53 protein-coding genes (2 of these 53 cut by a window edge) are annotated in these 56,881 nt (G+C 63.1%); 22 read left to right on the plus strand and 31 right to left on the minus strand.

From position 1 onward, the window contains the following. The 3 genes from ectB to gorA all read right to left on the minus strand — a co-directional run. Window positions 1-1,189, minus strand: partial view of a diaminobutyrate--2-oxoglutarate transaminase gene (ectB, locus tag H146_RS0102505; protein WP_019950268.1) — the 5' portion only. Its footprint begins 80 nt before the window's first position; 1,189 of the gene's 1,269 nt are visible here — the first part of the coding sequence; its start codon is at window positions 1,187-1,189; the stop codon falls past the left edge of the window. 116 nt (window positions 1,190-1,305) lie between these two features. Next, complete coding sequence (gene ectA / locus H146_RS0102510) at window positions 1,306-1,878, minus strand: diaminobutyrate acetyltransferase (RefSeq protein ID WP_019950269.1); 573 nt, start codon at window positions 1,876-1,878, stop codon at window positions 1,306-1,308. A gap of 285 nt (window positions 1,879-2,163) precedes the next feature. Then, window positions 2,164-3,525, minus strand: a complete 1,362-nt coding sequence (gene gorA / locus H146_RS0102515; protein ID WP_026351697.1) for a glutathione-disulfide reductase — start codon at window positions 3,523-3,525, stop codon at window positions 2,164-2,166. A gap of 191 nt (window positions 3,526-3,716) precedes the next feature. Here gorA and can point away from each other — a divergent pair, with 191 nt between their 5' ends. Then, window positions 3,717-4,358 carry a carbonate dehydratase gene (can, locus tag H146_RS0102520; RefSeq protein WP_019950271.1) on the plus strand — a complete coding sequence of 214 codons (642 nt, stop codon included), beginning with the start codon at window positions 3,717-3,719 and terminating at the stop codon, window positions 4,356-4,358. Between the two features lie 89 nt (window positions 4,359-4,447). Continuing rightward, window positions 4,448-5,482 carry a hydrolase gene (locus tag H146_RS0102525; protein ID WP_019950272.1) on the plus strand — a complete coding sequence of 345 codons (1,035 nt, stop codon included), beginning with the start codon at window positions 4,448-4,450 and terminating at the stop codon, window positions 5,480-5,482. A gap of 21 nt (window positions 5,483-5,503) precedes the next feature. Here the strand turns inward: H146_RS0102525 and msrA are convergent, their stop codons facing one another. The 4 genes from msrA to H146_RS0102545 all read right to left on the minus strand — a co-directional run bounded on the left by msrA (window position 5,504) and on the right by H146_RS0102545 (window position 13,047). Then, on the minus strand, window positions 5,504-6,139 hold the full coding sequence (gene msrA, locus H146_RS0102530) for a peptide-methionine (S)-S-oxide reductase MsrA (protein ID WP_026351698.1): 636 nt from the start codon (window positions 6,137-6,139) through the stop codon (window positions 5,504-5,506). A 94-nt stretch (window positions 6,140-6,233) separates the two neighbouring features. After that, the gene (gene tamB, locus H146_RS18225; RefSeq protein WP_033195364.1) at window positions 6,234-10,337 is read right to left on the minus strand and encodes an autotransporter assembly complex protein TamB; all 4,104 of its coding nucleotides are present in this window, start codon (window positions 10,335-10,337) and stop codon (window positions 6,234-6,236) included. Continuing rightward, the gene (tamA, locus tag H146_RS0102540; RefSeq protein ID WP_026351699.1) at window positions 10,334-12,160 is read right to left on the minus strand and encodes an autotransporter assembly complex protein TamA; all 1,827 of its coding nucleotides are present in this window, start codon (window positions 12,158-12,160) and stop codon (window positions 10,334-10,336) included. The genes tamB and tamA overlap by 4 nt, the downstream gene beginning before the upstream one ends. Before the next feature lie 92 nt (window positions 12,161-12,252). Then, window positions 12,253-13,047: a coiled-coil domain-containing protein gene (locus tag H146_RS0102545; protein WP_019950276.1), complete on the minus strand. Its 795-nt coding sequence runs from the start codon at window positions 13,045-13,047 to the stop codon at window positions 12,253-12,255. Between the two features lie 201 nt (window positions 13,048-13,248). Here H146_RS0102545 and H146_RS18230 point away from each other — a divergent pair, with 201 nt between their 5' ends. Then, complete coding sequence (locus H146_RS18230) at window positions 13,249-13,893, plus strand: superoxide dismutase (protein WP_019950277.1); 645 nt, start codon at window positions 13,249-13,251, stop codon at window positions 13,891-13,893. A gap of 26 nt (window positions 13,894-13,919) precedes the next feature. On the opposite strand, the gene H146_RS0102555 is transcribed toward H146_RS18230, so the two are convergent. Further along, window positions 13,920-15,233, minus strand: a complete 1,314-nt coding sequence (locus H146_RS0102555) for a nucleotide sugar dehydrogenase (protein WP_019950278.1) — start codon at window positions 15,231-15,233, stop codon at window positions 13,920-13,922. Window positions 15,234-15,235: 2 nt separating this feature from the next. Beyond that, complete coding sequence (gene galU, locus H146_RS0102560; RefSeq protein WP_019950279.1) at window positions 15,236-16,126, minus strand: UTP--glucose-1-phosphate uridylyltransferase GalU; 891 nt, start codon at window positions 16,124-16,126, stop codon at window positions 15,236-15,238. A gap of 299 nt (window positions 16,127-16,425) precedes the next feature. On the opposite strand from galU, the gene H146_RS0102565 reads away from it, so the two are divergent. From H146_RS0102565 to H146_RS0102575, 3 genes are read left to right on the plus strand one after another with little or no spacing between them, the layout of a single operon-like run. Beyond that, window positions 16,426-17,772 carry a TRZ/ATZ family hydrolase gene (locus H146_RS0102565; protein WP_019950280.1) on the plus strand — a complete coding sequence of 449 codons (1,347 nt, stop codon included), beginning with the start codon at window positions 16,426-16,428 and terminating at the stop codon, window positions 17,770-17,772. Continuing rightward, window positions 17,769-18,485: a bifunctional 2-polyprenyl-6-hydroxyphenol methylase/3-demethylubiquinol 3-O-methyltransferase UbiG gene (ubiG, locus tag H146_RS0102570; RefSeq protein ID WP_019950281.1), complete on the plus strand. Its 717-nt coding sequence runs from the start codon at window positions 17,769-17,771 to the stop codon at window positions 18,483-18,485. The genes H146_RS0102565 and ubiG overlap by 4 nt, the downstream gene beginning before the upstream one ends. Then, window positions 18,482-19,153 (plus strand): HAD-IA family hydrolase, encoded by a 672-nt coding sequence (locus tag H146_RS0102575; protein ID WP_026351700.1) that lies wholly within the window; start codon window positions 18,482-18,484, stop codon window positions 19,151-19,153. The genes ubiG and H146_RS0102575 overlap by 4 nt, the downstream gene beginning before the upstream one ends. 13 nt (window positions 19,154-19,166) lie before the next feature. On the opposite strand, the gene ybgF is transcribed toward H146_RS0102575, so the two are convergent. The 12 genes from ybgF to H146_RS0102635 form a co-directional block, all read right to left on the minus strand. After that, window positions 19,167-19,946 carry a tol-pal system protein YbgF gene (ybgF, locus tag H146_RS0102580; protein ID WP_026351701.1) on the minus strand — a complete coding sequence of 260 codons (780 nt, stop codon included), beginning with the start codon at window positions 19,944-19,946 and terminating at the stop codon, window positions 19,167-19,169. Between the two features lie 14 nt (window positions 19,947-19,960). After that, a complete protein-coding gene (gene pal, locus H146_RS0102585; RefSeq protein WP_019950284.1) occupies window positions 19,961-20,476 on the minus strand; it encodes a peptidoglycan-associated lipoprotein Pal in 516 nt (171 codons plus the stop codon). A gap of 48 nt (window positions 20,477-20,524) precedes the next feature. Continuing rightward, window positions 20,525-21,820, minus strand: a complete 1,296-nt coding sequence (gene tolB, locus H146_RS0102590; RefSeq protein ID WP_026351702.1) for a Tol-Pal system beta propeller repeat protein TolB — start codon at window positions 21,818-21,820, stop codon at window positions 20,525-20,527. A 77-nt stretch (window positions 21,821-21,897) separates the two neighbouring features. After that, a complete protein-coding gene (tolA, locus tag H146_RS0102595; RefSeq protein WP_019950286.1) occupies window positions 21,898-22,986 on the minus strand; it encodes a cell envelope integrity protein TolA in 1,089 nt (362 codons plus the stop codon). Window positions 22,987-22,989: 3 nt separating this feature from the next. Then, window positions 22,990-23,433, minus strand: coding sequence for a protein TolR (gene tolR / locus H146_RS0102600; protein WP_026351703.1), 444 nt, complete (start codon window positions 23,431-23,433; stop codon window positions 22,990-22,992). A gap of 15 nt (window positions 23,434-23,448) precedes the next feature. Then, window positions 23,449-24,153, minus strand: a complete 705-nt coding sequence (gene tolQ / locus H146_RS0102605) for a protein TolQ (RefSeq protein WP_019950288.1) — start codon at window positions 24,151-24,153, stop codon at window positions 23,449-23,451. After that, window positions 24,143-24,562, minus strand: a complete 420-nt coding sequence (gene ybgC, locus H146_RS0102610) for a tol-pal system-associated acyl-CoA thioesterase (protein WP_019950289.1) — start codon at window positions 24,560-24,562, stop codon at window positions 24,143-24,145. Before ybgC ends, tolQ begins: the two co-directional genes overlap by 11 nt. Beyond that, a complete protein-coding gene (gene ruvB, locus H146_RS0102615; protein WP_019950290.1) occupies window positions 24,559-25,605 on the minus strand; it encodes a Holliday junction branch migration DNA helicase RuvB in 1,047 nt (348 codons plus the stop codon). The genes ybgC and ruvB overlap by 4 nt, the downstream gene beginning before the upstream one ends. 69 nt (window positions 25,606-25,674) lie before the next feature. After that, window positions 25,675-26,304 carry a Holliday junction branch migration protein RuvA gene (gene ruvA, locus H146_RS0102620; protein ID WP_019950291.1) on the minus strand — a complete coding sequence of 210 codons (630 nt, stop codon included), beginning with the start codon at window positions 26,302-26,304 and terminating at the stop codon, window positions 25,675-25,677. A 37-nt stretch (window positions 26,305-26,341) separates the two neighbouring features. Then, a complete protein-coding gene (ruvC, locus tag H146_RS0102625; RefSeq protein WP_019950292.1) occupies window positions 26,342-26,887 on the minus strand; it encodes a crossover junction endodeoxyribonuclease RuvC in 546 nt (181 codons plus the stop codon). Window positions 26,888-26,891: 4 nt separating this feature from the next. After that, window positions 26,892-28,670: an aspartate--tRNA ligase gene (aspS, locus tag H146_RS0102630; RefSeq protein ID WP_019950293.1), complete on the minus strand. Its 1,779-nt coding sequence runs from the start codon at window positions 28,668-28,670 to the stop codon at window positions 26,892-26,894. A gap of 115 nt (window positions 28,671-28,785) precedes the next feature. Continuing rightward, entirely contained in the window at window positions 28,786-29,097 is a 312-nt protein-coding gene (locus H146_RS0102635; RefSeq protein ID WP_026351705.1) for an FmdB family zinc ribbon protein, read from the minus strand. 379 nt (window positions 29,098-29,476) lie between these two features. On the opposite strand from H146_RS0102635, the gene H146_RS0102640 reads away from it, so the two are divergent. The 6 genes from H146_RS0102640 to H146_RS0102665 all read left to right on the plus strand — a co-directional run bounded on the left by H146_RS0102640 (window position 29,477) and on the right by H146_RS0102665 (window position 36,510). Beyond that, on the plus strand, window positions 29,477-30,421 hold the full coding sequence (locus tag H146_RS0102640; protein WP_019950295.1) for a D-2-hydroxyacid dehydrogenase: 945 nt from the start codon (window positions 29,477-29,479) through the stop codon (window positions 30,419-30,421). 253 nt (window positions 30,422-30,674) lie between these two features. Then, complete coding sequence (locus tag H146_RS0102645) at window positions 30,675-31,628, plus strand: nucleoside hydrolase (protein WP_019950296.1); 954 nt, start codon at window positions 30,675-30,677, stop codon at window positions 31,626-31,628. A 162-nt stretch (window positions 31,629-31,790) separates the two neighbouring features. Next, the gene (locus tag H146_RS0102650; RefSeq protein WP_019950297.1) at window positions 31,791-33,062 is read left to right on the plus strand and encodes a NupC/NupG family nucleoside CNT transporter; all 1,272 of its coding nucleotides are present in this window, start codon (window positions 31,791-31,793) and stop codon (window positions 33,060-33,062) included. 258 nt (window positions 33,063-33,320) lie between these two features. Further along, window positions 33,321-34,274: a nucleoside hydrolase gene (locus tag H146_RS0102655; protein WP_019950298.1), complete on the plus strand. Its 954-nt coding sequence runs from the start codon at window positions 33,321-33,323 to the stop codon at window positions 34,272-34,274. A gap of 22 nt (window positions 34,275-34,296) precedes the next feature. Continuing rightward, complete coding sequence (otsB, locus tag H146_RS0102660; RefSeq protein WP_019950299.1) at window positions 34,297-35,070, plus strand: trehalose-phosphatase; 774 nt, start codon at window positions 34,297-34,299, stop codon at window positions 35,068-35,070. 42 nt (window positions 35,071-35,112) lie between these two features. Continuing rightward, on the plus strand, window positions 35,113-36,510 hold the full coding sequence (locus H146_RS0102665) for an alpha,alpha-trehalose-phosphate synthase (UDP-forming) (protein WP_019950300.1): 1,398 nt from the start codon (window positions 35,113-35,115) through the stop codon (window positions 36,508-36,510). A gap of 63 nt (window positions 36,511-36,573) precedes the next feature. On the opposite strand, the gene H146_RS0102670 is transcribed toward H146_RS0102665, so the two are convergent. The 6 genes from H146_RS0102670 to H146_RS0102695 all read right to left on the minus strand — a co-directional run bounded on the left by H146_RS0102670 (window position 36,574) and on the right by H146_RS0102695 (window position 42,675). Continuing rightward, window positions 36,574-36,840, minus strand: a complete 267-nt coding sequence (locus H146_RS0102670; RefSeq protein WP_019950301.1) for an acylphosphatase — start codon at window positions 36,838-36,840, stop codon at window positions 36,574-36,576. 104 nt (window positions 36,841-36,944) lie between these two features. Continuing rightward, complete coding sequence (locus H146_RS0102675) at window positions 36,945-37,862, minus strand: LysR substrate-binding domain-containing protein (protein ID WP_019950302.1); 918 nt, start codon at window positions 37,860-37,862, stop codon at window positions 36,945-36,947. Between the two features lie 39 nt (window positions 37,863-37,901). Further along, window positions 37,902-39,320: a cardiolipin synthase gene (gene cls, locus H146_RS0102680; protein WP_019950303.1), complete on the minus strand. Its 1,419-nt coding sequence runs from the start codon at window positions 39,318-39,320 to the stop codon at window positions 37,902-37,904. A gap of 69 nt (window positions 39,321-39,389) precedes the next feature. Further along, window positions 39,390-40,217, minus strand: coding sequence for an endonuclease VIII (nei, locus tag H146_RS0102685; RefSeq protein ID WP_019950304.1), 828 nt, complete (start codon window positions 40,215-40,217; stop codon window positions 39,390-39,392). Window positions 40,218-40,272: 55 nt separating this feature from the next. Beyond that, on the minus strand, window positions 40,273-42,300 hold the full coding sequence (gene uvrB, locus H146_RS0102690) for an excinuclease ABC subunit UvrB (RefSeq protein ID WP_019950305.1): 2,028 nt from the start codon (window positions 42,298-42,300) through the stop codon (window positions 40,273-40,275). Window positions 42,301-42,483: 183 nt separating this feature from the next. Beyond that, on the minus strand, window positions 42,484-42,675 hold the full coding sequence (locus H146_RS0102695) for a copper-exporting P-type ATPase CopA (RefSeq protein WP_019950306.1): 192 nt from the start codon (window positions 42,673-42,675) through the stop codon (window positions 42,484-42,486). A gap of 188 nt (window positions 42,676-42,863) precedes the next feature. Between H146_RS0102695 and ygfZ the strand changes: the two genes are divergently transcribed. After that, window positions 42,864-43,922 carry a CAF17-like 4Fe-4S cluster assembly/insertion protein YgfZ gene (ygfZ, locus tag H146_RS0102700; protein WP_019950307.1) on the plus strand — a complete coding sequence of 353 codons (1,059 nt, stop codon included), beginning with the start codon at window positions 42,864-42,866 and terminating at the stop codon, window positions 43,920-43,922. A 12-nt stretch (window positions 43,923-43,934) separates the two neighbouring features. Here the strand turns inward: ygfZ and H146_RS0102705 are convergent, their stop codons facing one another. From H146_RS0102705 to H146_RS0102715, 3 genes are read right to left on the minus strand one after another with little or no spacing between them, the layout of a single operon-like run. Continuing rightward, window positions 43,935-44,687, minus strand: coding sequence for a TatD family hydrolase (locus H146_RS0102705; protein WP_019950308.1), 753 nt, complete (start codon window positions 44,685-44,687; stop codon window positions 43,935-43,937). Between the two features lie 16 nt (window positions 44,688-44,703). Further along, window positions 44,704-45,195 carry a large conductance mechanosensitive channel protein MscL gene (gene mscL, locus H146_RS0102710; protein ID WP_019950309.1) on the minus strand — a complete coding sequence of 164 codons (492 nt, stop codon included), beginning with the start codon at window positions 45,193-45,195 and terminating at the stop codon, window positions 44,704-44,706. A gap of 47 nt (window positions 45,196-45,242) precedes the next feature. After that, the gene (locus H146_RS0102715) at window positions 45,243-46,829 is read right to left on the minus strand and encodes a peptide chain release factor 3 (RefSeq protein WP_019950310.1); all 1,587 of its coding nucleotides are present in this window, start codon (window positions 46,827-46,829) and stop codon (window positions 45,243-45,245) included. Window positions 46,830-47,237: 408 nt separating this feature from the next. Between H146_RS0102715 and H146_RS18235 the strand changes: the two genes are divergently transcribed. The 9 genes from H146_RS18235 to H146_RS0102760 all read left to right on the plus strand — a co-directional run bounded on the left by H146_RS18235 (window position 47,238) and on the right by H146_RS0102760 (window position 56,237). Further along, the gene (locus H146_RS18235; RefSeq protein ID WP_019950311.1) at window positions 47,238-48,515 is read left to right on the plus strand and encodes an ATP-binding protein; all 1,278 of its coding nucleotides are present in this window, start codon (window positions 47,238-47,240) and stop codon (window positions 48,513-48,515) included. A gap of 13 nt (window positions 48,516-48,528) precedes the next feature. Further along, entirely contained in the window at window positions 48,529-49,062 is a 534-nt protein-coding gene (locus tag H146_RS0102725; protein ID WP_019950312.1) for a response regulator transcription factor, read from the plus strand. A 22-nt stretch (window positions 49,063-49,084) separates the two neighbouring features. Then, window positions 49,085-49,900, plus strand: a complete 816-nt coding sequence (locus H146_RS0102730; RefSeq protein WP_019950313.1) for an inositol monophosphatase family protein — start codon at window positions 49,085-49,087, stop codon at window positions 49,898-49,900. A 78-nt stretch (window positions 49,901-49,978) separates the two neighbouring features. Beyond that, window positions 49,979-51,835, plus strand: a complete 1,857-nt coding sequence (locus tag H146_RS0102735) for a monovalent cation:proton antiporter-2 (CPA2) family protein (protein WP_019950314.1) — start codon at window positions 49,979-49,981, stop codon at window positions 51,833-51,835. Window positions 51,836-51,865: 30 nt separating this feature from the next. Then, window positions 51,866-52,699 (plus strand): fructosamine kinase family protein, encoded by an 834-nt coding sequence (locus H146_RS0102740; RefSeq protein WP_019950315.1) that lies wholly within the window; start codon window positions 51,866-51,868, stop codon window positions 52,697-52,699. Then, window positions 52,699-53,607, plus strand: a complete 909-nt coding sequence (locus H146_RS0102745) for an acetyltransferase (protein ID WP_026351707.1) — start codon at window positions 52,699-52,701, stop codon at window positions 53,605-53,607. Before H146_RS0102740 ends, H146_RS0102745 begins: the two co-directional genes overlap by 1 nt. Beyond that, window positions 53,589-54,449, plus strand: a complete 861-nt coding sequence (locus H146_RS0102750) for a LysM peptidoglycan-binding domain-containing protein (RefSeq protein WP_156826665.1) — start codon at window positions 53,589-53,591, stop codon at window positions 54,447-54,449. The genes H146_RS0102745 and H146_RS0102750 overlap by 19 nt, the downstream gene beginning before the upstream one ends. Continuing rightward, window positions 54,446-55,681, plus strand: coding sequence for a glycosyltransferase family 4 protein (locus H146_RS0102755; protein ID WP_019950318.1), 1,236 nt, complete (start codon window positions 54,446-54,448; stop codon window positions 55,679-55,681). The genes H146_RS0102750 and H146_RS0102755 overlap by 4 nt, the downstream gene beginning before the upstream one ends. After that, window positions 55,671-56,237, plus strand: coding sequence for a phosphatase PAP2 family protein (locus H146_RS0102760; RefSeq protein ID WP_019950319.1), 567 nt, complete (start codon window positions 55,671-55,673; stop codon window positions 56,235-56,237). The genes H146_RS0102755 and H146_RS0102760 overlap by 11 nt, the downstream gene beginning before the upstream one ends. 88 nt (window positions 56,238-56,325) lie before the next feature. On the opposite strand, the gene gcvT is transcribed toward H146_RS0102760, so the two are convergent. Next, window positions 56,326-56,881 carry the end of a glycine cleavage system aminomethyltransferase GcvT gene (gcvT, locus tag H146_RS0102765; protein WP_019950320.1) on the minus strand. Its footprint extends 560 nt past the window's final position, so only the last 556 of its 1,116 coding nucleotides appear in the window; its start codon lies beyond the right edge, outside the window; it ends in the stop codon at window positions 56,326-56,328.

Raw genomic sequence — 56,881 nt, forward strand, 5'->3', positions numbered from 1 at the left:
GAGGACAGAGGCACTTGACCACTTCACCGCCCTGCCCGCTGGTTTCGATCACCAGGCCGCGCTCGAAGGCGCCTTCGGTGATCTCGTCGGCCAGATCGCCGTTTTCGACCACCAGACCGCGCATCATGCCGCGACCGCGCTCGCTGGCCGGATGGCCGGAATCGTTGAGCATGGCAGCCAGATCGGCGAAGCGATCACGAATGATCTCGCCCTTGCGCTGCACTTCCTGTTCGAAGTGATCGTCCTGCCAGTACTGGCGCAGCGCCTCGGCGGCGGTCACCATCGCCAGCGTGTGGCCGCGGAAGGTGCCGTTGTACTGACCCGGCGACCACTTATCGAGATCGCGGCGCATCATCAGCATGGCAAACGGCAGACCGTAGCCGGAAAGTGACTTGGAGTTGGTCACCATATCGGGCTTGATACCGGCGTGTTCGAAGCTGAAGAACTTGCCGGTACGGCCACATCCCGCCTGAATGTCGTCGACGATCAGCAGAATATCGCGCTGCTTGCAGATCTCGGCAAGACGCTGGGTCCACTCGATGGAAGCGGCGTTGATACCGCCCTCGCCCTGCACCAGCTCGACGATTACCGCGGCCGGGTTATCGAGACCGCTGGAGCCGTCGTCGAGCGCTTTCTCGACGTAATCCAGGGTATCCACGCCTTCACCCAGATAGCCGTCATACGGCATGAACTGTGCGCCCATGGCGGGTACGCCGAGGGCGTCACGGAATTTGGCGTTGCCGGTGGTAGCCAGCGCCCCCATGGTGACGCCGTGAAAGCCGTTGGTGAAAGTCAGGATGTTGGAGCGACCGGTGATACGGCGCGCCAGCCGAATGGCAGCTTCCACCGCGTTGGTGCCGGTCGGTCCCGGCAGCTGAATCTTGTAGTCCAGTCCGCGCGGCTTGAGGATGACGTCTTCCAGCGTCTGGTAGAAATCCTGCTTGCCGTGGGTCCAGAAATCGAGGCCGTGAGTGATGCCATCGCGCTCGATATAGGCCATCAGGGCCTTTTTCAGCGCCGGATTGTTATGACCATAGTTGAGGGTACCGGCGCCGGCGAGAAAGTCGATGTACTGCTTGCCATCGACGGTCCAGAGATGAGCACCGGAGGCACGGTCAAAAATGGTGGGAAAGGAGCGGGAATAGGTACGAACTTCCGACTCCATGCGTTCAAAATACTGCGTATCCATTCAAATACCTCCATTGACGAGAGAGCCTCTGGCAGGATCGAGGCAGGATATTGGAAAAACACTATCGACGCTTCGAGCAGACACTTCGAAACGACGACAAGGCTATTGATCGACGCTCAGATCTGATTAGGGTCGAAAGGCCCGATACGCACCAGATTTTCCGGGTCGTGCTCGCCACCGAGCTGCTCTTCGGAAAAGTACTCGCGGCTGTTGAGCGGTGCCTGCCAGCGCTGTGCCAGGCGTTTGAAAAGCCCCCAGGACGCTTCATTATCGGGGGTGATGGTGGTTTCCAGATGGCGCACATCGGCCTGGTGTTCACGCTTGAGTACCGTTTCGACCAGCTTGCGCGCCAGCCCGGTCCCCCTGGCCTTCTCGCCCACGGCAACCTGCCAGAGAAAAAACGTATCCGGCGCGTTGGTTTTGACATAGCCGGAAACGAAGCCGACGATTTCGCCGTCAGAAAGTGTCGCCACGGCACAGCGGTCACGAAACTGAGTGGCCAGCAGCAGATAGGCGTAAGCAGAATTGACATCCAGCGGCGGGCAGGCCTTGATCAGCTCGTAGATGCCCCAGCCGTCATCGGTACCGGGCGGACGAATCATGATGGGCGTTTCACCCTCCACGATCATCTCGGCCACTTCAGGCCGGCTGACATCGGATGAAGCGGTAGTCGTCTGATTGGTCGTCATGATCTTTCGCATTCGGCGAATTAGTTGGCAAGAATAACAATATCTTATGTAACGATCAAATTATTTCATTATGGTTTAACGCCATGTCGATAATCTCTTTTTATTCTTCCTCCAACCTGCCGGGACGACGTAGCGCCCCGAACGACGCACAGCAGGCAGACTTATTATAGATGAAAAAAGGACCGCCCGCGGGCGGCCCTTCGAAAAGAACCGAGCATCGTCGGGCTCGGTAAAAAGCCGAGCATCGTCGGGCTCGGTAAAAAGCCGAGCATCGTCGTGTCGGGCTCAGTGACGGGTCACGCTGCGCAGGGTCACGAACTCCTCGGCGCTGGTGGGGTGAACGCCAATCGTGTTGTCGAAATCGCGCTTGGTCAGTCCGGCACGCACGGCGATCCCCAGCCCCTGAATCAGCTCACCGGCTTCTTCACCAACCATGTGGGCACCCAGTACACGATCACTGGCGTCGTCCACCACCAGTTTCATCAGACAGCGCTCGTCGCTGCCGGAGAGGGTATGGCGCATGGGTTTGAAGCTGGTGGTATAGACGCGAATCGTCGCACCGCGCTCGCGCGCCTCCTCCTCGGTCAGTCCAACCGTCCCCATGTTCGGATGGCAGAATACCGCCGTGGCGATGCTGTCATAGTCGATCGGCTCGGCTTCGCCGCTGCCGAAGTGCAGCTCGACCAGCCGCATGGCCTCCTCGAGCGCTACCGGCGTCAGCTCCGGCCCCTCGATGATATCGCCCAGCGCCAGCACCGAAGGCACCGATGTCTGGTAGCGGTCATCGACTTTCAGCTTGCCACTGTCCTCACGCTCGATGTCGAGGTTTTCAAGTCCCAGTCCTTCGAAATGGGGGCGCCGCCCGGTGGCGCCAAGGATAGCATCGACCTCGAGCTGCTGGCCGTTGCTGAGCGCCACATCATAGACCTCGCCACGCTTTTCGACGCGCACGATGTTGGCCTCGAAATGCAGATTGACGCCCTTTTTGTGCATTTCATCGCGGATGAACTCGCGCTGCTCGACATCAAAGCCGCGCAGAAACAGCGGGCCGCGGTAGGCCAGATGCGTCTCGGCGCCCAGACCGTTGAAAATACTGGCAAACTCCACTGCAATATAGCCACCGCCAATGACCAGAAACCGCTGCGGAAAGCGTTCCAGATCAAAAACGTGATCGGAATCGAGCACGTGTTCGCGACCCTCGAACTCGGGCATCCAGGGTTGGCCGCCGGTGGCGATGAGGATCTTTTCGGCACTGATGCGACGATTGTTAACGGTCACGGTGTGCGCGTCGACGATCTCGGCGCGACCGTTGATCAGCTCGACGTCGGCATTGGTCAGCAGTTTTTCATAGATGCCATTGAGGCGGGCGATCTCGGCCTGCTTGTTGTCGCGCAGTACCGGCCAGTCGAAAGTCGGCTCTGCACTGAACTGCCAACCGTAACCGCGACTCTCTTCGAAAGCGTCGTGAAAATGGGCCGCATAGGAGTAGAGCTTTTTGGGTACGCAGCCTACATTGACGCAGGTCCCCCCCAGATGGCGATCCTCGGCGATAGCCACTCGGGCCCCCTTCGAGGCGGCTGTGCGGGCAGCCCGAACGCCACCCGACCCGGCGCCGATAACGAAAAGGTCAACATCGTATTGCGACACGTTTTGACTCCAGCTGAAAAGGGATGAAAAAGCGAGCGAAAACGGGGTTTTCGGATTTGTCGCGATGCTACCATAGTTGCACTTCGCTCGGCCCGGATGCCTCGCCAATCGACCCTATAGGCTGTCCATGATTACCCGACAGCATCCGGCAGCCGTTCCACACTGCGCCCTGTTAAAGAGAGCCCTTTATCATGTGTGACGAGCACGATCATCGCAGTATCGCGCAGCTTTTGCAGCAGAACCGCGCCTGGTCCGAGCAGATGCAGCAAAAGGATCCCGACTTCTTCAACCGTCTTTCGGAGCAGCAGAACCCCGACTACCTCTGGATCGGCTGCTCTGACAGCAGGGTGCCGGCCAACCAGATTATCGATCTGCCCCCGGGTGAGGTTTTCGTACACCGCAATGTCGCCAACCTGCTGCACCACAACGACCTCAACGCCCTGTCGGTGATTCAGTTCGCCGTCGAGGTGCTCAAGGTGCGTCACATCATGGTGGTAGGCCACTACGGCTGTGGCGGCGTCAAGGCAGCGGTGACCGGCGGCGACAACGGTATCGTCGACTACTGGCTCAACACGGTGCGTAACCTCTATCGCCAGCACGAAAGTGAACTGGCGGACCTGCCGATGGATCAGCAGGTCGATCGCATGTGTGAAATCAACGTCAGGTCGCAGGTCGCCAATCTCTGCCAGACCCGAATCGTCAAACGGGCCTGGGAGCGCGGCCAGCAGCTATCCGTCCACGGCTGGTGTTATAGCCTCAAGGATGGACTGGTCAACGATCTGGAGTGCACGGTCAGCAGTTTTTCGCAGGCCGAGTCGTTGCCACACGCCTGAAAGCCTTGAGCCGGTGCCGTCGAACTTGACGGCGTCCTGGCTGTCGGAGATAACAGATCTTCTCTACAAGGCAGGTGACCGGGGCTGTCATGCCGCGCATCACGACTATCAAGGCCGATTTCCGCCCACCGCCCGGGCTGACGCATCGACACGTGCAGACGCTGCTGCCGCTGCTGCTACCGCGCGCGCCGCTGCAGTTTGAAACCGAGCTACTGGCACTGCCCGACGGCGATGAAGTGGAGTTGTGCTGGGCAAATGGGGCACCAGAAGACGCTCGCGCACCGATCATGGTGCTTTTTCACGGTCTTGAAGGGTCGGTGTACTCACCCTACGCGCGAGCGCTGTCGAAAATGGCGATCGAGCGTGGCTGGCGCACGGTCGTGATGCATTTTCGCGGCTGCGGCCGAGTACCCAACCGGATGGCACGCAGCTACCACGCCGGCGACACCGCCGATGGCTGGTGGCTGCTGTCGACGCTCGGACGACGCTATCCCAACGCCCACAAGGTGGCCGTCGGGGTCTCGCTGGGGGCCAATATGCTGCTCAAGCTTGCCTCCGAACAGGGTGGCGACGGCCTCGATCTGGCGGGCGCCATCGCCATCAGCCCACCGCTGGACCTGGCCGCCTGCGCCGATGCCATCAATCAGGGGTTTTCACGCTACTACCAGCGGCACATGCTGGCCTCGATGAAGCGCAAGGTTGCTGCCCATATTCGCGATGGCCGACTCGACCGCCCCGGCCTCGAGCAGCTGCGCCGGATCGATACCTTCTGGGCCTTCGACAACGAGGTCACCGCCCCACTGCACGGCTTTCGTTCCGCTACCGACTACTATCAGCGCGCCTCGGCGGGGCCGCTGCTCGATCGCATCGAACTGCCGACCCTGATTCTGCATGCCGCTGACGACCCCCTGATGCCAAATAATCTGTTCGATCGAGTCGCCAGACCCTCGCCGTCGGTACGCATCGAGCTGGCCGAGCACGGCGGCCATGTCGGCTTTATCGAAATGCGCCATGGGCTTTTGCGCTCCTGGCTGGCGCGGCGCGTGGGCGAACAGCTCGACAGCTGGCGCTATCTGCTGCCGGGCCAGACACGCCGCTCGGATATCGCCTCACCCATGCGATAGCATCAAGGCCGGCGGGCTGTCTCAGGAGATCGGGCAGCTCACACCGGTTCCCTTGAGACCGCAGTAGCCCATGGGATTCTTGCTCAGGTACTGTTGGTGATACTCTTCGGCATAGTAGAAATGCTCGAGCGGTACGATCTCGGTAGTCACCTCTCCCCGTCCGGCACTCTCCAGCGCGCGGGCGTACTCGCTGCGGCTCTTCTCGGCGATATCACGCTGATGGTCGTTGTGTACCAGAATCAGCGAGCGATACTCATTGCCGATGTCGTTCCCCTGACGCATTCCCTGGGTCGGGTCGTGCGCCTCCCAGAACACCCGCAGCAGCTCCGGCAGGCCGATCTCGGTCGGATCGAACACGACTCTGACCACCTCGCCGTGGCCGGTTCTGCCGGTACAGACCTCCTTGTAGGTGGGGTTGGGCGTATAGCCCCCGGCATAGCCCACTGCCGTGAAGAGCACACCCGGCAATTCCCAGAAAAGACGCTCGGCGCCCCAGAAACAACCCAGCCCCAGCACGATCTCATCGCACCCTTCGGGAGGCGGCGCGGTGATATCGCGCTCAAGGACATGATGAATGCCACTGATCGCCATAGGGGTATCGCGACCGGGCAGCGCTTCGGCCGTCGTCGGCATGCGCGTTCTATCGAATCCGAACATGGTCACTCCGCCGGGACAGAAAAATAAAAGGCTATCAGGCTGTATCGGGCCGACCGAGGGCAAACACAAGCCCCCGGCCACACCAAAAGAGACGTTATTGACGCTCCCCGAGCGCAGGCGTCCGTCCCAGGCTGAAGGTATAGATCAGATCCACCGCCTGATTGGCACCGGATACCGCCTGCAGGTAAAGGTCCTGCAGCAGACGATAGCGCAGCGTCAGCTCGGCGATCGGTGAGAACAGACCGACACCGTAGCTGACCCGGAGATCGTCGAACAGGTAGCCACTAACCACTACCTGACTTTCGTCACCGCTTCCCGAGGTATCCAGCGACAGATCCTCGATGCCGAAAGCCTGCCCCAACTGGCCGATTGCCGCACCGCTGCGTGACAGTGACAAGCCGATCAGCGCCGAGGTCAGCATGCCATCACTGTCACCACTGGCGTCCGGTGCGCGACCGCGCAGCAGGTAGGAGAGCGCTCGGGTCTCGTTCATCGCCGGCTCTGAAAACACTTCCAGCTGCGGCTGATCGGCGGCGCCGGTAACCCGCAGTCCGGCAATGACGTCATCCTGGGTCACGTCCGGATTGCGGATCGCCTCGATATCCAGATACGGCTGCCCCGGCGGGCCGCTGAACAGCACCTGACCGCGGCGGATCAAAAGATCCTGTCCGAAGGCCTGAAAACGGCCATCGACCAGCGAGACATCGCCGAAAAGCTGCAGCGAACCGCTGCTCTGGCGTACGTCGAGACTGCCCCGAACGCCGGCGCTGAGCCCATAGGCCTGCAGCTGGACATCATCACCGATGATCAGGTTGACCGCCACGTTAACGTCCATGCCGGCCTGCTGCAGATCACTGGTAGTGGCCCAGTCGAACTGATCGTCGATACTGGTGCGGGCGGCACGCTCGACCGCCTGCTGCTGACGCGCCTCGTACTCCTCGCGGGTGACGATAACCTCATCACTGGAGGGTTGAACTGTAGAAGGCGGTATCTGCCCTACCTCCAGTCGCGCCCAGGGAATGCGTACGTCACCAGTGATCGACAGCCGCGATGGATTGGCGACGACCTCCAGATCAGGTGAGATGCGGATTCGACCGAACTGCGGCAGACGCACTTCCAATGGCGCATCGGCGCCGTCAAGCGCCATGCGGGCGCGCCAGCTGCCGGTAGTAGGCCAGCGGGCGTCGCCCGAGAGTCCCCAGCGTGTGCCATTGGCCTGCAGATACCCGTCAAGGGTGCCGCTGTCGCCGTTGAAATCCATCGCCATACGAGCATCTTCCAGCGCTACCGGCAGCTGATCGCCCCCGGCGCTGACATCGCTCAATACCATGCTACCGTTGAGCTGTGGCGACTGCGCCGTACCGGAGAGGCTGACATCACCATTGAGCTGGCCGGCAAGGCGGTCCAGTACGGCGACGAGCGGCGTATAGGGCGACAGTTGCAGACCGTCGACACGTAGTCGACCGGACAGCGAGCGCGCTCCCAGCGGGTCGCCAATATCCGCCTCCAACCGCAGGCGCCCGGCGTTCTGAAGCTGCAGGTCTAGATCGGCCTCGGCACGGGCGGATGTGGCATCGACGTTCAGCTGTAGCTGTAACTGCGGCAGCGCAAAAGGCTGCCCGTTGGCATTTTGACCGCTGATATCGGCCGTGCTGTCGAGCTGCGATACCAGCTGCCAGTTGGCCCCGCCGCGCGACCAGTCAAGATTGATGGTACCGCTCAGGTCACCGCCGACACGCCAGGGATCGGGCAGAAAGTCGTTGGCACTGGCCAGTGCCACCTCGGAAAGGCGCAGCCTCGCACTGCCACTCTGGGCGCTGGCGGTCAGCGGCTCGACGGCGCACAGGCGTCCGCCCTGCTGACGTACCAGACAGAACGGCTGAGCGTTGAAGCGCGACTGATCGAGACGGGCATCGAAAGTGAAGGGGCTCTCCAGCGCGATGTCACCCGCCTGGCGCGTGCTGAGCGCAAGCGTATTGAGCGTGCCACGATAGCGCTGGCGACGCTGATCAAGCCCGCCCTGCAGCGCCAGCCGGGCGCGCTCCACCGGCATCCCCTCCCCGCCCTCGACCTGCAGTTCGAGGCGGTGCTGTCCGAGCCGGCCGTCGAGACTGGCGCTGACGCTTTCGACCTGCTGACCCGCAGCGGCAATACCGGTAGCGTTCAGCTCCAGACCGACTCGAGGGTCATCCAGGCCATCTGTGGTGACGGCAAGCTCCAGACTACCGATGTGATTGTCCTGAAAACGCAGCCCCTGGCCGCTGAGCCGAATATCGCTGTCCGGGCTTTCGAGGGTGCCGCCGAGACGAATTCGGCCGCTGGCGCTACCCCCCAACTGCGGCATGATGGTGCCCAGCGCCGGCGCCGCAAGATCGGCCTGTAGCGACAGCTGCTCGCCGATACGACCGCTGGCGTTGAGGCGGTTTTCGCCCTGGCGCAGATCGAGCCGGTCAATCTGCCACTGCATGGCACTGTTGCCGGTAAACTGACCCTGCAGGGAAAGCGCACGCTGTTGCAGGGTGCCGTCGATGGCCAGCTGTGGCACCTCGACGCGCCAGCTGTCGGCGCCCATCAGATCGAAACGCACCCGGGTTTCGCCGTTGAGCCGGCCGTTGACAGCGTCGGTAAAGCGCGTCAGATCGAGCCGATCAAGACCCAGCGAGGCGTCGATGGCGAGACCGCCGTCCCAGCGCGCCGTACCACTGCTCTGCAGTTGCCCTTCACCGCTGGTAACGGTCAGCGGCGACCAGTTGAAGTGGCGCAGATCGCCGCTTCCCACGAGCGACACACCCAGCGGCTCGACCGTCGGACCCTCGGCATCGGCGGACAGGCTCAGGCGGTAATCGCGTAGCGAGCCCTCGGCATTGAAGGCGAGATTGTCGAGCTGCCACGCCTGCTCGTTGGCGTTCGGTGCGAGCGGCCAGCGCAGCGCAGGGGCATCGAGAGCCAGACGAAACGGCAGGTCCGGGGCCAGCAGATCGCTGTGTGCCTGCAGCCGGGCGGCTATCGGGCCAGTGGCGTCGATATCGAGGCTCAGATCGGCCAGCGAACCGTCGACACCGATAGCAAGACGCTCGCCGGGCAGCGGTGCGCCGCTCAGTTTGGCATTGGCCGACAACGTCAGCGGATAATCACCGCTCAGACCGGCCCGTGCCGTCATCGACAGCTGTGCCAGTGATGAATCCAGCTCGAAGCGGCTGAGTTCAACACTGGACTGGTCGGTTCGGGCCACCAGCGACAGCTGATTGACGGTCAGCGGCGTATCGCCGACCAGGTAGAGATTGCGGACGGTGAACTGCTCGATGTCCACATCCAGCGGCAGCGTTATGTCCGGCAAAACGATGCGTCCCTGATCGTCAACTTGACCCCAGCTGCCGGCCAGCGGATTGGCCACCGACCGCTCGGCAAAAGCGGCAAGCTGTGCCAGGGGGCCGGGCGCGGCGACCCGTTCAGCGGCAGCCAGCGCTGCGGAATTCAGAGCAAAGGTGGTATCGCCGGCTGCCACCAGCGTTGGCGCGGGCGGTTTCACCACGCTCTCGGCCGCCTCGATAGCGCTTGCGCTGACAATCTCGGCGTTGGCGACACGGCGCGCAGTGCGCGTATCAACCGAACTCGCCAGCGGATCGGCATAGTCGAGCCCCGGCGTGCCCGGCAGTATCACGCTGGTGTTGCGAAGCTCGGTAGGCGCGAGATTCAGCTGACTGCCTTCCAGAGTGGCGGCGCTGGTAAAGCGCCCCAACTGCAGCTGCGTGCCGTCGGCCAGGCGGACATCGATATCGGCCAGCGACAGCTCGCGCAGTTCGATCGGCAGCGGCGTTGCGAGCCGCCCCCCGCCGCTCTGCGTCTCCTGCGGCGCTGGCGCTGTGCTGTCGCCGGTATCATGCAGGCGCACCCTGACGCCCGCGGCGGCCAGTCGATCGATGCACAGCCGGCCGCCCAGCAGGCAGTCATCGGCCCACTGCAGCTCGAAGCGCCGCGCCGACAGCGTCAGCGCGGGGGTATTCACTTCCAGACCGTAGAGCGCGAAGTCGTCCAGTGGTGCGCCCTCGACCCGTTCGAAAGCGAGATAGCCACGGGACTGTGCCTGCTCCAGCAGCCACTGCGTTCCCCAGGGCGACAGCGCCGTGCCCGCCAGAGTGAGCACAAGCCCCAGCAGGGTCAGGGTCGACCACAGCATCGCACGAAGGATCAGTCTCAAAATTCCGGCCCTATCCCGAAGTGAATACGGAAGGCGTTGTCGTCGTCATCCAGGGGATGGGCGATATCCAGTCTTATCGGCCCCACCGGCGAGATCCAGCGCACGCCGGCGCCGAAGCTCTTTTTCAGCTCGTCCGGCCCCCAGTCGTTGAAGGCGTTACCGGCATCGAAAAAGGTCGCCCCCCACCAGTCACCGGTCACACGGCGCTGATACTCGAGCGAGGTAACCAGCAGTTGCTCGCCGCCCAGCAGCTCACCGTCGTCGTTGCGCGGCGCAATGGTCTCGTAGTCGTAACCACGCACGCTGCGATCACCACCGGTGAAGAAACGCAGCGACGGCGGTATCTGACTGAAGTCATCGGTCAGGGTTGCCCCCAGAGTAGCGCGGCCGATAAAACGATTGTTGTCGCCCAGGCTTCTGATCCACTGGGTGTCGAGACGTGTGCGCAGAAAGTCGGCATCCGACGCCCAGCTTTCACTGGAACCCTCGACGAGAATGTCCTGCCGATCCCCCCACATGGGAAACCGCTGATTGTCGACGCGCGTGCGCGACCAGCTGGCGCCGGGCACAAAGAGCAGCACCTGGCCGTCCTGATCGGCCTGGGTGAAATCTTCATAGCTGGCGCGCAGGTAAACGTTCTGCGTCCAGTCGTTTTCAAAGCGCCACTGACGCCCCAGCGATATCGAGCTCTGCTGACTGCGGGTATCGGTGTCGGTCTGATCGGTATTCTCAAGGCCATAGCGCAGGTAGTAGCTGTCACGCCATGGGTTTTCCAACGGCAGGCTGTATTCGCCGGAGAAGGTCTGTTCGGGGCCGGAGAGATAAAGCTGATTTTCAAGGCTGTCGCCGCGTTCGCTGAGCCAGGGAATATGCCAGCTGAACTGGGTACGCGGGCCGACGTCGGTGGCAAAGCCTACCCCCACCTCAAACTGCTGGCGATCGGCGGGTACGACCTCGACGCCGATCGGCACCCGGTCGCTGGCCTCCGGCGCTTTCAGTTCGACGCGATCGATAAAGCTTTCGTTACTGCTGCCATCGGGCTCGACCACGCGCGCATCGGGCGATGATGCAATACGGCTGGCGCTGGTGTAGCCCTGTCGGTCGAGGCGCGGCCTGAGCCCGACACTGCGGAACCAGCCGCTGTTATTGAGACGCTGGCTGTAGCGTGCCACATCGGTGGCGAGATAGCGGTCTCCGGGTGCGAAAGGGGCCATGTTGCGCACGCGGTTGTTGCGGATCTGGCTGCCGCTGACAAGGATATCGCCGAAGCGATAGCGCGTTCCGCTGTCGAATATCAAAGTGATATAGGCGGCGTTTTCCCACGGGCGCACTTCAATGCGGCTGCGCAGATAGCGAGCATCGAAATAGCCACGCTCCAGCGCCAGTGCGCTGAGACGCGACTTGAGCGCCTCATAGGGAGCGTGACGCAGTCTTTTATCCCGCATCTGCTGCAGGGGGCTATCGGCTACCGCTTGCTGAAAGGGTTCATCGTCGCTGGCCGCGCCACGCAGCTCGACGGTCAGCGAACGCAGTTTGACCGCCGGGCCATGCTGCACTTGCAAACGCACCCTATCGCGACTGACAAGGTCGATCTCGATTTCCGGCGCATAGTAGCCAAAGGGGCGCAGGGCATTTTCGACACGCTCGTGCACCTCGGCACTGTAGCCCTGCAGCTCGGCGTCGGCAGGAATATCCAGCGGCTCCAGATAGTTGCGAATATTGGTCGCCAGCTCTCCGGTGACGCCGCTGACATCGGCTTCAATTGCGTTGGCGACGGGCGCCGCCAATGCACTCGAAACGCCGAGCAGAACAGCGACGGTCAAGCGCTGTGTTACGCGGTAGGTCGCGGCACCACGACACGACATAGATTCTGCACTCTTCCTTGAATCAAACACTATCCATGGACATTAGAGGCTCAGGGATCGAACACACCCCGAAGCGACTCCTGCGCCGCCTGCAACTGAATCTGGTTCTGCCGCAGCCGATCGACGCCCGCATCCAGGGCGTCGAGCCGCTCGCCAATGCGCTCCAGCTGTGCATCTCGACCGCTGACGCTGTCGTCGAGCGACCCAAGGCTTGTGGAAAGCTGCTGCTGCCGTTGGCTCAGTGCTGACAGTTGTTCATCCAGCCGCTGCGACAACGCCTGCTGGCGCTGTTCGATCTGCGCCAGTTGCGACTGCGTCTGCTCTACTCGCTCATCAGTACCACTACGCAGCGTGGCGATAGCACTGTCGAGCGCCTCGAGCGACTGCTGCATGGCCTGCTGCGTCTGCTGCAGGGTGGCGTCCGCCTCACCGAGACGGTCGAGACGCGACGGCAGGTCCACCTGCGGCTGTGCAGCCAACTGCTCCTGCTGCTGATCGAGGCGCTGACGCTGGCTCTCGATCAGTTCCTGCTGCTCCATCTGCGCCTGGCGCAGGCTGTCGAGCATGGCGCTGACGTTGGAGGAGAGCTCGTCGCGACGATCAACCCCCTCCTCGGCCATATTGGCGACTTCGTCAAAACGCGCCAGCAGCGCCTGCCGCTGCTGGTAGTAGGTCACTCCCAGAGCTGTCAGCGCTACAAGCAGCAGTAGCACCAGCATATAAAGCGGCCACAGCCTGACCCGGCGGACGCCGGCGGTGCGGCGGTGAGCGCCGGCGGTCGATACGGATCGCGATGCGTGACGCTCGGCGCGCAGAATCGGTTCGTCCTGGTCCTTGTCCGGCATGAGGCTTCCAGTCAGATTGGCCACCGATGGCATTTCGGCGCATTCGAACAAATTCGGTTTGGATAGTGCATGCTACGATGGTTCGCTATCGAAAAGCCAGAGCCGTTACGCTGTCAAAGGGTAAAGGCACGGCGCGAACCAGCGGGCCTTTCGACACAGGTTTTTATGGCCGCCCCGACGTGACACTGCATGGAAAGTGGTATGCCTCTTGAACTCCCCTCGCTGCCCTATGGCTATGACGCACTGTCGCCGGTGATCTCTGCACAAAGCCTTGGAAATCATCATCGAAATGTCCATGGCGGTTATATCGAGCGCCTGAAGGCACTCGGCCATGGCGATTTCTCGCTGGAAAGCATTATGCTGACAATGCGCGGTGAAGCGCACGCCTGCGCCTGCCAGGCGTGGAATCACACCTTTTTATGGCAGTGTTTGACGCCCTGGTATCAGACACCGGCGGAAGGCCCACTGCAGCACGCCGTAATGGCGCGCTGGGGAAGTTTCGAGGCGCTTTTGCAGGCGCTGCACGCCAGCGCCGGCGCCCACTTCATGGGAGGCTGGACATGGCTGGTGGTAACCGCCGCCGGACGGCTCGATATTATCAACGCCGCCGATGCCGGCTCCCCTCTGCTGGGCGGCTATCATCCGCTGCTGGCCATCGATATGTGGGAGCACGCCTGGGTGCCGGATTACCTCGGTGACCGCCACAAGTATCTCGACCGCCTCGAGACGATCATCAACTGGCCCTTTGTCGAGCAGTGTTTTGACGACGCTGTGGCAGCCGCACAAGGGCGCCGCCCGCTGGTGCAGTTCGCTACCCTGCCGCAAACGGGCATGCCACCCCGTTGACCGGAGCGGCACCGCCCCGGCAGTACTCAGAAGTCGTTATCGCCCAGCGTGCCCGGCATGGGTTCGCTGCGACGCCCCACGCCGCGATAGGTGAAGCCCTGCTCGGCCACGTAGGACGGGTCGTAGATGTTACGCCCGTCGAGCAGCAGCGGGGTTTTCATCAGCGTCGAGAGACGCCGCCAGTCAGGGTTCCAGTACTCCTTCCATTCGGTCACCAGTAGTAGCGCATCGACCTCATCGCAGGCCTTTTCGGGCGACTCGGCAAGCGTCAGCAGCGGATGATCGCCGTAGTAGCGCGCGATAGCCGGCAGCGCGGCCGGGTCATGAAGATGAACATGAACGCCCTGAGCCCAGAGCGCATCCAGCAGACGCAGTATCGGCGCATGGGCGATACGCGGGGTTCCGGGTTTAAAGGCAGCCCCCCAGATCGCCACACGACGGCCGCCAAGATTGCCGTGGAAGTGCTGCCACAGCTTGCGAAACAGCACCTCCTGCTGCTGTGTGTTGATGTCGATGACCCGCTCCAGCAGGCCGTCGCGCTGCCCCTCACGGGCGCGCACACTGGAAAGCCGGTAGAGATTGCGCGCGAAGCTGGGACCGCCGAAGCCACTACCCGGATACAGATAGTCGCGCCCGATACGGCGGTCGGCGCCCATCGCCTGACGCACGAGATCGATATCGACATCCAGGCTGTCAGCCAGGCCGGCCAGTTCGTTCATGTAGCTGACGCGTGTTGCCAGCATGCCGATCACCGCCAGTTTGGTGAGCTCGGCAGCGCGGCGCGGCATCAGGCGCAGATTGTTCTCGCGGCGATTGAAAGCGCGCAGCAGCTCGGCAATATGGCGCGTGGCCCAGTCGTTTTCACTACCCAGTATCCAGCTGTCGGGGCGGGTGAAAGTGGTCAGCGCCCGCCCTTCTTCCAGCACTTCAGGCAACGCCACCGCGACCTGATGCTCGCGGCGCAGCAACTGCTCCAGCTCTTCGGTGTGGCCAATGGGAAAGGTGCTGTTGTTGACCAGCACAAAATCATGGGGCTCCTTGCCCAGCGTCTGCTCGACCCAGCGATCGGCATCCTGTCGCTGATCGGAGGATACCGCGAGCCAGTAAACGCTGGCGCTGGGCAGAGAACGGGCGCTGTCGCAAAGCGTCAGCGAGCCGCTTTCGATGCTGTTGCAGAGCTGGTGGTAAAGCCCGGGCTCGTTGACGATCCAATCGGTCTCGACCAGCTTTTCCCAGGGCTGAGCCGGATGCGGCCACCACCAGACATGGTGGCCGACCATCGACAGCGCAGCCGCCGCAGTGGCCGCGCTCAGTTCACTGCCATGTACCACTACCTGCATTGTCAGGCCTCACTCTGGTAACGCTTGAGTAGCTCGCGGAAACCCTCGCCATATTTGGGGTGGCGACGCGCCAGCGCGATCGTTGCTTCCAGATAGCCGAGCTGGTGACCGCAGTCGAAGGTTTCACCCTTCATTCGATAGGCCGCTACCTCACCGCTGCCGCGCAGCGTGTCGATGGCATCGGTCAGTTGAATCTCGTTACCGGCACCGGGCGTTGTTTCGGCCAGAATCGGGAAGATGGCGCCGGGCAGCGTATAGCGACCGATGACGGCAAGCGTCGACGGCTCGGTGCCGGGGTCGGGCTTTTCCACCATACCGGTAATTTTTGCACTGCCGCCGGCTTCGGGCGTTTCCCCTTCGAGCGCCACAATGCCGTACTTGTAGGCGACCTCGGCAGGCACGTCCTGCACCATGATCTGCGCCGCACCGGTGCTGTCGTGCGCCTTGATCATGCCGGCCAGATCGTTGTGCTCGAGCCCCGCACAGTCGACCAGTACGTCCGGCAGCAAAACGGCGAACGGCTCGTTGTCGCCAATGATCGGACGCGCGCAAAGAATGGCATGACCCAGGCCCAGCGCCTGCGGCTGGCGTACCGAGATGATCGACACATCGTCGGGAATGATGCTGCGCAGCTCATTAAGCAGTTCGGTCTTGCCCTTGGCCTCGAGCTGACTCTCCAGTTCAAAATGCTTGTCGAAATGATTTTCGATCGCTGCCTTGGTGGAGTGCGTGACAAGGACGATCTCCTTGATGCCTGCTTCGACGGCCTCCTGCACGACATACTGGATCACCGGCTTGTCGACGATGGTGATCATCTCCTTGGGAATGGCCTTGGAGGCGGGAAGGCAGCGGGTACCAAAACCTGCAACGGGAAGCACTGCTTTACGGATCATTCCTTGTTCCTTTTATTTCAAGAATGTTGAGACACCACTGACGGATAGCATAACGTCCGATGGGGTGCTGCAGACAATGCTCTTGTTCGTCCGGACCACGAACCTGCCCGGAGAATATCTAAAATAGCTGATTGCACGCCTTCTTACATTTCACAGTTGGTTGTGCTGATGTATCCGGATAGCCTGTTGCAATTTTACCCGGAAAAAAAGATAACGGTATAAAAAATTGCTGTCCCTGGCAGCCGAGACCGAGTATGTGGCCAATAGACTGCTAGAATAAGCCATATTATGGAGGGTTCATGTCCAGTCACCACCTTACAGCCGAACGGGTTATCGAATGCCGCTGGCTACTGCCAATGAGCGACAATCTGCCGCTGCGAGAACACCATGCGCTTGCCATTCGGCAAGGCCGTATCCTGGATAGCGGCCCCATCGATGAGATGCGCCGGCGCCACTCGCCGCAGCAGCGGCTTGAACTGACCCATCATGCCGTGATGCCGGGGCTGATCAATGCCCATAATCATGCCGGAATGGCGCTGATGCGTGGCTATGCCGACGACCTGCCGCTGATGCAATGGCTCAACGAGCATATCTGGCCGGCGGAAGCGGCGCACATGAATACCGCTGCCATTGTCGATGGCACGCGGCTGGCGATAGCGGAGATGCTACGCTCGGGCACCACTACCTTTGCCGATATGTATTTCGCCCCCGAAGAGGTTGCCGACCTGCTCGACGAGAGCGGCATGCGCGCTCAGCTGTGCACGCCGCTGATGGATTTCGAAACCCCCTGGGCGCGGGATTTCCGCCATGGCATTGAAAAAAGCGTCGCCCTGGCCGAGCGTCTGCGCGGTCATGACAGACTGCGCGTGGCCCTTGGCCCCCATGCCCCCTATACCGTCGGTGACGACAGTCTCGAGCAATTGGTCGAGGCTCGCGATCGACTGGGCGTACCGATCCAGATGCATATTCACGAAACGCACGACGAGGTGACGCAGTCGCTGCAGCAATACGGCGCTCGCCCGCTGGAACGACTGCGCCGCGCCGGTGTGGTGACGGCCGATCTGCAGGCCGTGCACCTGACGCAGTTGAATGATGAAGAAATCGACCTGCTGGCTACCAGCGGGGCCAGCGCCATCCATTCGCCACAGTCCAATCTCAAGCTGGCCAGCGGCTTCTGCCCCGTAGCCCGGCTGCTGGAAGCCGGCGTGCGTGTCGCGCTGGGCACCGACGGTGCCTGCAGCAACAATGATCTCGATATGTTCGACGAGATGCGTAGCGCCGCGCTACTGGCCAAGGGAGTCAGCGGCAACGCCGCTGCGCTACCGGCCATGGCAACACTCGCCATGGCGACGCGAGAAGGCGCTGCCGCGCTGGGCATGGCCGATGTGACCGGCCGCCTGGAGCCCGCAATGGCGGCCGACATCATGGCTGTCGATCTTGACAGTCTCGAAGCACAGCCGCTACACGACCCCGCCTCGGCATTGGTCTACGCAGTCAATAGCCGTCAGGTGAGCCATCTTTGGGTGGCCGGCGAACTGTTGCTGGACGAAGGCCGCCTGACGCGCGAGGACGAGACCGAACTGATGGCGCTGGCGAAGAAAAGAGGCAGAGAGTTGGCACAGGGCCGCGAAGGAGAGAAGCAATGAGTGAATCAAAAAGCAGCGTCGACCCCGGCGAAATTGCCAAATTCGACCAACTTGCCAGCCGCTGGTGGGATCGCGACGGCGAGTGCAAGCCGCTGCACGACATCAACCCGCTGCGCCTTGACTATATCGACCAGCGTGCCGGCGTGACCGGCTTTCGCATCATTGATGTCGGCTGCGGCGGCGGCATTCTCAGCGAAGCGATGGCACATCGCGGCGCCGAGGTCAGCGGTATCGATCTTGGCGAAGCGCCGCTGGCAGTGGCGCGACTGCATCAGCAGGAGAGCGGCCTGTCGATCGACTACCAGTGCCTCAGCGCCGAACAGATGGCAGAGCAGGCAGCCGGCACTTTCGATGTGGTGGTGTGCTTCGAGATGCTGGAACACGTTCCCGAGCCGGAAAGCGTAATCGCCGCCTGCGCGCGGCTGGCACGTCCCGGCGGCCATGTGTTTTTCTCAACCATCAATCGCAACCCCAAATCATGGGCGATGGCAATCGTTGGCGCCGAGTACGTCCTCAATCTGCTGCCGCGCGGAACGCACAGCTATCAGCGCTTCATTCGACCTTCCGAACTGGCACGCTGGGCACGCAACGCCGGCCTGGAGGTGCGCGATATCACCGGGCTCGTCTATAACCCGCTGACGCGCCACTATCGGCTGAGCGACAGCGATATCGACGTCAACTACTTCATGCATACCCGGGTCGCCGAATCATGAGTCTCACACCAGCACCGGTGGCGCTGCTGTTCGATCTCGACGGTACCCTGGTGGATACCGCACCCGACCTGGCCGGCGCCGCCAACGCGCTGCGCGCCCGGCACGATCTACCGCCCCTGCCCTACGAGCCGCTGCGCCGCGAGGTTTCCGAAGGTGCCGGGGCGCTGGTGACGCTGGCCCTGAGGCGGGAGGCAACCCATCCTGATTTCGACGCTGCAAGAGAGCAGCTGCTGAGCCTGTACGGCGAGGCCGTTGCGGTCAGCAGTGCCCTCTTTGAGGGATTGCGGGAGGTACTGGATCACTACCGCGACGCTCGCAGGCCCTGGGGCATTGTGACCAACAAGCCGCGACGCTTTGCCGTAGCGCTGCTGGAAGCCCTGCAAATAGAAGCCGATGTGCTGCTGTGTGCCGATGACATGGCGGTCAAAAAACCCGATCCAGCGCCGCTGCTGGAGGCGGCTCGGCAGCTGTCGGTAGCTCCCGGACGATGCTGGTATATCGGCGACCATCGTCGTGATGTGGAAGCCGCGCGCGCCGCGGGAATGACGGCTATCGCGGTGCGTTATGGCTATCTGCGCGAGGGGGATGACCCCGGCCGATGGGGCGCCGATCGTGTGGTCGAAACGCCCACCGCGCTTGCCGCGTTACTACTTCAGAAAAACGGCTGAGCGTTGCAGCTCATCAGCTGGTCTGTTCACGAAATTCACGCGCTCGGTCGGCAGCATCGCTGTCGCCATGTTCGCTGATAACGCGATCCAGCATCTGCTGGCTCTGACTGCCATTACCCTGACGGGCGTAAACCAGTCCCAGCTTGTACATCGCGTCGGCGACCTTGCTGTTCTGCGGGTAATCGTCGATGACGGTGCGGAAAGCCTTAGCCGCCTGATCAAGCTCCGATTGCGCCGAATAGAGCTCGCCAAGCCAGTACCACGAATTACCCACCAGGGTTGAATTCGGGTAGTTCTCATTAAAGGATTGAAAAGCCGAGATCGCCTGCTCGAACTGGCGATCGCGTACCAGGTTGAAAGCATCACGGTAGGCGCTGTCAGCATCGTTGCTGGCACCCGACGACCCGCCGCTACCCGAGCCGCCATTACTGCCGGATGCTGCTGCCTGATTGATGGGGTCGCTGGAGCTGCTGCCGGCACCACCGCTGCTTGCGCTGCCCTGCCCATCGGAACCGGCGCTGTCACGCTGATTGAGCTGCTCTTCAAGATCCAGATAGCGCTGTTGCGACAGCTTCTGCTGCTGATCGAGCTGGTGGCGCAACTCCTCGATCTGGCCACGGAGCTGATTGATATCCTGCTCCTGACTCTGCAGCCGATTGAATATTTCCAGCGTACCCGTGGCTGACGAACCCGTGGTTGCCTGGTTGTAAAAGGAGCCCTGCGCGGATGCCCAAACGGACAGCGGGAGCACAAGTGCTCCCGCGCCGCACAGTCTCAGGAGACTGTGTTTCATGGATGAGCTCCGGATCAGTAGTCGATAACGACGCGACGATCCTGTGCCCAGGCCTGTTCGGAGTTGCCCGAAGCGGCAGGACGCTCTTCACCGTAGCTGACAACTTCCATCTGCGAAGGCGAAACGCCCTGGATGGAGAGATACTGACGTACAGCGTTAGCACGACGCTCGCCGAGGCCCAGGTTGTATTCACGGGTACCGCGCGGGTCGGTATGACCTTCGAGGACAACGCTGGTGCTCGGGTTGCTCTGCAGGTAGCGCGCCTGCTGGTTCAGCATCGACTCGAACTCGGGACGAATGGCGTCGCTGTCGAAGTCGAAGTAAACGCGGTTTTCACTGGGTGCCTGCTGACCCATGCCCTGACCGCTGGCACCGGAGCTGCTGCCCATGCCGGAAGTGGAGCCACTGCTGCCGCTGGTCATGCCGGTAGTGTCGCTACCGTCCTGGGTGCCGCCGCCACTGGAACAACCTGCAACCACAGCCAGCGAAAGCGCTACCGCCAGCGTTTTGGCGTAGGAAGAAAACTGCATACCGATCTCCTTGCTCATTAAAAGAATGGACTGCTTCATTCTAGTCATTTAATTCAGAAACGGCGACCAGGAGGGTTCGCGCACCTGGCCGTCCGGCGAGGGCAACACAAAAGAAGCCCTGCCATCAGCCGAAACAGCACCGAGCACACCACGCGCTCCCTGCTGAGTGGCATATATCACCATTGTGCCGTTGGGCGCAACTGCCGGGGCTTCATCCTGTGACGTTTCGGTCAGCACTGTCAGGCGGCCGCTGTCGAGATTCTGTTTGGCGACCTGATAACCACGATCAGTACGGGTGACAAGAAAGACCATTTTGCCGTCAGGACCATAATGACCGCCGGCATTGTAGTTGCCGGTAAAGGTAAGCCGGCTGACGTTACCGCCCGAGGCATTCATGGTGTAGAGCTGGGGCTGGCCGCTGCGATCGGAGGTGAACAGGATCGTGCTGCCATCCGGGCTCCAGTCCGGCTCGGTATCGATCGCACTCGAGTTGGTCAGGCGCGTGAGCGAGCGCGTAGCCACATCCATGACGTAGATTTCGGGATTACCGTCCTTCGACAGCGACATTGCCATTTTCCGTCCGTCCGGCGACCAGGCCGGCGCGCCGTTGATCCCCTGGAAGGAGGTGAGCTGCACCCGCCGACCACTGGAGAGCTGCTGAACGTAGATGGCAGGCCGCCCGGACTCGAAGGAGACGTAAGCCAGTTTCTGGCCATCCGGCGACCATGCCGGGGACAGGATGGGCTGATCCGAGGTCAGAATCTGGCGGGTGTTGTGACCATCCTGATCGGCAATGTAGAGCGCATAGCGAATGTTGGGATCAATACCGTTGGCGGTCACATAGGCAATGCGCGTCTGGAAAGCACCGCGGATACCGGTAATCTCCTCGAATATCCGGTCAGCGATATAGTGCGCTCGTGAGCGCAGTTGCTCATCGCTGGAAGTGACGATCTCGCCCAGCAAACGGCGTTGACCGGCAATATCGTACAGCTCGTAGCTGATACGGTAGCCATTGCCGGAAGCCTCTACGCGCCCTACCACCAGATAGTTGGCACGCACCCGACGCCAATCGGCGTAAACGATATCGTCGCCGCTGGCGGGCAGCGAGATCAGATCACCACGCGACAGCGGCGCAAACATGCCGCTGCGCTCCAGGTCGCGCGCGACCACCTCGGAAATATCGGTCGAGGGGCTAACCCCCTCACCACGCATGGGGACCACTGCAATGGGTATGGCGTCGTCATTGCTGCGGGTAATTTCAATGGTCAGGTCGCCGGAAGCCCGCGCCATCAGGCTGGTCATCATCAGCAACATGAAACCGGTCAGTGCCATCCATCGTTTCATCAGCACACATCCTCGCGTCATCAATAACCCCCTGCATCCGGCAGAGCACTTATCCATAAAAGCTTACCCATGAAGCCTCAGCGTACGTCTTCCGGGTTAAAGCGTAGATTAAAGCTGCGGAACTGCTGACGCGCCGCAGCCGGCAACTCACTCATTTCAGTGAAGGGCGCGGCACGCTCGACCGCCTGTATCGCAGAGCGATCGAAAGCCGTATCGCCGCTGGAGCCGGTAACCGTGGCATTAACCAACTCGCCGGTAGGCAGTAGCTGCACTCTGACGGTGGTGACCAGCCCCTGACCGGCATTGGGCGGACGCGTCCAGTTCTGCTCGACAGCGCGTCGCACCAGGTTCATGAAGCCGTTGGCAGCCTGCTCGGCCTGGCGGGCATTGGCAATCGACTCGGCCTCGTTGGTGATTTCATCGCCCAGCGCATCGCGGCTGGCCGCAGCGGCCGCTTGAGCGGCCTTGCGCTGGGCTTCCGCCTCGGCCTTGCGTTTGGCTTCCGCCTCGGCCTTGCGCTTGGCTTCTGCCTCGGCCTTGCGCTTGGCTTCCGCCTCGGCCTTGCGCTGCGCTTCCGCCTCAGCCTGGCGCTGGGCTTCTGCTTCCGCCTGGCGCTGCGCTTCCGCCTCCGCCTTGCGCTGGGCTTCTGCTTCCGCCTGGCGCTGCGCTTCCGCCTCGGCCTTGCGCTGGGCTTCTGCTTCCGCCTGGCGCTGCGCTTCTGCTTCCGCCTGGCGCTGCGCCTCCTCTATTTGACGCTGGCGGGCGGCTTCTTGCTGCTGCTCGGCCAACTGACGCGCTTCTTCGGCACGGCGCTCGGCGGCTTCCTGCGCCTGACGCGCGGCTTCTTCACGGGCCCGGGCCTGCTGCTGCGCCTCGGCTTCGGCCTGCTCCTGTGCGACATTGTCGGGAGGCTCGGGAGCAGGCGCAGGTTCCGGCTGCTCTCTTTCAGGCCCCTGCTGCGCCTGGGGACGAGACTCCCGAGCCTGCTGGGCCTGATCGGTAGCGGTCTCTAGCGAGATCAGCTCGGCCTGCACCACGGCATTGGAAGTGTCGGTCACCTCCCCCTGGGGCCAGCGCACCACACCGGCAATCAGGATGGCGAGGTGCAGCCCCACTGCAAGCAGTATGGGCAGCGTATAGCCCGTACGGCGATAGGGTCCGGCCATGCGTTACCCCTGCCCGTCGCCATCGGCGGGCGGATCGGAGATCAGCCCGACATTGGGAACGCCAGCGCTTTGCAGCGACCCCATCAGGCTTACGACCTGGCCGTAGGTCACGTTGCGATCACCGCGCACCATCACCGGCGTTGCGGGGTTACGGTTGAGAACCGCAGTGACCTGGCGAGTGATCTCGTCCAGTGAACTGGTCTGCTGCTGTTCGCCAAGGCTGATGTAGTAATTGCCATCGCGATCAACCGTTACCACCAGCGGCTCATTATCGCTCTGCACCGGCTCGGAACTGACCTGCGGCAGGTCGACATCGACGCCCTGGTTAATGGTCGGAGCGGCGATAATAAAAATCACCAGCAGCACCAGCATGACGTCGATGAAAGGCACCACGTTCATGTCACTGGAGAGTTTTCTGCGCCTCTTGCGACGATAGGACCCCTGCATGACGAACTCCCCTTTTCAGCTCTGATCGCCGCTGCCGCGGTTTTGCAGATTACGGTGCAGAAAGCCGTGGAACTCCTCGGCGAAATTCTCCAGTCGCACCATCAGATGATCAACGCGGCTGGTCAGGCGGTTGTAGGCGATGTTGGCCGGTATAGCGGCAAACAGACCCATGGCAGTGGCCACCAGTGCCTCGGCGATAGCCGGCGCGATGGTGCCCAGCGATACCTGCTGCGCGCCGCCCAGCGCCTGAAAGGTGCCCAGAATGCCCCACACCGTACCGAAAAGGCCGATATAGACCGCCGACGAGCTGATGATCGCCAGAACGGAGAGATGCGTACTCATGCGCTCCTCCTCACGGGACATCGCGACCCGCATGGCGCGTTCGACACCCTCGAGTACCGCATTGTGAGTGCGCGCCTTCGGCAGCAGCCGATTGAACTCTCGAAAACCGGCGCGAAACAGATGCGCGCCTCCCTGCGGATTGTCGGCAGGCACCTCACGATAGAGCTCATTGAGATCGATTCCCGACCAGAACTCCTCCTCGAAGGCGTCCAGCTCGCGGGCGTCGCGGCGCAGCGCGAAACTACGCTGAAAGATCAGTACCCAGGAGAGCACCGAAGCGGCCAGCAGCAGCAGCATGATCAGCTGTACGACCAGTCCGGAGTGTAAAAACAGCGAAAACACCGACATCGATTCGTTCACGACAACCTCATTGTGCATCCCGAGAGTCATTGATCATGGCCGCAAGCAGTTCCTCGGGCCACTGCGCAGGTTTGTAGCCTGTTGCGTCGATACAGGCAATATCGACAGCACCGCTCAGAAGTAGTTTATTCTCGTAAAGCACCTGCTGTTCGAAGGTCACGGTATAGCGTTTGGGCGCATTGGCGCAGGTCACGACCGTCAGCAGATCGTCCAGCCGAGCCGGCTTGCGATAGCGACACGACAGCGTTCTCACCACCAGCGCAATATTGCGCTCGAACAGACGTTGCTGATCGAAGCCGCGCTCGCGCAGCCACTCGGTGCGACCTCGCTCCATATAATGAAGATAGCGAGCATGGTAGACGATACCGCCGGCATCGGTATCCTCGATATAGACACGCTGATCGAGCCTGCTGGCCGAAGAGGTCATGGCAGCGTCTCTCCCTCATCGTTGGGTGCGTCGGGCACATCGTCACCGGGGGAAAGGCCAAAATGCTGCCAGGCAAGTCGGGTTACCATACGACCGCGGGCGGTGCGCAGCATGAAACCCTGCTGAATCAGGTAGGGCTCCAGCACATCCTCGATGGTGTCGCGCTCCTCGCTGATCGCCGCCGCCAGGCTCTCGACGCCCACCGGACCGCCGTCGAACTTCTCGATCATGGTCAGCAGCAGACGCCGGTCCATGTGATCAAGGCCGTGGCGATCGACATGCAGCATATTGAGCGCGCGATCGGCGATCTCGGCGGTCAGGCGTCCATCGCCCTTCACCTGGGCGAAATCACGTACCCGGCGCAGCAGACGATTGGCAATACGTGGCGTGCCGCGGGCGCGTCGCGCCACCTCAACGGCGCCTTCATGGTCGCTGTCGAAGCCCATCAGAGCGGCGCTGCGATTGACGATATGGGTCAGCTCATCGATAGCGTAGAACTCAAGGCGCTGAACGATGCCGAAGCGGTCGCGCAGCGGCGCGGTCAGCAGCCCGGCGCGCGTGGTGGCGCCGACCAGTGTAAAGCGCGGCAGGTCGAGCTTGATCGAGCGCGCGGCAGGCCCTTCGCCGATCATGATATCGAGCTGGTAATCCTCCATCGCCGGGTAGAGGACTTCTTCTACCGCCGAGGAGAGACGATGAATTTCGTCGATAAACAGGACGTCGCCGGGCTGTAGATTGGTCAGCATGGCGGCCAGGTCGCCGGCCTTTTCCAGCACCGGGCCGGAAGTCGATTTGATATCGACCCCCATCTCGGCGGCGATGATATGGGCCAGCGTGGTCTTGCCCAGTCCGGGGGGACCGAAGATCAGCGTGTGGTCGAGACTGTCGCTGCGCTGACGCGCCGCGGTAATGAAGATATCGAGCTGCTCGCGCACCTGCGGCTGACCGATATAGTCGCCCAGCGCCCGCGGGCGAATGGCGTGATCGATGCGCTCTTCCTCGCCGTGGGAAGCGCCGGCCACCAGGCGGTCGTTTTCAATCATGACGGGCGTTTTCAATCATATTGGCGTCCTGCCATCCATGGGTTCACGGCCGAAGCAACGGCGCCCTGCTCAACCGCCACTCAGGCGATCAGCGAGCGCCGCCTTGATCAGCGCCTCGGTGGAGAGCGACGGCTCCAGTTTGGAGAGCATACGAGTCGCTTCGGCCGGCTTGTAGCCCAGCGCGATCAGCGCCGCTTCGGCATCGGCGCGAGGGTCATCCCCTGAAGACGCCGCGCCCTGTGCGTCGCCCATTGGCAGGGTCGCGCTGTCGCTGTCGAGCTGACGAAACTCCGGCCATTGCCTGAAGCGATCACGCATCTCGACGATCAGCCGGTCCGCCGTCTTTTTGCCCACGCCGGGAAGACGAGTCAGCGTCTTGCTGTCGCCGTCGGCAATGCTCTGCATCAGTTGGCGGCGCTCCATGCCGGAGAGAATCGCCAGCGCCATGCGCGGCCCCACCCCGGAAATGCGAATCAGCTCGCGGAAAAGACGCCGCTCGGGTTCATCGATAAAACCGTAGAGCAGATGGGCATCCTCGCGCACGCTGAGATGGGTGTAGAGCCGTACCGTCTCGCCCGCCGCCGGTAGCGCCATCAGTGTGTTCATCGAGGCTTCGAGCTCATAGCCCACGCCCTGCACATCGATCACCACCAGCGGCGGCTGTTTTTCCAGTAATTGACCCTGAAGACGACCTATCATGCGTTCTACTGCCCGCCTCTGCCTCGTGGAGTTGTCTCTACACCGTGCCCGGCGGACGGAAGGCGCGCCAGCTACTGCTGCGCCGACCGCGTGTGCCGCTGGCACTCGGCATGGGTGTACCGCGTGAAGAGAAAAAGTGCGTCAGGGCGATAGCCAGCGCATCGGCGGCGTCCTCCTGGGGCAGATCGGAAAGCCCCAGCGTTGACTGCACCATCAGCTGAATCTGCCCCTTGTCGGCATTGCCGTGGCCCGCAACGATCTGCTTGACGCGACGGGCAGCATACTCGTGCACTGCCAGACCGTGGTTGGCCGCGCAGACGATGGCGGTACCGCGCGCCTGGCCCAGCTTGAGCGCCGAATCAGCGTTGCGGGCCAGAAAGACCTGCTCGATGGCCACCTCAAGCGGCCTGTGCACGGCGATCACCTCGGCGATCCCGGCATAGACCTGCGCCAGCTTCTGCCCGAGGTCGTCGGCATTGATGCGCACACAGCCGCTGGCGACGTAGTGCGGTCGGCCGTCGTCGATATCGATCACACCGAAGCCGGTGCGCCGCGAGCCGGGGTCGATGCCGAGCAGTCTCATCGCCTCAACTGCTCGCGGTGCTCTCGGCCGCCTTCTGACGCAGGCGAATATGCAGCTCCTTGAGCTGCTCGCCGCTGACCGGGCCGGGCGCCTCGGTCATCAGGCAGGCAGCGCTCTGGGTCTTGGGAAAGGCGATCACATCACGGATGGTGCGCCCGCCGGTCATCAGCATCACCAGCCGGTCGAGACCAAAGGCAAGACCGCCGTGGGGCGGCGCGCCATGGGCAAGGCCATCGAGCAGGAAGCCGAACTTCTCGCGCGCTTCCGCCTCGCCAATACCCAGCGCCTCGAACACCTGGCGCTGCACCTGCTGGTCGTGAATACGGATCGATCCCCCGCCCAGCTCGGTGCCGTTAAGTACCATGTCATAGGCGCGCGACAGCGCCTGCTCGGGATGCGCGAGCAGACTGTCGGCGTCCACCGGCGCAGTGAAGGGGTGATGCAGCGCCGCCAGTCGGCCGCTGTCGTCACGCTCGAACATGGGGAAATCGACCACCCACAGCGGCGCCCATTCGCGGGTGTAGAGCTCGAGATCGGCGCCAAGACGCACGCGCAGCGCGCCCATTGCCTCGTTGACCACCTTCGCCCGGTCGGCACCAAAGAAAAGGATGTCGCCATCCTCGGCGCCAACGCGGTCAAGCAGGGTCTCGACGACCCCCTCCATGAACTTGACGATCGGCGACTGCAGCCCCTCGAGGCCTTTCGCACGCTCGTTGACCTTGATCCACGCCAGCCCGCGGGCGCCATAGATGCCCACGAAACCGGTGTAGTCGTCGATCTCCTTGCGGGTCAGTTTCGCCCCGCCGGGCACGCGCAACACCGCCACGCGGCCGTCCTCGGCATTGGCCGGACCGGAGAAGACCTTGAAGTCGACATCCTTCATCAGGTCGTCGACATCGACCAGCTCCAGCGGATTACGCAGGTCCGGCTTGTCGGAACCGTAGCGGCGCATCGCGTCGTGCCACGTCATGCGCGGGAACTCGGGCAGATCGACGCTCAGCACTTCATTAAAGAGATGGCGAATCATCTCCTCGGTGATCGCCATGATGTCCTGCTCTTCGACGAAGGAGGCCTCCAGGTCGATCTGGGTGAACTCCGGCTGACGATCAGCGCGCAGGTCCTCGTCGCGGAAACACTTGGCGATCTGGTAGTAGCGGTCGAAGCCCGCCACCATCAGCAGCTGTTTGAAGAGCTGCGGCGACTGCGGCAGAGCGAAAAACTCACCGGCGTGGGTGCGGCTGGGCACCAGATAGTCGCGGGCGCCCTCGGGGGTAGCGCGGGTCAGAATCGGCGTCTCGATATCCAGAAAGCCCTGCTCTTCGAGATAGGCGCGCACGCTGTGGGTGATCCGTGAGCGCAGCCGCAGCCGCTCGATCATCTCCGGGCGACGCAGGTCAACGTAGCGGTGACGCAGACGCACGTCCTCGCCCACCTTGCCGTGCTCGTCGAGCTGAAAGGGAGGCGTCTCGGCGCTATTGAGCACCTCGACCTCTCTGGCCAGCACCTCGATCATGCCGGTGGGCAGGTTGGGATTGCGGGTGCCCTCCGGACGCATACGGACACGCCCTTTAATGCGCAGTACATACTCGCTTCTGACCCGGTCGGCGCTGGCAAAGGCGTCCGGAGTGTCCGGATCCACTACCACCTGAGCCAGGCCGTCGCGATCGCGCATGTCGAGAAAGATGACCCCACCGTGATCGCGGCGGCGATGAACCCAGCCGCAGAGGGTGACATCCTGATCGACAAGGCCTTCGTTCATCTGGCCGCAATAGTGACTGCGCATTTCTGATCCTGTGCTGTAATGCTGATGCGCATGTTGAAAAACAGGCGCTCGTTGAAAACTCGATGCCGCAGCCCGAACGGGCTACGGCAGTGTTGGCAGGCAGCTGCGAATAAACTCAGCTTTCGCCGCCGGAGGTCGCCTTGCTGCCTTTACCGCCGGCACCGGAACCGCCATGGGTACTGCCGGCAGCTGAAGACTCTGTGCTGCCACCGCTGCCGCTGTCGCCGGCCAGATTGCGTCGATTACCGGCCTTGAAATCTGTTTCGTACCAGCCACCGCCGGAGAGGCGAAAGCCCGCCGCCGAAATCAGACGCTCGAGCGCGGGCTGATGGCAGGCCGGACACTCGACGAGAGGTTCGGCGCTGATTTTCTGCAATTTTTCCAGTCGCTGGCCGCACTGACGGCACTCATACTCATAAATCGGCATGGCGGTTTTACACTCGTACACGAAGTCCTGCGGGCATCGCAGAGCGCGCCCGCGCCACTTGGCCATTGCCACCGACCAGCCGCCGGTGACCTTATTACTGCCGGCCAATACTGCCTGGGAAACGCTGCATAAATGCCTGCGCGAGCGAATCGCTGCGTTGCGCGGTACCCGAAGGCTCACCTAACCCCATGTTATGTCTCGCCTTTTGCGTTCCGTGCGCCTTGCCCTTCATCTCGCTCGACGATTTATTCAGCGCTTCCCTTGACGCCGGCGACCGCCATGAAGAGGATGCCAGCTGACGTCAATTTTTTATTATAGCGCGGCAGCCGCGGGCATGGGCAAGCCGCCACGCCACCTCGCCGCACAGGGAGCCCCCGTCATGAAAGCCGTGATGCTCGACAGCGACACCCTCGGCAGCGATATCGATCTGCAGCCGCTGCAGGCGCTTGTCGACGAGTTCGAAGTGTGGCCGCTGACCCGCCCCGAAGAGGTGGTCGAGCGCGTGCGGGGCGCGCGGATCGTGATCACCAACAAGGTGGTGATCGACGACGACGCCATGGTCGCCCTCGCCTCGCCGGCGCTGATTGCGGTAACCGCAACCGGCACCAACAATATCGACCACGACGCCGCTCGCCGCCGCGACGTGCAGATTGCCAACGTAACCGCCTACGGCACCGCCAGCGTGGCGCAGCATACCATGATGATGGTGCTGGCGCTGGCGACTCGCCTGCCGCTCTATCAGCGCGACATTGCCGACCACCGCTGGGAGCACTCGCCCTTTTTCTGCCTGCTCGATCATCCAGTCATGCAGCTCGCCGGCAAGCGCATGGTGATCGTCGGCAGCGGCGAACTGGGCCGGGCAGTGGCCGAACTGGCACGCGCTTTCGGTATGCGGGTCGACTTCAGCGCCCGCCCCGGCAGCGAGGCGCAGGACGAACGCCCGGCACTGGCCGAGCTGCTGCCGCAGGCCGATGTGGTCTCGCTGCACTGCCCGCTGACCGAGCAGAGCCGACATCTGCTCGACGCCGAGCGGCTGGCGCTGATGAAATCAGACGCCCTGCTGATCAACTGCGGCCGCGGCGCGCTGATCGACGAACAGGCCGTCCTTGACGCGCTACGCCAGGGGCATCTGGGCGGGCTTGGCGTCGATGTGCTGCCCACCGAGCCTCCTCGCGACGGCCATGTGCTGATCGACGCCGTCGCTGCCGGTGACCACAACCTGATCGTCACCCCGCATAGCGCCTGGGCCAGCCCCGAAGCGCGACAGAAGGTGGTCGAGCTGACCGCCGATAATATTCGCCGCTTTCTGCAGGGAGACGACTGAGCAGCAGCTCCACTCCGAAAAACGCCGCCACCGGTTATCAACGTCTCCCACAACGATTAACCCGCTCCCTGATTTACTGTAAACAGCCAAGATAACGGTATAAATTGATGTGCTTTCAATACACCATGCCGATTCGGCTCTCCGGCAGGCGCGTTTTCCGTCCTTGTGGCAGACTGTTCCAGTAGAGCGCAGCCGCCAGGCGGCTGCGCCGGACACAGGCCACCCAGATCGAAAACCGAGGGAGCAGGGGCAAATGACGACGCAGCCCATCATCTTTGATACCGACCCCGGCGTGGATGACGCCCAGGCCATCGCCCTGATCATGGCCGACCCTGACATCGAAGTCGTCGGTATGACGACCACTTTCGGCAACGTACGTGTCGCCACCGCCACTCACAACGCCCTGCTGCTCGCCGAGCTGGGTGGGCAGCCGCAGATTCCGGTGGCACAAGGGGCCGACTATCCACTGAGCAAGACACCCTACCCGGTGCCAACCTTCATTCACGGCGACGACGGTCTCGGCAATCAGCCGCTGCCCACCCCTTCAGGTCAGCCGGACGCGCGCAACGCGGCGCAGTTTCTCATCGACAAAACGCTCGAGAGACCGGGCGAGATCAGCCTGGTGGCCGTCGGTCCACTGGGGAATCTGGCGATGGCGCTGGCGCTTGACCCCGATATCGTCAACCGGGTCAAACAGGTCATCATCATGGGCGGCTCGGCGGGCCGAGGCGGCAACGTGACCCCGGTCGCCGAGGCCAACATCTTCAACGACCCCCATGCCGCCCGCAAGGTACTCACCGCCGGCTGGCCGCTGACCATGGTGGGGCTGGACGTCACCCTGGAGACCGTCATCACCCCGGAGCGCATGGCGCGTATCGCCGCCGCGCAGAATGAGGACCTTGGCCGGGTACTGTCGAAAAGCTACGACTTCTATGCCGATTTCTATCGCAACAATGTCGGCCTCGACGGCTGCTGCCCCCACGACAGCTGCGCGGTCGCTTTTCTCAAGCACCCGGAACTCTTCACCACGGTGGAAGGCCATCTCGATGTGATTACCGAGGGTATCGGTGAGGGTCAGACGATCTTCGCCCCAGCCGGCCAGCCCTACGTCAGCGACCGCTGGTCGCAGAACCCGCTGGTGAAGGTCTGTATGGGCGTTGACGGCAACGCCGTGGTGGACTGGATCGAGCAGACGCTGGCAGGCTGATCATGACAACTTCCGGGCAGGAGCGGCTCGCGCCCCAATCGGACGCGACCCGCAGGCGAAAAGGATAAATCAGCGCCAGGAGCGGAAATCGGCGCTTCCATCATCGCCCACTCCGTCACCGCGCCGATGGAACTTCATTGGCGCTGTCACAAGGACAATAATATGACACCCTTCATGGGACTGATCGGCGTCGTCGTACTGCTGCTGATCGCGCTGGTGTTCTCCAGCGACCGCCGCTCGATACGGTTACGCACCGTCATCAGCGCTTTCGCCATACAGGCCGGCATCGGCGCCTTCGTACTTTACGTGCCGATCGGTCAGAGTGTGCTGGGCGCCATTTCCGGCACCGTCAATCAGGTCATCGATTATGCCAACGACGGTATTTCATTTCTGTTCGGCGACCTCGCCGACCCCAGCGAGGTCGGTTTCGTGGTCGCGTTCAAGGTGTTGCCGATCATCATATTTTTCTCGTCATTAACCGCCGTGCTCTACCACCTTGGCATTATGCCGTGGGTATTGCGCCTGCTTGGCGGAGCCTTGCAGAGGTTACTGCACACCTCGCGCACCGAGTCGCTCTCGGCTGCTGCCAACATCTTCGTCGGCCATACCGAAGCACCCCTGGTGGTACGCCCCTTTCTCAACAGCATGACCCGTTCGGAACTCTTCGCGGTAATGTGCGGCGGACTCGCCTCGGTAGCAGGCTCGATGCTGGCGGGCTATGCCGAGCTCGGCATTCCCATGGAGTACCTGATCGCGGCGTCCTTTATGGCAGCGCCCGGCGGACTCCTGTTCGCCAAGATATTGGTGCCGGAGACGCAGCCACGCGCCGCTGGCACTGATAACGCCAGAGCACTCATCGAAGCCGAGAACAGACCCACCAACGTACTCGACGCCGCCGCCAGCGGCGCTACTTCCGGGCTCATGCTGGCGGCCAACGTCGGCGCCATGCTGCTCGCCTTTATCGGGCTGATCGCGATGATCGACGGTATGTTGGGTGGCATCGGCGGTTGGTTCGGGATGGACGCCCTGAGCCTGTCGCTGATTCTGGGCTGGTTTTTCGCGCCGCTGGCATTTCTGCTCGGCATTCCCTGGCACGAAGCGACGTTGGCGGGCTCGTTCATCGGCCAGAAGCTGGTCGTCAATGAATTCGTCGCTTACATCAACCTTGCCCCCTACATCAGCGGCGAGGCGATCGTCGCCGAGACCGGCCAGCAAATGTCGCGCCATACTGCCGCGATTCTATCCTTTGCGCTGTGCGGCTTCGCCAATCTGGCGTCGATCGCCATTCTGCTCGGCGGTCTGGGCACGCTTGTCCCCGAGCGACGTCCGGAGATTGCGCGCTACGGACTGAAGGCGGTCCTCGCCGGCACACTCTCCAACCTGATGTCGGCTACCCTCGCGGGCATCTTCCTTTCGCTTTCCGGCACCGCCTGACGGCACGCTCGGATAGGCGGGATATGTATCCTGATGCGGCGGCGCAAGGCGGGCCGGGGTGGAGGGCCATGACGGCCATGCCGGATAAACTGATCGGGAGGACGTTACAGAACCGGGCCCTGGTGCCGAGAGCAGCTTTCCATGAATCCTTCCCTGGAAGCGTCAGTCGGACGTATTGCCGCACGCTGTGGCAGACTGTCAGGCAACGCAGCCGCCGAACGGCCAGGTTTAACTGAAGCATCACAGGGAGCCGTGCCAATGACAACGCAGCCCATCATCCTTGATACCGACCCCGGCGTGGATGACGCCCAGGCCATCGCCCTGATCATGGCCGACCCCGACATCGAGGTGGTGGGCATGACCACCACCTTCGGTAACGTGCGCGTCGCTACCGCCACTCGCAATGCCCTGCTGCTCGCCGAGCTGGGCGGGCAACCGCAGATTCCGGTGGCGCAGGGGGTCGATCATCCACTGTGCAAAACGCCCTACCCGGTGCCCGCCTTCATACACGGCGACGACGGTCTCGGCAATCAGCCGCTGCCCACTCCTTCAGGTCAACCGGACGCGCGCAACGCGGCGCAGTTTCTCATCGACAAAACGCGCGAAAGACCGGGCGAGATCAGCCTGGTGGCCGTCGGTCCACTGGGGAATCTGGCGATGGCTCTGGCGCTTGACCCCGATATCGTCAACCGGGTCAAACAGGTCATCATCATGGGCGGCTCTGTAGCCCGCGGCGGCAACGCTACCCCGGTGGCCGGAGCCAACCTCTTCAACGACCCCCATGCCGCCCGCAAGGTGCTCAACGCCGGCTGGCCGCTGACCATGGTGGGGCTGGACGTCACCCTGGAGACCGTCATCACTCCCGAGCGCATGGCGCGCATCGCCAGGGCAATAGGCGGCGAGTTCGGCCGGATACTCTCCGCCAGCTACGATTTTTACGCTGACTTTTATCGCCACAACGTCGGCCTCGACGGTGGTTGCCCCCACGACAGCTGCGCGGTCGCCTATCTCAAGCACCCGGAGCTGTTTACCACGGTAGAAGGGCATCAGAATGTCATTATCGAAGGTATCGGTGAGGGTCAGACGGTCTTCGCCCCAGCCGGCCAGCCCTACGTCAGCGACCGCTGGTCGCAGAACCCGCTGGTGAAGGTCTGCATGGGCGTTGACGGCAACGCCGTGGTGGACTGGATCGAGCAGACGTTGACGCGATAAATGCCATCCTCGCGGAGGGATTATGAACCGACCGGCTGATAACATCGACGGCGCACCGCCACTGCCCGATCCGCAGCGCCAATGGGCGCTGTTTCTCGATCTCGACGGCACCCTCGTGGCGCTGGTCGATCACCACGACGCCATCGAGGTCGACGACGCGCTGCGCCGGCGTCTAAAGCAACTCGATGAGCAGCTCGACGGTGCCCTGGCAGTGGTCAGCGGCCGTGCCATCGATGACCTCGACCGCCACCTCGGTCTGCCATGGCTGGCGTTGGGCGGCCAGCACGGCGCGGAGTGGCGTGAAAGCGGTGGCGAGCGACAGTTGAGCGACCGCCATCAGCAGGCGCTGGAAGCGGTGCGCCAGCGCCTTGATGAGCGCCTCGACGCGCATGATGGCCTGGTCGTCGAGGACAAGGGCGCCAGTATCGCCATCCATTACCGCCACTGCCCGCAGGCGGCCGAGCCGCTGGAACAGCAGTTGCGTGAGCTTATCGCGCCCTTTCGGGAAGCACTGGAGCTCAACTGCGGCAAGTTCGTCTTCGAAATCAGAGGCAGCGGACTGGACAAGGGGGCGGTGGTCGCCAGGTTTCTCGCCCTGGAGACCTTCCGCGACCGCACACCGATTTTCATCGGCGACGATGTGACCGACGAGGACGGCTTCCGCGTCGCCCGCGAAAGAGGCGGCTGGTCGGTGCTGGTCGGCGACCGCGACAGCGATGCCGACTTCCGGCTGCCCGGCCCGCCCGAGGTACATGGCTGGCTCGACCGCTGGATTGCCGCGCTGAAAAAGGGATAACGGTACCGGCGGCCGGGCACGCGCCGATTCAAGGAGGAGAACGTGAAACAACTGATTGTGGTATCCAATCGGGTCCCCTCACCGCAAAAGGACAGCGGCAGCCAGGGCGGGCTGGCAGTAGGGGTCATGAACGCGCTGAGCCGCACCGATGGCCTCTGGATGGGCTGGAACGGGGTGCTCGAGGAAGACGCCGAGGCGGTGGCGCCCAACGCCTACGAACATGAGGGCGTGCGCTTCGCCACTTTTCCACTGACCGAAGAGGAGCACGAGCTTTTCTACGTCGGCTACTCCAACGAGGTACTGTGGCCGCTGCTCCATTATCGCCCCGACATGGTCGAGTACAGCCGTGACAAGGATCGCGGCTACCAGCGCGTCAACCAGCGCTTTGCCGACCAGGTGGCCGACCAGCTCGAGGACAACGACGACAGTGCGATCTGGGTGCACGATTATCAGCTGCTGTCCACCGGACACTTTCTGCGCACCCGTAACGTCGACTGCCCGATCGGTTTCTTTTTGCACATTCCCATGCCGCCCTGGGAGACCTTTCGTATCCTGCCGCGCCAGGAGCGCATGATCGAGCATCTGTGCGCCTACGACACCATCGGCGTGCAGACCGAAACCGATCTCGAGCACCTGCTCGACAATGTCGCGCGCAGCGGCGTGGCAAGGGTCGAGGGCCACACCATTGTATTCGACGGCAGGCGCATCGATACCGGCGTGTTTCCCATCTCGATCGATGTCGATGCCGCCCGCGAAATGGCCGAACGCGGTGCCCACTCCCCCCGCAGCGAGCGCCTCAAGGCCTCACTGCGGGGTGGCCCGCTGATCATCGGCGTCGATCGGCTCGATTACAGCAAGGGCATCTACCAGCGTTTCCGGGCCTTCGAGCAACTGCTGGAAAACACCCTGTCGCGCTACGGCAACATCACTTATCTGCAGATTGCGCCGCTGTCTCGCACCGGCGTGGAGCGCTATGCCGCCCTGCGCCATGACCTTGAGCGTATTGCCGGTCATGTCAACGGTCGCTTCTCCAGCTACGACTGGATGCCGCTGCGCTATCTCAACACCGGCTACGACCGCGAAACGCTGATGGGCTTCATGCGCCAGAGCCGAGTGGCCCTGGTGACCCCGCTGCGCGACGGCATGAACCTGGTGGCCAAGGAGTACGTCGCCGCCCAGGACCCGCAGGATCCCGGTGTACTGATGCTGTCGAGCTTTGCCGGCGCCGCCGAGCAGCTCGATGGCGCCATGCTGTGCAACCCCTTCGATGTCGAGGAGATGGCCGACATGCTGGATGCCGCTCTCTCCATGTCACTGGAAGAGCGCAAGGCGCGCTGGCAGCGCCTGCATGAAGTGATCAGCACCCACGACATCCACCGCTGGGGGCGCACCTTCGTCGAGGCGCTCAACGCATCGGCGGCAGCGCGTCACGGCGAGTGAAGCAGATGGCGCTGCTGCTACAAAGCAGCAGCGCCTGTTGGTCGCGACACGTCCCGGGTCGCGCTATCCCGTCGTAAACCCCTGCCACGATTGCGCCTCCAGCTCCTCGCTGGTGACGCCGGATACGCAGGCCGAAGGCGGCCCCTGCTCGAGCCATTCGAGCAGGGCTGTCACCCTGCTCTCCTCGCCCGCCATGCCGACTTCCACGCGGCCATCGGCAAGGTTACGGGCGTAGCCCTCGATCTCCAGTTCACGGGCGCGCTCGGCGGTCGCCCAGCGAAAACCGACGCCCTGTACCACACCTTCGACGATTGCCCTGACGTAGCGCATGATCCAATCTCCTCGATGCCTGTTACTGCATAGCCTGGCAGGTCCGTCGGCGTTGTTCAGCACGCGATGCCGCGCTACACCTTGAGAAACGATACCTTGAGAAACTAAACCTTGAGAAAGTCGCTGGGCAGCTTCTGCAGCTGATGCCACAGCTTCTCGACGCCGGGCTTGTGCACCAGGGCGCAGCGGTAGAGGCGAATATCCAGTGGAATATCCCGGCAGCCGTCGCCGGCGCGCACCAGCTCCCCGCGCTTGAGCTCTTCACGAATACAGAAATCGGGAATCCAGGCCACCCCCACCCCCTGCAGCGCCATACCCTTGAGCCCTTCTGCCATGGCAGTTTCATAGACGGTATGCAGACGCAGTCGCAGCGGGTCGTTACGCAGCAGCACGCGCACGCTGCGGCCCAGAAAGGCACCGCCAGTATAGGCCAGATATGGCACACTGGCGTCATCTTCGAGGGAGTAACGCGGCCGGCCATCCGGGTTCGCAATACAGACCGGCAGCATGCTGACCTGGCCGATCGAGAACGAGGGGAAGCTCTCGCTGTCGAGTTGCATGCTCGCCCAGGGGTCGTGATAGGCCAGCATCAGATCGCAGTTGCCGTCGCGCAGCACATGGATGGCATCCCCCACATTCATCGCCATCAGCCGGGTCGGCAGCTCACCCACGCCCTTCTGCAGTCGCGAAATCCAGCGCGGGAAGAAAGCCAGTGCCAGTGAATGCGCAGCCGCAATGTCAAGCGCCTCTCTGGCCATATCAAGACCGCGCAGGTGGCCAATGCTCTCATCGAGCTGCTCGACCAGACTGCGCGCGGTGATCAGAAAGAGCTGCCCTTCGGCAGTGAGGCTTACCGGCGTGGTCGAACGGTCCACCAGGGTAACCCCAATGGCCAGCTCCAACGCCTTTATGCGCCGGCTGAAGGCGGGCTGCGTGACATGTCGTCGCCGCGCTGCCGCCGAGAAACTGCGGGTGGCGTTGAGTGCCACGAAGTCTTCCAGCCAGCGCGTCTCGAGATTCAATGCGATGCCCTCCCTGCCGGGCGCTGACGGCGTTGACAGCTACTGTACAGGCGATGCGAGATAGGCCGCACGCGCCGCCAGCTTGTGCCACAGCGGCCGCCGCTGAATTTCCTCCAGCGTGACCAGGCGGCAGTTGTCGAAATCCTCTTCCAGCATCGTCGCCACCTCGGCAGCGAACCCCCTGTCCGCCACCCAGGCGGTAACCTCGAAGTTGAGCCGGAAAGAGCGATTATCCAGATTGACCGTGCCTACCGCGGCGCTGTGACTGTCGATCAGCATGGTTTTCTGATGCAGAAAACCGGGTTGATAACGGTATATTTTGATGCCGGCACGAATCATCTCGCCCAGAAAGGAGAAGGCGGAGAGAAACACCAGCAGGTGATCGGGCCGCTCGGGGATCATCACCCGCACATCGACGCCGCGCAGCGCCGCCAGCTTGAGCGAGTCCTGCACGCCCTGATCCGGGACAAAATAGGGGCTGGTGATCCAGAAGCGCTCGCTGGCCTGATTGATAGCGTGCTGAATCATCAGGCTGGCAGTATCCAACGGGTCGGCAGGCCCCGAAGGCACCACAACAACATTCTGCCGCCCCCCGCGAGAGGGGATCGGCTGCCAGCTGAGCGTCAGGATCTCGCCCGCCGCCCAGTACCAGTCTTCCCAGAAGGACTCCTGCAGGCCCAGCACCGCCGGACCCTTCACCACCAGATGGGTATCGCGCCAGAAACCGTGACGGGCGCTCTCGCCGCGATATTCAACGCCCACATTGAGGCCGCCGACCCAGCCGCGGCGGCCGTCGGTCACCACAATCTTGCGATGATTGCGGAAGTTGACCTGGAAGCGATGGCGCCAGCCGCGCGAGGAGCCGAATTGATGCACATGGGCGCCGGCCTCGCGCAGACGCCTGAACCAGCGATCCGGCATGGCGTGGCAACCGATCTCGTCGTAGAGAAAATAGACCGCCACACCGCGCTGTAGACAGGCCAGCAGACGCTCCTGCAGCGCCGTGCCGAGGGCGTCGTCGCGAATGATAAAAAACTGGATCAGCACATAGTCCTGCGCCTGATCGAGGCCGTCGAACAGGCTGGCAAAGGTCGCATGGCCGTTGATCAACAGCTCGCAGCGGTTGTCGCGGGTCATCGGCAGCATTGCCAGCCGTTCGACCGCACGCAACTCGGCCCTGTCAGGATAGGCGAAGGTCGGTTCGACCTTGCTGCGAAATTGATCCAGCACCCGTCGCAGCGCGGTGTCGCGCTGCCCGCGGGCGTTGACGTAGCCGTAAAAACGCGGCCGGCCGAATATCCAGTAGGCCGGAATCGCCACATACGGGAAGGTGATCAGTGAAATGATCCAGGCGACGGCGCCCTGGGAGGTACGGCTCGACATCAGCGCCACGATACCGGACAGCATCCCCAGTAGATGCATGCAGACGATCAGCAGGCCGCCCAGCAGGGCTGTCATATCAGGTCACCTTGGAAGTATTCGGAAAAATTGGCGCAAGGATACCCTGGGCGGCGCCCCGCGACCATGTCAGCCGGGAGGCGGCTGGCATTGCGGGCAGTAGTAGAGCCTTCTCGACGCCACGCTGTGTTTCTCGATCGGCGTGGCGCAGGCGTGGCAGGGTAGACCGGCGCGGTTGAAAACGGCATGCCGCCAGCGACGACGCGGTTCGCCGGCGGCGATCATCGGCTCGCGCCACTGGCGCGCGTTGGTCACGCCGGCGTGGCGCCAGGCGCGGTGGGTAATGTCGAGCATGGTGGCGGCCAGCCGGCGGCGCGCAGTGCCGCTCAGATCGCGCGGGCGCCAGCGGTCGTGCAGGCCGGCGAAGAACAGAATCTCCGAGCGCAGATAGTTGCCGATGCCGGCGTAGAGGTGTTGATCGAGCAGCAGCGAGCCAAGCCGACGACTGCGCCAGGCGCCGGCATCAAGACGCGCCTCGATATCATCGACGCTGACGTCATGGGTCAACAGATCCGGTCCCAGCTTCGCAAGGAAGGGGTGCTGATCCAGCTCATCGAGGCGCCACAGGGAGATATCCGAGGCGCTGAGCAGCCACGCCGAGTGGCTGGCGGTGGCGAGATGCAGACGTGGCGAACGTCGCCCCGCCGGCTGCCGACCGCGACGCATGATACGCCACACGCCGTAGAGCTGGTTGTGAGAGTAGATCACGTGGTCATCCTCGAAGCGCGTCAGCAGCGCCTTGCCCCAGCTGTCGACGCTGACCACCTTCTGCCCCTTGAGGCGCGCTTCAAAGGGCTTGAGGGTGTCGAAGGCAAACCACACCTCGTCGATTTCGCGCCCCACCAGCACCTTGCCGAGGCGATCGGCCACGCGCCTGATTTCCGGCCCTTCCGGCACGTCCTGCTCTCCCTTCCCGGGCCACGGCTCTGCATGTGGCCAGCCGCCGCTGCGGCTATTTCAATTCAATCAAACGGGCGTTCAGCGCCTGCATCTGGTCGCGCAGCGAGGCGGCGTTCTCGAACTCGAGATTCTGCGCCGCCTTGTGCATCTGATCCTCGAGCTTTTTGATCTCACGATTGATGTCATCGATATTCATGCGCGACAGCTCATCGGTGCTGTACTGCCCCTCCGACTCGGCCACCTTGCGCTCGCCCTTGCGGCCACGGCGGGTACCGGGCGCCTGCGCCGCTTCCATGATGTCGGCAACGTTCTTGGTAATGGTGCGTGGGGTGATACCGTGGCGCTCGTTGAATTCGATCTGCTTGCGGCGGCGGCGGTCGGTCTCGTCCATGGCACGCTGCATCGAACCGGTCACATTATCGCCGTAGAGAATCGCCTTGCCGTGGGCGTTACGGGCGGCACGGCCTATGGTCTGGATCAGCGAGCGCTCGGCGCGCAGGAAGCCCTCCTTGTCGGCATCGAGAATCGCCACCAGCGACACCTCGGGAATATCGAGGCCCTCGCGCAGCAGGTTGATGCCCACCAGCACGTCGAACTTGCCAAGGCGCAGGTCGCGAATGATCTCGACCCGCTCGACGGTATCGATATCGGAGTGCAGATAGCGCACGCTGACGTCATGCTCGTCGAGATACTCGGTCAGATCCTCCGCCATACGCTTGGTCAGGGTGGTGACCAGCACCCGCTCGCCCACCTCGACGCGCGCCCTGACCTCGGAGAGCAGGTCGTCTACCTGGGTGCTGGCCGGGCGCACCTCGATCTCGGGGTCGACCAGTCCGGTAGGGCGCACCACCTGCTCGACCACCTGGCCGGCGTGCTCCTGCTCGTAGGGGCCGGGAGTCGCCGAGACGAACACCGTCTGCGGCAGGATCTTCTCCCACTCCTCGAACTTCATCGGTCGGTTATCCAGCGCCGACGGCAGGCGGAAGCCGTACTCCACCAGCGTCTCCTTGCGGGAACGGTCGCCGCGGTACATGCCACCCACCTGGGGCACGCTGACGTGGGACTCGTCGATGAACACCAGCGCATCGTCGGGCAGATAGTCGAAGAAGGTGGGCGGCGCCTGGCCGGGCTCGCGGCCGGACAGATAGCGAGAGTAGTTCTCGATGCCGTTGCAGTAGCCCAGCTCCAGCATCATTTCGATATCATAGAGGGTACGCTGCTCGAGCCGCTGTGCCTCTACCAGCCGATCGTGATCGCGCAGCCACTTGAGCCGCTCGGTCAACTCCTCCTTGATCGACTCGATAGCGTTGAGGATGGTGTCGCGCGGCGTCACGTAGTGGGTCTTGGGGTAGATGGTCATGCGCGGCACTCTGCCGCGAACTTCGCCGGTCAGCGGGTCGAACAGACTGATGGTATCGATCTCGTCGTCGAACAGCTCGACACGCACCGCCTCCTCCTCGGAGTCGGCGGGGAAGATATCGATCACATCGCCGCGCACCCGATAGGTGCCGCGGCGAAAGTCCATGTCGTTGCGGGTGTACTGCAGCTCCGCCAGGCGGCGCAGAAAATCGCGCTGGTTGATCAGCTCGCCGCGGTTGAAGTGCAGCCGCATCTTCAGATACTGATCCGGGTCGCCGAGACCGTAGATCGCCGAGACCGACACCACGATCAGCGCATCGCGGCGCTCCAGCAGTGCCTTGGTGGCGGACAGGCGCATCTGCTCGATGTGGTCATTGACCGAGGCGTCCTTCTCGATAAAGGTGTCCGACGACGGCACATAGGCTTCGGGCTGGTAGTAGTCGTAGTAGGAGACGAAATACTCCACCGCGTTGTCGGGGAAGAACGCCTTGAATTCGCCGTAGAGCTGCGCTGCCAGCGTCTTGTTGGGCGCCATGACGATGGTCGGCCGCTGCAGCCGTTCCACCACATTGGCCATGGTGAAGGTCTTGCCCGAGCCGGTGACGCCCAGCAGGGTCTGATGGGCCAGCCCGGCGTCGAGGCCACGCATCAGGCCATCGATAGCGGCCGGCTGGTCGCCGGCCGGTTTGTACTCGGAGGCGATGCGAAACTCGCGAGCCATGCACACTCCGTCAAAGTGATCAGTTCAGGAAGGGTCGCCGGAGGCGGCACGTATCGCGCCGCCGATGATCGCCACATGACTGCCGATACCGGCCTGCCAATAGAGGGAATGTAGCGGATATGCGTGCGCCACGCCGCTTTTGCAAGGCGCAGCACCCGACCGTCGTCAGGTGCGAGCTCTTCGTCAGCGCCGCACGCCAAACCCCTGCTGCTCGATAACGGCCATCACGCTGCGCTCGCTGGCTCGGCCCTCGACCTCCAGCCACTCACGCGCCACCTGTACCGTCTCCACGCCTTCGAGCTCCATCAGTGCCGTCGTCAGACGGTTGACGTCATCGTTATTCTGCAACCCGGTCAGGGTAAAGGTCAGCGCCATCTTTCCACATCTCCATCCGTCGTGATTCGATTGCGACAGGCGAACCGGAGCGGCTTGCAATCATTGCGACGCACCCCGATGTGCCTGTCCAGCAACCGCGCACAGAAAAGCCCCCAGACTGCGCTATCCTTTCTGTTTGCGCAATTTTCATCGGCGGCGATTTCCAAAGACCGTTCTGCGGAGCCATCATGACCTCATCGACATCCAACGCCTGGCAGCAACTCCTCGAGCAGCAGGGCTTTAACCGTGACGCTCATGGCGAACTGCAGCGCGGCCAGCCACAGGACTCGGCAGCGCTGCAGGCCTCGGCGGCGCTGATGCCGCTGGAACAGCTCTGCGTGCTGGAAATTCACGGCCCCGACGGCGAAAAATTTCTGCAGGGCCAGACCAGCGCTTCGACCGCACACGCCACCGAACACGTCGGTCCGCCCACGGTATTCTGCACGCCCAAGGGGCGCACCATTGCCAACGCGCAGCTGATTCACCCCGGCGAAGAGCGCTGGTGGCTGCTGCTGGCGCGCAGCGTCGCCGAGCCGCTGCGTCAGCATCTGGGCAAATACATTCCCTTTTACAAGGCGGAGATAGCGCTGCGTGATGACCTGGCGCTGTTTGGCGTTGCCGGCGCCGAGGGCGGCACGCTGCTGGAGAGCGACGGGTTGCCGCTGCCCCGACAACAATGGGGCGTACGGCTGGCAGGCGACAGCGTGATCACCCGACACCCTCACCAGCAACCGCGTTTCCTGCTGGCAGCCCCCGTGGAGAGCGCCGGCACACGCTATGCGCGTCTTGCCGAAGGCGCGCTGCAGACCAGCGAAGCGCTATGGACGCGGCTCGATATTCAGGCCGGCCTGTTGTGGCTGGATGGCGACCAGACGGAGGCCTGGCTGCCGCAGATGTTCAATTGGGAAGCATTGGCCGGTATCAGCTTCAAAAAGGGTTGCTACACCGGTCAGGAGGTGGTGGCACGCGCCCATTATCGCGGCCAGGTGAAAAAGCGCCTGATGCACCTGAGTGTTGCCCTCGAGACCGCCCCGGCGGCCGGCACCGCCGTTATCGACGCCGAGCGCGGCAAATCGGTGGGAGAAGTGATGCGCGCTGCAGCGCCGGAGGACGGCCGGGTCGAACTGCTGGCGATCCTCACGATCAAGGACGAGATGCCGTCGCTGACCATCGACGATCAGCCGGCGCATCTGTCACCGCTGCCCTATGCGCTGGCGCGGCTGGACCCGGAAACACTGGAGGGTTAGGCGGGCTCGATATCAGCGCCTTAAAAGCCTCTCCAGCGTCGCTCCGGTCTGTGCCGCCAGGGTCTCGGCGCTGATCCCGCGCAGACGTGCCACCTCGGCGGCCACCAGTGTCACATTGGCCGGTTCGTTGCGCTCACCGGCGGCGCCCTGCGGGGTCATGTCGGGAGCGTCGGTTTCCAGCACGAAGCTGCCCTCGGGCAGCGCGGCCACCGTACGTTTAAGCTTGTGCGCCCGGTCGTGAGTGACCGCACCGCCAATACCCAGCGTAAAGCCCAGCCCGATCAGCCGTTCGGCCTGCTGCAGGCTGCCGGTGAAGGCGTGAATCAACCCGCCGGCGGGCAGTGCCAGCTGGCCCAGGCGCTTGCCCACTTCGTCTTCATACTTCACGCAGTGGATCACTACCGGCAGCGCGAGCCTTTTGGCCAGTTTCAGCTGGGCGTCAAACAGCCGCCACTGGCGCTCGGGGCTGTCGATCCGCGCATCGACGCCGCACTCCCCCAGCGCCACCACCTCATGAGACGCCAGTGCCTGCGCCAGCTGCTCGATGTCATCGTCGCCATGATCATCGAGAAACCAGGGGTGCAATCCGAAGCAGATATCGACCTCACCCGGCCGGCTCAGCGCCGTCAGCGCCCCGATCTCGTCAAGGCGGGTGCCGGCCACCACCAGTCGGCTGACGCCCTGCTGGCGGGCACGGCGTATCACCGCCGGGCGATCGGCATCGAAGGCGCTGAACTGTAAATGGCAGTGGGCATCGGCCAGCATGGCGATCTCCAGCAGCTCAGGCGGCCGGCTCGGCGCTCTCCAGCCTTGAGGTGCACTGCGGGCAGCGCGTGGCCTCAATCGCAATCGCGCTACAGCAGAAAGGGCAGGCTTTGGTGGTGGGCGCCGCCGGCTCTTCGTGCTCGAGACGGTGACCGAAATCGCGCAGGCGCTGAATGTTACGCATCAGAATGAAGCAGACAACCGCCACGATCAGAAAGGAGATCATCGCGTTGAGAAAAATCCCGTAGTTGACGGTCACCGCGCCGGCCGCCTGGGCCTCGGCCAGCGTGGCGTAGGGGCCGGCGGCGTTGGCCCCCGGCTTGAGCACCACGAAGAGGTTGGTAAAGTTGAGCCCGCCGGTTACCAGCCCCAGTATGGGCGTGAAGATATCCCGCACCAGGCTATTGACGATGGCGGTGAAGGCGGTACCGATGATAATACCCACCGCCAGCTCCACCACGTTGCCCTTGACCGCGAAATTGCGAAAATCGCTCAGGAATCCGGGCATTCCCTGTTCCTCTTCCGAATATGGATCGAATGGCGCAACCCGCGCCGTCAGTGTTCACGCGTAGCATCAAAGGAGAGATCCGGCCAGCGCTCTTCGGTCAGCTGCAGGTTGACCCGGGTCGGCGCCAGGTAGGTGAGAAAACCGCCGCCGTCGATCGCCAGGTGGGTGCTGACCTTGTTGCGCAGCTCCTCGAGCTTGCGCTCGTCGCCGTGAATCCAGCGCGCCGTCTGGACGTTGACCGGCTCGTAGATGCACTCCACCTTGTACTCGTTAAGCAGCCGGTGCGCCACCACGTCGAACTGCAGCATCCCCACCGCGCCGACGATCAGGTCATTGTTGTCCAGCGGCATGAACACCTGGGTGGCGCCCTCTTCGGAGAGCTGCTGCAGGCCCTTCTGCAACTGCTTGGTCTTGAGCGGGTCCTTGAGCCGCACGCGGCGGAACAGCTCCGGTGCGAAGTGTGGAATGCCGGTAAAGCGCATCCGCTCACCGCTGGAGAAGGAGTCGCCGATCTGAATGGTGCCGTGGTTGTGCAAACCAATGATGTCACCCGGCCAGGCCTCCTCGACCTGAGCGCGATCCGCCGCCATGAAGGTCAACGCATCGGCGATCTTGACGTCCTTTTTGATCCGTACATGGTGCATTTTCATATTGCGCTCGTACTTGCCGGAGCAGACGCGCAGAAAGGCAATACGGTCGCGGTGTTTGGGATCCATGTTGGCCTGGATTTTGAACACGAAGCCGGTAAAGCTGCCGTCCTCGGCGACCACCTCACGGGCATCGGTCTCCCTGGGGCGCGGTGAAGGGGCATATTCGACGAAGCCGTCGAGCATTTCACGCACGCCGAAGTTGCCCATGGCGGTGCCGAAATAGACCGGCGTCAGCGCGCCGCGGCGGTAGGCGTCGAGATCGAATTCGTGCGAAGCGCCGCGCACCAGCTCGATCTCCTCGCGCAGCTCGGCGGCCTGGCTGGCGCCCAGCGCCTCGTCGACCTCGGCACTGTCGAGGCCATCGATAAAGACATCCTCGCTGATGCGGTTGCCCTGTCCCTGGGTGTAGAGATGCACGCGATCGTTGAGCAGGTGGTAGACGCCGCGAAAATGGCGCCCCATACCGATCGGCCAGGTAATCGGCGCGCAGGCGATATTGAGCACCGTTTCGATCTCGTCCATTACCTCGACCGGATCGCGGGTATCGCGGTCCATCTTGTTGATGAAGGTGAGAATCGGCGTGGTGCGCAGACGACACACCTCCATCAACTTGATGGTGCGGTCCTCGACGCCCTTCGAGCCATCGACCACCATCAGCGCCGAATCCACCGCCGTCAGGGTGCGGTAGGTATCCTCGGAGAAATCCTCGTGGCCCGGGGTATCGAGCAGATTGACGATGCGCCCCTTGTAGGGGAACTGCATCACCGAGGTGGTTACCGAGATGCCGCGCTCCTGCTCCATTTTCATCCAGTCGGAGGTGGTATTGCGGTCCTGGCGCTTGCTCTTGACCGCGCCCGCCACCTGGATGGCGTTGCCGAACAGCAAGAGCTTTTCGGTAATGGTGGTCTTGCCGGCGTCCGGGTGGCTGATGATGGCAAAGGTACGGCGAAGCGAGGCTTCGTGGGCGATTTGAGTGTCTGACATCGTTGCTCTGAAAAATGGTCGCTCTGGCAGGATGGTGCGCGCCCCGCAGCAGCAAAGCGGCGAAGTTTTGCAAATAAAAATCGAGCCAGTGAACGTGGACTGTCGTCAATGGTGATCCATTGTAGCGGTGCGAAGTCGGCATGTCGTGTCGAGGCGGCGGCACAACGCGCTGTCATATGCTTGACCGAGATGTGACAAGCGATAAAGGAGCCCTGATATGAGCCCCCTACCTACTCGCTGAGCTGCGACTGCGGTCGCACTACCCTGACCGCTCATGGCGAACTGGTGGGCATGTCGCCACCCAACCGGCATCGATAGCATGACGCTGCGGTGCAATCCACATCCGGACACTGTTACCGGACGTCAGCCGGGTTAGAATAAAATGACATCCTTCGGCATGGCGTATTGATGACCCAGGCGTTCATTTTCACCACTCCGGCACGCAACCTGGTCCGGCTGACCGTGGCACGCGGTATCAGCTGGACCTGCTTCCTGCTCGTTGTCATTTTCGGCATCGAGGTGCTGGACTTTCAGTTACGCATCGTGCCGATCATCGCCATCATCGTCATCATGGGGCTTTTCAACGTTGCCACCTGGTGGCGGCTGGGCCATCCCCGCCCGATTACCGATCTCGAATACCTGATTCATCTGCTGATCGACATCGCCGGGCTGACGCTGATCTTCTATTTCACCGGCGGGCCCACCAATCCGGCCATTGCCTATTACGTGATCCCGATCGCCATGGCGGCGGCCACTCAACCCTGGCGTCACGCCTGTATCGCCGCCGCCTCGGCACTGCTGGGTTACTCGGTGCTGATGCTGCAGTTCGAACCGGTACCGGAGCTGCGTCAACCCATCGGCGACGGCCTGTTGACGCTCGATGTGCTGGGCATGTGGCTCAACTTCACCCTCTGCGCCGGTATTATCGCCATCGTCATCTGCCGCATGGCGATCACCCTGCGCCAACGCGATCATATGCTGGCGCGCACTCGCGAGGCGGCACTGCGCAACGAGCAGATTCTGGCCGTCGCCAGCCAGGCCGCCGGCACCGCCCACGAGCTGGGCACGCCGCTCTCTACCATGACCATGTTGATCGACGAAATGCGCGCCGAAAAGATCAGCGAGACCCAGCGCGAGGACCTTGACCTGCTGCGCAGCCAGGTCGACACCTGCAAGAACCATCTGCGCGAGCTGGTCGCCAGCGCCGATCGCCGCCAGGGTGACCCGCCGCAGCGCGTCAACGCCGCGTACTGGCTGGAAAAACTGCTGCAGCGCTGGCTGGTGATGCGCCCCGATGTCAGCCACCATCTCGAAATCGCCGACCGCGACATCGAACTGATGGTTGACCCGACCCTCGATCAGGCGGTCATGAACCTGCTCAACAATGCCGCCGACGCCGAGCCCAACGGCATCGTCATCGGCCTGGAGGCGGACAGCGACGAGCGCGTGCTGTCGATCGTCGATCGCGGCCCGGGCATCTCGATGGAAGTCGCCAGCCACATGGGCGAGAGCTTCATCTCGGGGCGCTCGCGCGGCCTTGGCATCGGACTGTTCCTCACCCACGCCACCCTCGATCGTTTCGGTGGTAGCGTTAGACTTTACAATCAGCAGCAGGGCGGCACCCTGACCGAGGTGAGGCTGCCGCATCCCGATAACAAGACAGCCAGGGATCACGCATTTACTTAACGGGGATAACGATATGCATGAAGCACCCTTTCTGGTGGTCGATGACGACCCGGTTTTCTGCCGCATTCTGGAGCGCTCACTGAAGCGCCAGGAGTTCGACGTCATGGTAGCCGCCACTGCCGAAGAGGCGCTGCGCCTCGCCCGACAGCGGCCACCGGAATACGCCACCCTCGACCTCAAGCTGGAAGAGAGCTCCGGTTTGCGCCTGCTCCCCGAGCTGCTGTCGATCAGCCCTGCCTGCCGCATCGTGATACTGACCGGCTATTCGAGCATTACCACCGCCGTCGAGGCGATCAAGCTGGGCGCCGTCAACTATCTCTGCAAGCCGGTCGAGGTCGCCGAGGTGCTGCACGCGCTGGACGCCCAGGAGGGCAATCCGGATGCCGAGATCGCCGACAACCCGCCCTCGGTCAACCGTCTCACCTGGGAACACATCCAGCGGGTGCTGCAGGACAACGAGGGCAACATCTCCGCCACCGCCCGCAGCCTGGGCATGCACCGCCGCACGCTGCAGCGCAAGCTGCAGAAAAGACCGGTACGACAGTGACGAACCACACAGGAAGGTTTCGATGACACCACATGAGCGCCTCGCAGAAGCCACACGTATCGCTCACGAGGCGGGCCGTCGCATTTATGCCGCCCGCGAAGAGGGGCATCTGCAGCAAAGTCTCAAACACGGTAACGAACTGGTCACCGACACCGACATCGCCGTGGACCGCTACATCAGCGACGAGCTGGCGCGCTGCTTCCCCGGCGAAGCGCGGTTGACCGAAGAGCTGTCACCGGAGCGCCACGAGCTGGACGAGAACGCGCCGCTATGGGTCGTCGATCCCATCGACGGCACGGTCAATTTCGCCCACGGCCACCACTATGTGGCGGTATCCATCGCCTGGATGGAGCGCGGCCGCCTCCAGCTCGGCGTGGTCCATGCGCCCTTTCTCGGCGAAACCTTCAGCGCCGTTGCAGGGCATGGCGCCCATCTCAATGACCGCCCGATCGCCGTCAGTGAGGTGCGCAGCCTCGAAAACGCCCTGATCGCCACCGGTTTTCCCTACGACCGCGATGCCCGCGCGCCCTTGATGCGCCGCCTTCATGCGGTGCTGGAGAACTGCCGCGACATTCGCCGCGACGGCTCCGCCGCGCTCGACCTGTGCAACGTGGCCTGCGGCCGGCTTGACGGCTACTACGAGAGCTGCTCGCCGTGGGATTTCGCCGCCGGGCTGTTGATCGCCCGCGAGGCCGGCGCCCGCACCGGCCACGTCTATGACTGCCCGGAGGGGCTGACGCAGGCGCTTTACGGCGAAAACATGGTGGTCACCTGCGCCGATATCTACGCCACCCTGCGCGATCTGATCGAACAGGCCGACAGCGGCCGCTATCGCTGAAAGCGACGCCATGACGCTATGATGCATCAAGGCGGGCTCTCGACTCGCCGACCGTGACCGTGCCAGGGAGAGCGCAGCATGTCCTTTATTCTTGAAGCGGCCGTAATGCTGGGCGCCGCGGTGATCGCGGTCCCCCTGTTCGCCCGCTTCAAGCTGGGCTCGATTCTGGGCTACCTGTGCGCCGGCCTGATACTCGGTCCCTCGATCAGCGGTTTTATTGCCGAACCGGAGTCGGTACTGCACTTCTCCGAGATCGGCATCGTCATGCTGCTGTTCGTGATCGGCCTTGAACTGGAACCGTCGCGGCTGTGGCAGCTGCGCAAGCGGCTGTTCGGTCTCGGCTCGTTGCAGCTGGTACTGACCGCCCTGCTGCTGCTGCCGCTGGGGCTGGCGCTGGGGCTTGGCAATACCGCAGCCACTCTGCTGGGACTGACCCTGGCGCTCTCCTCCACCGCCTTTGCGCTGCAGCTTTTAACCGAACATCAGCAGCTCGCCAGCCCTCACGGCCAGACCGCCTTCGCCATTTTGCTGTTTCAGGATCTGGCGGTCATTCCGCTGCTGGCGCTGATGCCAGTGCTGGGCAGCAACGGCGACGCCGAAAGCGGCGGACCGCTGTGGCTATCGCTGTTACAGGCGACCGGGGTCGTCGTTGCCACCCTCGTGGTGGGGCGCTATCTGTTTCCACGTGTGCTGCGCATGGTGGCGGGTAGCCAGGTGCATGAGGTGTTCACCGCCGCCGCCCTTTTCATGGTACTGGGCACGGCCTGGGTGATGGAGCATGCCGGGCTTTCCATGGCGCTGGGCGCCTTTCTGGCCGGTGTGCTGCTGGCCGACACCCCCTATCGCCACGAGCTGGAAGCCAACATCGAACCCTTCAAGGGCATCCTGCTGGGACTTTTCTTCCTCGCCGTGGGCATGTCGGTGGACCTCGCACTGGTGCTGCAGAGCGCTCCCATCGTGGTCGGCATTACGCTTGCCATCCTGCTGTCGAAGATGCTGGTACTGACCCTGCTGGGGCTGGCGACCCGCATGCCGCGCCAACAGATTCCACGGCTGGCAACCGTCATCGCCCAGGGCGGCGAGTTCGACTTCGTGCTGCTGACCACGGCGGTCGCCGCCGGCGTCATCGACCAGCGCATCGCCAGCCTGTGCATTGCCGCCGTCACCCTGTCGATGGCGGCCACCCCCTTTCTCTACCGCTACGGCAGCCGGCTGGGCGAGCGGTTGCGCCCCGCCGGGCGGCGCTGGGAGACCCAGTTTCCCGATGACGATCCGCCGGTGATCATCGCCGGGCTGGGCCGCTTTGGCCAGATCGTGGCGCGAATGCTGCGGATGCAGAACGTGCGCTTTACCGCCCTCGACCCCAATATTCGCCAGGTCGAATTCATTCGCCAGTTCGGCTCGCGTATCTACTACGCCGACGCCACCCGGCTCGACCTGATGCGTGCGGCGGGGCTTGAAAAGGCCAAAATGCTGATTATCTGCGTCGACAATGAAGAGACCTGCACCACCATCGCCCGGCTGGCGCGGGAGCATTTTCCTCACCTGGAAGTCTATGCCCGGGCGCGTAATCGTCATCACGCCTGGCACCTGCAGGACCTGGGCGTCAGGGTGGCAATACGCGAGACCTTCTCGGCCGGACTCGAACTCTCGCAGGAAGCGCTGATCGGACTGGGCTACCCCAGTGCCCGGGCCGCCGAGGCGGTACGCCTGTTCCGCGACTTCGACCAGCGTATGTTCGAGGATTCGCGTCGCTACCGCCACGACAACGATCAGCTGCTGCAAAACGATCGCGCCGCCATGGAGGAGCTCTATCGTCTTTTTCAGCAGGAGGAAGCCACACCGCTGGAGGAGCGCGATAAAGAGCCGACAGCGCATGGCGACAGCGAGGAAGACGACCCGGATCAGCAGCGCTCAGCGAGGAAAGCTTCCTGAGCGCCCCGGAACCAGCTGCAAGGAGAGACCATGACGCCACTGGAGACACTGCAGGCCCTCGACATTCGCGCTACCGGCGAGGCTCGGCCGCTGAGCGGTGGCGATATCGGCCGGGTGTGGCACGTCCCCACCGAGCACGGCGAGTTGCTGGTCAAACACGCCGACAGCGACGCACTGAGCGCCGAGGCCGAGGGACTGGAAGCGCTGCGCGACGCCGCCAGCGGCCTGCTCGTTCCCGAGGTGGTGGGCCTGCTCGAGGGTGCGCTGGTGATGACCTTTCTACCCCCGACGCGGCCCTCGAAGGCCGATCAACAGCGTCTTGGCGAGGGGTTGCGCAAGCTTCACGACCACACCGTCGATGAGCACGGCTGGCACCGCGACAACTTCGCCGGCACCACGCCGCAGATCAATACGCCGAACAATGATGGCCGCGTTTTTCAGCGCGAACAGCGCATCATGGCGCTGGCGCGGCGCTGCCGCGATCAGGGGCGTCTTGACGCCGCCCTGTACGAGCGGCTGGAGCGTATCGCCCATGCGCTTGAGAGCTGGCTGCCCAATGCCCCCGCCAGCCTGCTGCACGGCGACCTGTGGTCGGGCAACGTACACTTCAGCGACAAGGGCCCGGCGCTGATCGACCCGGCCGTCTACCGCCACTACCGTGATGTCGATATCGCCATGCTGGAGCTGTTCGGGACACCCGACGCGGCCTTTTTCGAGGCCTACTGGAACGCCGGCGCGCCCGATGACTGGCCGCGCCGACGCGCGCTTTTCCAGCTCTACCCGCTGCTCAATCACCTGCACCTTTTCGGTGGCGCCTATCTATCCGGTGTCAGGGCGGCAGCCGAACGGCTTCCCGAGCGCTGATGCCACAGGCGACATCACAAGGCCGGTGGGTAGCGCTGTTGAAGGGCACAGTCAGCGTCATACTGCTGGTGACCAATACGCTGCTGTGGGGCGTGCCACTGCTGCTGCTGAGCCTGCTCAGACCCGTACTGCCCTTCAATAGCGCCCGGCGACGGCTGCGCACCGCGCTCGATGCCGTTGCCGGCGGCTGGATCGCCGGCAACAACTGGTGGATCCGTCACTGGCTCGCTCCCGACTGGCGGGTCACCCTGCCTAACGGACTGTGTCGCGAACAGCACTGGCTGGTAATCGCCAATCACCGCAGCTGGGTCGATGTCTTCATTCTGATGTCTGCCCTGCATCAGCGCCTGCCGCCGCCGCGCTTTTTCGTCAAGCGCGAACTGAGCTGGATTCCGATCGTTGGCCAGGCGTTCCGCGCGCTGGACTTTCCCATTATGCGACGCTATAGCCGCGCACAGCTCAAGCGCCGGCCGCAACTGGCCCGCCGCGACCTTCAGACCACGCGCCGGGCGCTTGCCGATGCCGGCGCCTCACCGGTAACCCTGTATAATTTCGCCGAAGGTACCCGCTTCAGCATCGACAAGCAGCGCGCTCAGCGAAGCCCCTGGCAGCATCTTCTCAAGCCTCGCGCCGGCGGCTGCGCCCAGGTGGTTGAGCTACTGGGCGAACATCTCTGCGGTATAGTGGATATCACGCTTGATTATCGCGCCGGGCGCACCGGCTTTGGCGATTTTTTGTGTGGCCGCGGTGGATCTGTCACTATCCGCGCGCGTCGTCTGGAGATTCCGCCATGGATGGCACAGGGCGACTACGCCGGCGACCCGCTTTATCGCCAGCGGTTTCAGAACTGGATCAACGTCTTATGGCAGGAGAAGGATCAGCAGCTCTCATGTTCCGACCCGTTGTGATTCTTCTGCTGCTGGTGCTGCTGGCCGGCTGCGCCTCGGCGCCGCGCGGTGGCGGTAGCAGTATCGGTCCAGCGCCACAGGGTTACACCACCGTACGCGCCGGCGATACGCTCTCCGCCATTGCCGCTCGTGCCGGCATTCCGCTGCTGCGCCTGGAGCGCTTCAATCCCGCTGTCGACGCTCGCGACCTGGCGATCGGCCAGCGCCTGATGCTGCCGGATCAGAGCGAACGTGCACCGGGTAACGGTCAGTACCGCTATCGCGTACGCGCCGGCGATACCGCCAGTGACATCGCCCGCCATTTCGGCACCAGTGTATCGCGCATCACCGCTGCCAACTCGGGCCTTGACGCCGATCGCCTGCGCATCGGTCAGATGCTGACCGTGCCGGTAGGCAGCGCCTCGGCATCAAGCCGCAGCAGCACCGCAACTGCCTCCAGTGGCGCGGCGCCCGCCAGCGCCATCCCCCGCGATGTCGGCCCCTGGGCGTGGCCGGCAAACAACTATCGGATCGTGCGCCGGTTTGGCCCCGACGCCCGTGGCTCACTGCAGCCCATGCTGCTGGAGGTCAGCGGCGACAACCGTGCACGCGCGGTCGCCCCCGGGCGGGTGCGTTTTGCCGGTACCATGCGTCAGCTGGGCGGTGTAGTGATCGTCCACCACGAACGCAATCTGCAAAGCGTTTACGCCCAGTGCGACAATCTGCTCGTCAACAACGGACAGCAGGTCACCACCGGCACGCCGATCTGCGATATCCGCCGTGACGGTAACGGCCGCCACCGGCTGCTGTTCGACACACGCCTTGCCGGCCGCCCCTTCAATCCCGGACAGATTCTGCGATGAGCGCCAATGACACCATAACGTCACGGGAGTGTCCGCGCCCTGTCATCGGTGAGCGCGAAGATACCATTACAGCAGACGACAACAGGCTCAGGATGCGCGTCGCCTTCGTCAGTGAAACCTGGCACCCCGAAATCAACGGCGTTACCCATACGCTCGGGCATCTGGCGCACCATCTTCACGACCGTGGCGCACGCCTGCAGCTGATCCGGCCACGGCCACCCCAGCCGCATCGTGACGAATTGATGAGCGAAGAACTGCACACCGGCGCCATTCCCATTCCCGACTATGACGGCGTTCGCATGGGGATTCCGGCGCCACTGCGACTCGCACGCTTATGGCGCGAGCAGCGACCCGACGTCATCTATATCGCCACCGAAGGGCCGCTGGGCACGACGGCTCTGCTGCAGGCCAGACGGTTGGGCATTCCGGTGGTCAGCGGCTTTCATACCAATTTCGATCAGTACAGCCAGTACTACATCCTGCTGAAAATACTGCGCCCGCTGGTGCGCCCTTTTCTGCGCCTGTTTCACAACGCGACCACCACCACCCTGGTCCCTACTTCGGCGCAGGCCGAAGCGCTCACGGACTACGGCTATCGTCATGTCAGGGTGCTCGGCCGCGGGCTCGACAGCCGGCGTTTCTCGCCGGCGCATCGCAGCCGCACGCTGCGCGCCGAATGGGGCGCCAGCGACGACACCCCGGTGGCGCTGCATGTCGGCCGCCTGGCCGCGGAAAAAAACGTCATGCTGCTGATCGACAGTCTCGAGGCGATGCGCCGTCGCCACCCCGGGATGGTTGCCGTCATTGTCGGCGACGGGCCACAGCGCGCCGCTCTGGAGAAACGACTCCCCTGGGTACATTTCGCCGGCTTTCAACGCGACACGGCACTGGCCGCCCACTACGCCAGCGCCGATATTTTCCTCTTCCCGTCGCTGTCAGAGACCTATGGCAACGTGGTCATCGAGGCGATGGCCAGCGGCCTGGCGGTGGTGGCCTTCGACTGCGCCGCCGCCGGCGAGCTGATCGAGGACAACCACCAGGGCCGACTGGCGCCACCCGAGGACAACGGCGCTTTTGTCGACGCCGCGGTGGCACTCTGCGATGATAGAGCCGCGACACAGGCCATGGGCGAGGCGGCAAGTGAGCGCGTGAAGGCGCTGGAGTGGCCGGCGATCGGTAAAACCTTCACGAACTATCTGCTGGAGACACAGGAGGTGAGCGGTGGCAGATGAGCGACTTCCACTGTTCAAACGGCTCGACACTCTCGAGTGGAAGGCCTGTAACCGGCTGGCCCGGCTGGGCGCCTACCGCCCGCTGCTGTTCGTGCTGCGCTGGGCCAGCCGACTGGGCGATGCGCCGGCGTGGATCGTGATGTGCTTCGCCATTCCGCTGATCACCCCCTGGTGGCACGGTTGGCTGCTGGCAGTCTGTTTCGGCCTCTCCGCAGCGGTGGGCGGCATTCTCTACCGCCTGCTCAAGAACCGCCTGTGCCGCGAACGGCCCTACATCTCCTTCGAAATTCCCTGCACCATGCCGCCGCTGGACCGCTACAGCTTTCCCAGCGGCCACACCCTGCACGCCGTGATGTTCACCACCCTGGCGGCCATGTTCGTCCCCGTGATGCTGATCGTGGTGCTGCCCTTCGCCATTTTGGTGGTGCTGTCACGCGTCATCCTGGGTCTGCACTATATTACCGACGTCATCGCCGGCGCCCTGATCGGCTTTCTGCTCGCTCAGGGAACGGCGCTTGTCATTCTCGCACTGGAGGGCATGCTGCCCACCACCTGAAAAGGCCCCCGCCATAAACAACAGAGCGCCGCGATGAGCCCAACATCGCGACGCCATGACAACCACACAAGATAACGGTATAAATGGATCAGCCGCGATAAAAGCGTGCCGGCACGAACGGCATTTTCGTTACCGTCATATCCAGCCGACGAGCGCGGACTTCGGCCTGCAGTCGGGTACCGGGCTCGGCGTAGTCGCGCCACACATAGGCCATCGCTACCGGCGCGCCTACGGTGGGGCCGAAGGTACCGGAGGTGACTTCGCCGATGCGATCTCCTTCCGGACTATAGAGCGGGCTGCCCTCCCGCACCGGTGCGCGGCCGTCACCTACCAGACCGATGCGCTGGCGCTGATGGTCGCGATTGGCCTGCTGGGTGAGAATGACATCGGCACCGGGAAAGCCGCCCTCACGCTCACCGCCCTGGCGCCTCGCCTTGCTGATCGCCCAACCCAGTGACGCCTCGACCGGGGTGGTGTTCTCATCCATGTCGTGGCCATAGAGGCACAGACCGGCTTCAAGCCGCAGCGAGTCCCGTGCTCCGAGCCCTGCCGGTGCGACCTCCTCCTCGGCCAGCAGACGCCGGGCGAAGGCTTCGGCTTCGGCGGCGGGAATTGAAATTTCAAAGCCGTCCTCACCGGTATAG

This window comes from Kushneria aurantia DSM 21353, from assembly GCF_000382245.1.
GTDB lineage: Bacteria > Pseudomonadota > Gammaproteobacteria > Pseudomonadales > Halomonadaceae > Kushneria > Kushneria aurantia.

What these genes read in the sequence shown, in the direction of transcription:
- ectA (WP_019950269.1), bottom strand. Translation starts at nt 1,878, where the DNA reads ATGACGACCAATCAGACGACTACCGCTTCATCCGATGTCAGCCGGCCT.
- can (WP_019950271.1), top strand. Translation starts at nt 3,717, where the DNA reads ATGTGTGACGAGCACGATCATCGCAGTATCGCGCAGCTTTTGCAGCAG.
- H146_RS0102525 (WP_019950272.1), top strand. Translation starts at nt 4,448, where the DNA reads ATGCCGCGCATCACGACTATCAAGGCCGATTTCCGCCCACCGCCCGGG.
- msrA (WP_026351698.1), bottom strand. Translation starts at nt 6,139, where the DNA reads ATGTTCGGATTCGATAGAACGCGCATGCCGACGACGGCCGAAGCGCTG.
- H146_RS0102545 (WP_019950276.1), bottom strand. Translation starts at nt 13,047, where the DNA reads ATGCCGGACAAGGACCAGGACGAACCGATTCTGCGCGCCGAGCGTCAC.
- H146_RS18230 (WP_019950277.1), top strand. Translation starts at nt 13,249, where the DNA reads ATGCCTCTTGAACTCCCCTCGCTGCCCTATGGCTATGACGCACTGTCG.
- H146_RS0102555 (WP_019950278.1), bottom strand. Translation starts at nt 15,233, where the DNA reads ATGCAGGTAGTGGTACATGGCAGTGAACTGAGCGCGGCCACTGCGGCG.
- galU (WP_019950279.1), bottom strand. Translation starts at nt 16,126, where the DNA reads ATGATCCGTAAAGCAGTGCTTCCCGTTGCAGGTTTTGGTACCCGCTGC.
- H146_RS0102565 (WP_019950280.1), top strand. Translation starts at nt 16,426, where the DNA reads ATGTCCAGTCACCACCTTACAGCCGAACGGGTTATCGAATGCCGCTGG.
- ubiG (WP_019950281.1), top strand. Translation starts at nt 17,769, where the DNA reads ATGAGTGAATCAAAAAGCAGCGTCGACCCCGGCGAAATTGCCAAATTC.
- H146_RS0102575 (WP_026351700.1), top strand. Translation starts at nt 18,482, where the DNA reads ATGAGTCTCACACCAGCACCGGTGGCGCTGCTGTTCGATCTCGACGGT.
- ybgF (WP_026351701.1), bottom strand. Translation starts at nt 19,946, where the DNA reads ATGAAACACAGTCTCCTGAGACTGTGCGGCGCGGGAGCACTTGTGCTC.
- pal (WP_019950284.1), bottom strand. Translation starts at nt 20,476, where the DNA reads ATGCAGTTTTCTTCCTACGCCAAAACGCTGGCGGTAGCGCTTTCGCTG.
- tolB (WP_026351702.1), bottom strand. Translation starts at nt 21,820, where the DNA reads ATGAAACGATGGATGGCACTGACCGGTTTCATGTTGCTGATGATGACC.
- tolA (WP_019950286.1), bottom strand. Translation starts at nt 22,986, where the DNA reads ATGGCCGGACCCTATCGCCGTACGGGCTATACGCTGCCCATACTGCTT.
- tolR (WP_026351703.1), bottom strand. Translation starts at nt 23,433, where the DNA reads ATGCAGGGGTCCTATCGTCGCAAGAGGCGCAGAAAACTCTCCAGTGAC.
- tolQ (WP_019950288.1), bottom strand. Translation starts at nt 24,153, where the DNA reads ATGCACAATGAGGTTGTCGTGAACGAATCGATGTCGGTGTTTTCGCTG.
- ybgC (WP_019950289.1), bottom strand. Translation starts at nt 24,562, where the DNA reads ATGACCTCTTCGGCCAGCAGGCTCGATCAGCGTGTCTATATCGAGGAT.
- ruvB (WP_019950290.1), bottom strand. Translation starts at nt 25,605, where the DNA reads ATGATTGAAAACGACCGCCTGGTGGCCGGCGCTTCCCACGGCGAGGAA.
- ruvA (WP_019950291.1), bottom strand. Translation starts at nt 26,304, where the DNA reads ATGATAGGTCGTCTTCAGGGTCAATTACTGGAAAAACAGCCGCCGCTG.
- ruvC (WP_019950292.1), bottom strand. Translation starts at nt 26,887, where the DNA reads ATGAGACTGCTCGGCATCGACCCCGGCTCGCGGCGCACCGGCTTCGGT.
- aspS (WP_019950293.1), bottom strand. Translation starts at nt 28,670, where the DNA reads ATGCGCAGTCACTATTGCGGCCAGATGAACGAAGGCCTTGTCGATCAG.
- H146_RS0102635 (WP_026351705.1), bottom strand. Translation starts at nt 29,097, where the DNA reads ATGCCGATTTATGAGTATGAGTGCCGTCAGTGCGGCCAGCGACTGGAA.
- H146_RS0102640 (WP_019950295.1), top strand. Translation starts at nt 29,477, where the DNA reads ATGAAAGCCGTGATGCTCGACAGCGACACCCTCGGCAGCGATATCGAT.
- H146_RS0102645 (WP_019950296.1), top strand. Translation starts at nt 30,675, where the DNA reads ATGACGACGCAGCCCATCATCTTTGATACCGACCCCGGCGTGGATGAC.
- H146_RS0102650 (WP_019950297.1), top strand. Translation starts at nt 31,791, where the DNA reads ATGACACCCTTCATGGGACTGATCGGCGTCGTCGTACTGCTGCTGATC.
- H146_RS0102655 (WP_019950298.1), top strand. Translation starts at nt 33,321, where the DNA reads ATGACAACGCAGCCCATCATCCTTGATACCGACCCCGGCGTGGATGAC.
- otsB (WP_019950299.1), top strand. Translation starts at nt 34,297, where the DNA reads ATGAACCGACCGGCTGATAACATCGACGGCGCACCGCCACTGCCCGAT.
- H146_RS0102670 (WP_019950301.1), bottom strand. Translation starts at nt 36,840, where the DNA reads ATGCGCTACGTCAGGGCAATCGTCGAAGGTGTGGTACAGGGCGTCGGT.
- cls (WP_019950303.1), bottom strand. Translation starts at nt 39,320, where the DNA reads ATGACAGCCCTGCTGGGCGGCCTGCTGATCGTCTGCATGCATCTACTG.
- uvrB (WP_019950305.1), bottom strand. Translation starts at nt 42,300, where the DNA reads ATGGCTCGCGAGTTTCGCATCGCCTCCGAGTACAAACCGGCCGGCGAC.
- H146_RS0102695 (WP_019950306.1), bottom strand. Translation starts at nt 42,675, where the DNA reads ATGGCGCTGACCTTTACCCTGACCGGGTTGCAGAATAACGATGACGTC.
- ygfZ (WP_019950307.1), top strand. Translation starts at nt 42,864, where the DNA reads ATGACCTCATCGACATCCAACGCCTGGCAGCAACTCCTCGAGCAGCAG.
- H146_RS0102705 (WP_019950308.1), bottom strand. Translation starts at nt 44,687, where the DNA reads ATGCTGGCCGATGCCCACTGCCATTTACAGTTCAGCGCCTTCGATGCC.
- mscL (WP_019950309.1), bottom strand. Translation starts at nt 45,195, where the DNA reads ATGCCCGGATTCCTGAGCGATTTTCGCAATTTCGCGGTCAAGGGCAAC.
- H146_RS0102715 (WP_019950310.1), bottom strand. Translation starts at nt 46,829, where the DNA reads ATGTCAGACACTCAAATCGCCCACGAAGCCTCGCTTCGCCGTACCTTT.
- H146_RS18235 (WP_019950311.1), top strand. Translation starts at nt 47,238, where the DNA reads ATGACCCAGGCGTTCATTTTCACCACTCCGGCACGCAACCTGGTCCGG.
- H146_RS0102725 (WP_019950312.1), top strand. Translation starts at nt 48,529, where the DNA reads ATGCATGAAGCACCCTTTCTGGTGGTCGATGACGACCCGGTTTTCTGC.
- H146_RS0102730 (WP_019950313.1), top strand. Translation starts at nt 49,085, where the DNA reads ATGACACCACATGAGCGCCTCGCAGAAGCCACACGTATCGCTCACGAG.
- H146_RS0102735 (WP_019950314.1), top strand. Translation starts at nt 49,979, where the DNA reads ATGTCCTTTATTCTTGAAGCGGCCGTAATGCTGGGCGCCGCGGTGATC.
- H146_RS0102740 (WP_019950315.1), top strand. Translation starts at nt 51,866, where the DNA reads ATGACGCCACTGGAGACACTGCAGGCCCTCGACATTCGCGCTACCGGC.
- H146_RS0102745 (WP_026351707.1), top strand. Translation starts at nt 52,699, where the DNA reads ATGCCACAGGCGACATCACAAGGCCGGTGGGTAGCGCTGTTGAAGGGC.
- H146_RS0102750 (WP_156826665.1), top strand. Translation starts at nt 53,589, where the DNA reads ATGTTCCGACCCGTTGTGATTCTTCTGCTGCTGGTGCTGCTGGCCGGC.
- H146_RS0102755 (WP_019950318.1), top strand. Translation starts at nt 54,446, where the DNA reads ATGAGCGCCAATGACACCATAACGTCACGGGAGTGTCCGCGCCCTGTC.